Annotated in this window: 35 protein-coding genes, 1 pseudogene and 2 riboswitches (2 of these 38 running past the window's edge); of the genes and pseudogenes, 34 read left to right on the top strand and 2 right to left on the bottom strand. The window is 53.8% G+C overall.

Features of this window, described 5'->3' with window-relative positions:
• The 33 genes and pseudogenes from BLR08_RS18030 to BLR08_RS17865 form a co-directional block, all read left to right on the top strand.
• Positions 1-2,306 carry the end of an RHS repeat-associated core domain-containing protein gene (locus tag BLR08_RS18030; RefSeq protein WP_176835548.1) on the top strand. Its footprint begins 2,470 nt before the window's first position, so only the last 2,306 of its 4,776 coding nucleotides appear in the window; its start codon lies off the left edge, out of view; it ends in the stop codon at positions 2,304-2,306.
• A gap of 1 nt (position 2,307) precedes the next feature.
• The gene (locus BLR08_RS18025; protein WP_072335247.1) at positions 2,308-2,790 is read left to right on the top strand and encodes a hypothetical protein; all 483 of its coding nucleotides are present in this window, start codon (positions 2,308-2,310) and stop codon (positions 2,788-2,790) included.
• 1,283 nt (positions 2,791-4,073) lie between these two features.
• Positions 4,074-4,820: a rolling circle replication-associated protein gene (locus BLR08_RS18020; RefSeq protein ID WP_143014403.1), complete on the top strand. Its 747-nt coding sequence runs from the start codon at positions 4,074-4,076 to the stop codon at positions 4,818-4,820.
• 332 nt (positions 4,821-5,152) lie between these two features.
• Complete coding sequence (locus BLR08_RS18015) at positions 5,153-5,434, top strand: hypothetical protein (protein WP_072335250.1); 282 nt, start codon at positions 5,153-5,155, stop codon at positions 5,432-5,434.
• A 174-nt stretch (positions 5,435-5,608) separates the two neighbouring features.
• Positions 5,609-6,843 (top strand): annotated as a pseudogene (locus BLR08_RS18010) (IS110 family transposase).
• A 101-nt stretch (positions 6,844-6,944) separates the two neighbouring features.
• Positions 6,945-7,670, top strand: coding sequence for a hypothetical protein (locus BLR08_RS18005; RefSeq protein ID WP_072335253.1), 726 nt, complete (start codon positions 6,945-6,947; stop codon positions 7,668-7,670).
• Positions 7,671-7,689: 19 nt separating this feature from the next.
• Positions 7,690-8,421 (top strand): hypothetical protein, encoded by a 732-nt coding sequence (locus BLR08_RS18000; RefSeq protein ID WP_072335256.1) that lies wholly within the window; start codon positions 7,690-7,692, stop codon positions 8,419-8,421.
• 211 nt (positions 8,422-8,632) lie between these two features.
• On the top strand, positions 8,633-9,343 hold the full coding sequence (locus BLR08_RS17995) for a helix-turn-helix domain-containing protein (protein ID WP_072335259.1): 711 nt from the start codon (positions 8,633-8,635) through the stop codon (positions 9,341-9,343).
• A 666-nt stretch (positions 9,344-10,009) separates the two neighbouring features.
• Positions 10,010-10,222, top strand: coding sequence for a hypothetical protein (locus tag BLR08_RS31440; RefSeq protein ID WP_218131583.1), 213 nt, complete (start codon positions 10,010-10,012; stop codon positions 10,220-10,222).
• 280 nt (positions 10,223-10,502) lie between these two features.
• Positions 10,503-11,129 (top strand): hypothetical protein, encoded by a 627-nt coding sequence (locus BLR08_RS30735; protein WP_143014400.1) that lies wholly within the window; start codon positions 10,503-10,505, stop codon positions 11,127-11,129.
• Positions 11,130-12,203: 1,074 nt separating this feature from the next.
• On the top strand, positions 12,204-12,893 hold the full coding sequence (locus BLR08_RS17985; protein ID WP_072335261.1) for an N-acetylmannosamine-6-phosphate 2-epimerase: 690 nt from the start codon (positions 12,204-12,206) through the stop codon (positions 12,891-12,893).
• A 9-nt stretch (positions 12,894-12,902) separates the two neighbouring features.
• A complete protein-coding gene (locus BLR08_RS17980) occupies positions 12,903-13,781 on the top strand; it encodes an ROK family protein (RefSeq protein ID WP_072335264.1) in 879 nt (292 codons plus the stop codon).
• 27 nt (positions 13,782-13,808) lie between these two features.
• Positions 13,809-14,663, top strand: coding sequence for a MurR/RpiR family transcriptional regulator (locus tag BLR08_RS17975; RefSeq protein WP_072335267.1), 855 nt, complete (start codon positions 13,809-13,811; stop codon positions 14,661-14,663).
• Between the two features lie 213 nt (positions 14,664-14,876).
• A complete protein-coding gene (locus tag BLR08_RS17970) occupies positions 14,877-15,677 on the top strand; it encodes a DUF3891 family protein (RefSeq protein ID WP_072335270.1) in 801 nt (266 codons plus the stop codon).
• A 520-nt stretch (positions 15,678-16,197) separates the two neighbouring features.
• Positions 16,198-17,406, top strand: coding sequence for an MFS transporter (locus tag BLR08_RS17965; protein WP_072335273.1), 1,209 nt, complete (start codon positions 16,198-16,200; stop codon positions 17,404-17,406).
• 83 nt (positions 17,407-17,489) lie between these two features.
• Entirely contained in the window at positions 17,490-17,849 is a 360-nt protein-coding gene (locus BLR08_RS17960; protein WP_072335276.1) for a GIY-YIG nuclease family protein, read from the top strand.
• A gap of 177 nt (positions 17,850-18,026) precedes the next feature.
• Complete coding sequence (locus BLR08_RS17955; RefSeq protein WP_072335279.1) at positions 18,027-18,506, top strand: DUF6530 family protein; 480 nt, start codon at positions 18,027-18,029, stop codon at positions 18,504-18,506.
• A gap of 657 nt (positions 18,507-19,163) precedes the next feature.
• A complete protein-coding gene (locus tag BLR08_RS17945; RefSeq protein ID WP_083537426.1) occupies positions 19,164-20,744 on the top strand; it encodes a copper amine oxidase N-terminal domain-containing protein in 1,581 nt (526 codons plus the stop codon).
• Positions 20,745-20,815: 71 nt separating this feature from the next.
• On the top strand, positions 20,816-23,059 hold the full coding sequence (locus tag BLR08_RS17940) for a helix-turn-helix domain-containing protein (RefSeq protein ID WP_072335287.1): 2,244 nt from the start codon (positions 20,816-20,818) through the stop codon (positions 23,057-23,059).
• Positions 23,060-23,372: 313 nt separating this feature from the next.
• Positions 23,373-24,335 carry an ABC transporter permease gene (locus BLR08_RS17935; protein ID WP_072335290.1) on the top strand — a complete coding sequence of 321 codons (963 nt, stop codon included), beginning with the start codon at positions 23,373-23,375 and terminating at the stop codon, positions 24,333-24,335.
• 15 nt (positions 24,336-24,350) lie between these two features.
• Entirely contained in the window at positions 24,351-25,226 is an 876-nt protein-coding gene (locus BLR08_RS17930; RefSeq protein WP_072335295.1) for a carbohydrate ABC transporter permease, read from the top strand.
• A gap of 79 nt (positions 25,227-25,305) precedes the next feature.
• Entirely contained in the window at positions 25,306-26,946 is a 1,641-nt protein-coding gene (locus tag BLR08_RS17925; protein WP_072335298.1) for an extracellular solute-binding protein, read from the top strand.
• A 30-nt stretch (positions 26,947-26,976) separates the two neighbouring features.
• Positions 26,977-32,256, top strand: a complete 5,280-nt coding sequence (locus BLR08_RS17920; RefSeq protein ID WP_072335302.1) for a glycosyl hydrolase family 28-related protein — start codon at positions 26,977-26,979, stop codon at positions 32,254-32,256.
• An 89-nt stretch (positions 32,257-32,345) separates the two neighbouring features.
• Positions 32,346-33,905: an S-layer homology domain-containing protein gene (locus BLR08_RS17915; protein WP_072335304.1), complete on the top strand. Its 1,560-nt coding sequence runs from the start codon at positions 32,346-32,348 to the stop codon at positions 33,903-33,905.
• Between the two features lie 26 nt (positions 33,906-33,931).
• Complete coding sequence (locus BLR08_RS17910; RefSeq protein ID WP_072335307.1) at positions 33,932-36,175, top strand: heparinase II/III family protein; 2,244 nt, start codon at positions 33,932-33,934, stop codon at positions 36,173-36,175.
• A gap of 15 nt (positions 36,176-36,190) precedes the next feature.
• The gene (locus tag BLR08_RS17905; RefSeq protein WP_072335309.1) at positions 36,191-39,325 is read left to right on the top strand and encodes an alpha-mannosidase; all 3,135 of its coding nucleotides are present in this window, start codon (positions 36,191-36,193) and stop codon (positions 39,323-39,325) included.
• A 33-nt stretch (positions 39,326-39,358) separates the two neighbouring features.
• Positions 39,359-42,244 (top strand): FAD-dependent oxidoreductase, encoded by a 2,886-nt coding sequence (locus BLR08_RS17900; protein ID WP_072335312.1) that lies wholly within the window; start codon positions 39,359-39,361, stop codon positions 42,242-42,244.
• A 353-nt stretch (positions 42,245-42,597) separates the two neighbouring features.
• Complete coding sequence (locus BLR08_RS17895) at positions 42,598-43,299, top strand: hypothetical protein (protein ID WP_072335315.1); 702 nt, start codon at positions 42,598-42,600, stop codon at positions 43,297-43,299.
• Between the two features lie 126 nt (positions 43,300-43,425).
• The gene (locus BLR08_RS17890) at positions 43,426-43,794 is read left to right on the top strand and encodes a hypothetical protein (protein ID WP_371117452.1); all 369 of its coding nucleotides are present in this window, start codon (positions 43,426-43,428) and stop codon (positions 43,792-43,794) included.
• A gap of 394 nt (positions 43,795-44,188) precedes the next feature.
• Positions 44,189-50,059 (top strand): SdrD B-like domain-containing protein, encoded by a 5,871-nt coding sequence (locus BLR08_RS32020; protein ID WP_072335318.1) that lies wholly within the window; start codon positions 44,189-44,191, stop codon positions 50,057-50,059.
• A 71-nt stretch (positions 50,060-50,130) separates the two neighbouring features.
• The gene (locus tag BLR08_RS17880) at positions 50,131-50,814 is read left to right on the top strand and encodes a class D sortase (protein ID WP_072335321.1); all 684 of its coding nucleotides are present in this window, start codon (positions 50,131-50,133) and stop codon (positions 50,812-50,814) included.
• A gap of 87 nt (positions 50,815-50,901) precedes the next feature.
• Positions 50,902-50,988: riboswitch (cyclic di-GMP riboswitch) on the top strand.
• Positions 50,989-51,023: 35 nt separating this feature from the next.
• A riboswitch (cyclic di-GMP riboswitch) is annotated at positions 51,024-51,111 on the top strand.
• Positions 51,112-51,124: 13 nt separating this feature from the next.
• Entirely contained in the window at positions 51,125-51,922 is a 798-nt protein-coding gene (locus tag BLR08_RS17875; protein ID WP_083537428.1) for a transglutaminase-like domain-containing protein, read from the top strand.
• 438 nt (positions 51,923-52,360) lie between these two features.
• Entirely contained in the window at positions 52,361-52,831 is a 471-nt protein-coding gene (locus BLR08_RS17865) for an MEKHLA domain-containing protein (RefSeq protein WP_083537429.1), read from the top strand.
• Between the two features lie 160 nt (positions 52,832-52,991).
• On the opposite strand, the gene BLR08_RS17860 is transcribed toward BLR08_RS17865, so the two are convergent.
• The gene (locus tag BLR08_RS17860; protein ID WP_072335327.1) at positions 52,992-53,879 is read right to left on the bottom strand and encodes a M15 family metallopeptidase; all 888 of its coding nucleotides are present in this window, start codon (positions 53,877-53,879) and stop codon (positions 52,992-52,994) included.
• Between the two features lie 247 nt (positions 53,880-54,126).
• Positions 54,127-54,861 carry an oxygen-insensitive NADPH nitroreductase gene (nfsA, locus tag BLR08_RS17855; RefSeq protein ID WP_072335330.1) on the bottom strand — a complete coding sequence of 245 codons (735 nt, stop codon included), beginning with the start codon at positions 54,859-54,861 and terminating at the stop codon, positions 54,127-54,129.
• Between the two features lie 224 nt (positions 54,862-55,085).
• On the opposite strand from nfsA, the gene BLR08_RS17850 reads away from it, so the two are divergent.
• A protein-coding gene (locus BLR08_RS17850; RefSeq protein WP_090586311.1) for an S-layer homology domain-containing protein crosses the window boundary here: on the top strand, positions 55,086-57,671 show its 5' portion. The gene runs 5,565 nt beyond the window's last position; the window shows 2,586 of its 8,151 coding nt (coding positions 1-2,586); its start codon is at positions 55,086-55,088; its stop codon lies off the right edge, out of view.

Below are 57,671 nucleotides of genomic sequence, written 5' to 3'. Positions count from 1 at the left end.
GCGGAGCGAGCGCGACCACTCAATATGATGATATCCATCGGACGGTTACAGAAACAGATCCGGAAGGATACTCGTCCAAACAATGGTTAGATCTGATGGGCAGAGTAACTAAGAAGGAGTCCTATTCCAAAACGGGCGCGCTCACCAGTTCAAGTCAAATGAGCTACACGCTCGCCGGACAGGTTAAAGTAGTGGACGAGGGTATAGCTACAGAGGCAAGCGGAATCACACAGACGCAATACGAGTACGATGCGATGGGGCGAGTGAAATCAGTCCTTAATGGCATGCAGGAAAAAACTTCGTATACGTATAGTTTAGCCGGTCAATTAACGAAAGTTCACTATCCAGACGGTAACGAGTTGACCAAGCATTATGATGAAATGGGAAGATTGATTCGCCGGGTTGATCCCGCGGGACAAGCGGAACGCTATTATTATGATCACAACAGCAATATGACGAAAAAGATCGATCGCAATGGTTATGAAACGACTTATGTGTATGATAACCGTAATTTTCTGGATAAGATGACCACCACAGACGAAGTCATTCAGTTTACCCAGGATACGGCTGGAAGACGGCTAACGATGCAAGATGGTACAGGAACCACTTCCTATTCCTATGAATCCGGAAGCGGCTGGCTGACGGAAGTCAAGTACCCGGACCAAAAACGCACCACCTATACGTATGATGCTCAAGGCAACCGGACCCAAATGACAGATCCTTTTGACCAAGTCACCGAATATAGGTATGATGCGAGAAACCGCTTGGAGCATGTGGGCTCCAATCCGGCCCAGTGGGATGCTACCTATACGTACAAGACGAACAATCAGCCTGACTCCATTCAACTGCTTCCGGGACTGACTAGCACATGGGGCTACGAGACGCTAAAAAGTACCTTAACTCATGTACAGCCGGGCCAAGGCACGCTGCGGACCTATCAGTATACGTATAATTTGAAAGGCGATCAGACTGTCCGAGTGGAGAACGGGCAATCGCACAGCTTTGGGTATGACAAATTAAGCCGCATCCAAACATCCAGCGAGTATCAAGAAAATTACACATATGATAACCGCGGCAACCGTCAAACGCTGCAAAGTGTGAAGCCGTTGATGTTAAGCGATCAAAGCTACACCTATGATAAGAAAAATCGGTTGATCGCGGCAAGCGGTCATTCAGGGAGTACTGTATCGTACAAATACAATGGAGACGGATTGCTGACGGAGCGAACAGAGAATGGAAGCACAACGCGTTACTATTATGATGGATCAAATATCATCGCAGAAGGCCAGGTAAGCGGAGGCGTTGTGACACGCAAAGCCAGCTATATTCGCGGCAACCAGCTGGTGGCCCGAGTAGACGCAGCGGGGACAAAAATGTACTACATGCACAATGGCCATGGCGATGTGGTAGGACTGGTGAACGCAGCCGGCCAGGTGGTAAACAGCTACACGTATGATATATGGGGGAATCCTGTGACTACGCAGGAAACGGTAGCGCAGCCGTTCCGGTATAGCGGGGAGTTTTGGGATAGCAGCACGGGATTGCAGTATTTGAGGGCCAGATGGTATGATCCGAGTGTAGGACGGTTTATTAATGAGGATACGTATGAAGGGGATATAAGCAATCCGCTGAGTTTGAATTTGTATACGTATGTAAGTAATAATCCGTTGAGGTATACTGACCCGACTGGTCATGAAGCCTTTGACTATAATCAGGCGACGTATCTTGCTAATACGGCGGCGACAGGTTCTGGCAATTATCAATGGGCACTTGGCTATATATTGAAGAACACCTTATTGGATGATAATCAAGCTAGATATTTGCTAAATACCGCAATGAGTAGTGATGATGCTGGTACATCTGCATGGGCCAAAGCACAGTTAAAGAATAACTCACATGCTGATTGGATTTTGTCTTTAAATCGCTCAATACAAAAAAATATGGAAAATGCTTCTGAAGAAGTTCAATTTATGAGCGAAATGGGACCGGTATTGGGGGGGATGGGTTACTTTGGTGCTAATGGCACTCAAGTTACCAGTAAAACACTGTGGAAAGATAAGGGTACTAAGGCACGAATTGATGTAGAAAACCCAAATCCAGGTCAACGACCAGGGCAGATTCATTACCAGGATGAAAACAATACTAAATATTTATTTAGCCCTGAGAAGGGTAAGTTTGTTGATTCAAGTGGAAATATTGCACCTAGGGGTATTAATGATATGCTCAAGAATACTGATTTTGTAAAGAAATTAAATGTTGGATTAGAAAAATATCTAGGAGAGAGTCCATATACCCCAAAGAAATGAGGTGAATACCATCGTACGTACAAACAAGAAAATGAAGGAATATCTTGAATATTTAAATTCTAGTGATCGTAAACGTATAAATTTCACGGATGAATTATCATCCTTAGAGTTTATGGAATGGGATGGATGTATTTTAGTAAAACAAAACACCAGTAGTATATTGCCGGAGAAATTTATTCCTAACCAATTTTTCCAAGATAGAACGGGGTTTGAGGCTAGTTATAATCATATACATTTGAACGATTATTATGAAGAAATAGCTGAGAATAATCCAATAGAATTATTACAAATTGCGATTATGACTCTAGGGCAATGGGAAAAGTATTTTAAGGGTAATTTTCCGCACAAAAAATTTTCTACGATAATTTCATTCGATGGAGAGGATTGTATTATTCGATTTATCACAGAAAGGTTGTATGAACCTAGTTGGATTTCGGATAACATTGATAGCTATAATGAAGCACTATTGATTTCGACAATCTAGGTCCGATGTCCCGCAATGCGACTAACCTCGTATTGTGGTTCTTTTTTATCCGCCGCGGTACACCAGATAGCGAAAATAGCTAAATAACGTTTGCGTGGCGGCGAACAGCGCTTCACTTACTCTCTCTGAATTTAATAATACATAGCCAGTTCTCTCGGCGGACGGGGGGCTGTCACCCCGCTTCCCTAGGGCTGTTATACGATTTCACATGTAGCCAAAATTGTAGCGTGATGGATATGCTGATGATCCCTGAAAACCTACCTTCCCGTATCTGCGATCTGGCGACGAATGGGCGTAAAACGCCCGGAGATCGCCGTAGGTTGACGCTGCTGTACTGTCGTGAGTTGGAATGTTCCGAAGATAGAAATGGGAATTTGCCCGATTTCTATCGCCTGTAACCACGTGCCTCACCCGTATTCGACAAGCGATAAGGACGGAATGACCTGGCCGAAAAATAATTGTTAGAAATTTTCGATCAATTCGGCCTGATTGATAACCTACTGGTATAGAATGGTATAAATTCTGCGAAAAAACGAATAAATATACGGGTAATTTCCTATATTTAGAAAAAACTTATGGAGAGCTTGACATGTGCTCCTATGTGGGAAATGCAGTGTTCTTATGGGAACGTTCCGTCCTCCGCAGATTTCGGATGCCTGTCCAAAGTGGACGAATAAAACGAATAAAAGTGGCCGCTATATTAGAAATAAAGAGGAATCATCAAATGAATAACATGTTCTAACTTGAAGACCGAAGGGAAGAAAGGGACGGAGCGAAGCGGAGTCTTCCGAGCGAAGCGAGGAGGTCACAGGCAGGGAACGAGCAGCCTGAATATCCGTGGGCACCCCATGCCCATAGAAGCCTGCGCTGTTTTCTGACTATGGAGATCCAAGGGATGGATGTGCTCTGCTCCTCGCTAACGCTCGGAGTGACTCGCTTCGCTCGTCCTTTAATTCTTTCTATACGAGGTATCTGGGAATAATCGATTTGCTCTGATCTTCTGCTGTTCTCTGGATGGTAATATCCTTACACGCCCCCGCAGGCGACGAAATGGACGTAGAACGTCCCGTAGTCGCTGACGGGGTATTTTTGCATATTCGGGAAGGCCCCTCATTATTCGCCCGTTACGCCTTGTTTAAACGGGCTGTAACCATATTCCTTCCCTGCCCTCTTACAGGAGATTCCGAGCGCAGTGAGGAGATTATTTCCCCTGCTGCTATTTTTCATGTGAATCACATGGAGTACAGATGAATCCCCCGGGTTTATTTACGGAAACAACCCCAATGGGGCGCTATGAAACCGAGGAGGGCTGGGCGATGGGCTATAACTGCCAGATGACGAAGATTGGAGATTGCCCGCGAGTGAAAGTTTACGGAAAGGAGATGCCTGAAGAAAGCGACCGTAAATCGAAAAACCAACGTTACGCGGAGATAGAAGCGATTCACGCTGATCAATCTCTGACGGATATAGAGAAACGGGTCTATTCAGCGATTTTAGAACCGCTGGATAAGGAGGAGTGCGCGCGAAATCGCCCTGATCGAACGCCGAAGCCTGGGAGACTAAGGTTAGCGGAGCGGGAACGATTCAGCCACCTGATGGACCGGAACTTTAGCCTGGGCCATAAGTTCATTACCTTGACCTACGAGAAGCCGGACGTGACGTTAGACGAAGTGGCGAAGGACTATGAGAACTGGGTAAAGCGGATGCGTGAGCGATACGGCGATTTTAAGTATTTCGCGGTTCGTTCCTTTCAGCAGCGCGGTGCGCTCCACTTCCACCTGCTGACCGACCTGTCCACGATACACAGAGCGGAGCTGGCGGATGGAGCGTTTCGGGACATCTGGGGGCTGGGGAGCGTCGAATTGAAGCGTATCTACAGCCTGCCGATGGCGGAGCGCCGGAACAAGCTGAAGCTCGACTTGATTAAGAACCTGCGGGATTTTAAAGCGGATGAGCATTCGTATGGAAAGCGCCTGTTTTCTCCAGAGCAAGAACCTAATTGTCCCAAGGACGGTAAAAGGCGACTTTGACGAGATGATGGCGAAGTTGAGGGAGAGCGGATATGTGCCGAAGCTAGTGGAATCCCGCCAATTCTCTGTGGAGTACATAAACTATATCTCAACTCGAAACGTACCACCTGACGAAGTAAAGCTCACCTTTATAACGTTACCGCAGTAAAGCCCATAAGGCCCTTGTCCCAACTGTGGGCGGGCTGGATAAAGGTTGTGGTACTTTAATTTTGAAATGAAATAAGGCTTGAACTCCCTATGCTCGCGTTATATGATTGCCGCTAGAAACATTTACCAGAATCTAGTAATTCTTTATACGACGCTAATGAACGTGGTCATTGGGGGAGTGACTAATGAACGTGGAAGAACTTCGTAACGAGTACGAATTGTTGATTGAGAAAGAAGACCGACTCCTTCGGCAAATCCAGACGGGGGAAACCTGTCTCTTTGCGCTATTGGAGACGATGTACCGGAAAGAGCGCGAGATGGATCAGGAAACGGCGAAGGAACTCATCCAAAGGATATATAGCTATACCGATGAACACCGAAGCGAACTTTGGCAAGTGCGGATGGAAAAAAACGATACTTGCGATACAGCTGAAACCAGAGAGCCGATAAGGCGATGGGGAACGTAAGATTTTGCTAACGTGTCTTTGCGGCTCGTCCGCTCGAACTGAGGATGCAAACTTACGCTTCCGCCTATCGTAGTAACGGCTCCGATGGAATGGTTACTTATAGGCCGATGGTGAATTCCTGCGTTGCGAGTAAACCGACCTATACGTAACGATTCGAAAGAAGGAGTGGATAACATGTTGAAGCCTGACCGTACGATCTATGTAGGCGTAGACCTGCACAAGCAGCACCATACTGCCGTCATGATCGATTGCTGGAACAAGAAGCTGGGCGAAATCCGGTTCGACAATAAGCCGTCCGCCTTTCCTATGCTGTTGAAAGAAGTGAAGAAACACACGAAGAAAGGTATATCCGCCGTATACGGCTTGGAAGACATGGGGGGATTCGGCAGATCGCTGGCTGTCTATTTAACGGAAAGCGGCTGTTCGGTAAAGGAAGTGAACGCGAAGCTGGCGAATAACCGCCGCAAGAGCCACGTCACGGTGCAGAAATCCGATAGCTGGGATGCGGAATGCGTGGCAAAGGTGCTGCGGGATGAACTAGCGAATCTGCCTGACGCGAAGCCGATTGACCTGTACTGGGCGATTAGCCAGCTCGTCACCCAGCGAAAATGGCAGGCCAAGAGCTTGTCGGGTATGGTGAAGCGGCTGCATCAGCAACTCGGCTACCACTACCCCAGCTACAAGAAGTTCTTTTCCGAAATCGACGGGAAAACGGCGCTTGTCTTCTGGCATAAGTATCCTTCGCCCGTCCACCTGGATGGTGTGACGTTGGATGAGCTGGCGAAGTTCCTGCGGAAGCTGAGCAACTATGCCCTCTCGACGAAGAAAGCGGAGCAGATGCTCACGCTGATTGCGGAGGACGGCGAAACGACACGGGATTTTCAGGAGAAGCGCGATTTTATCGTGAAAGGGCTCGTGCGCAATATTCGCTTCTATGGGCGTGAACTGAGCCGTATTGAGCAGGAAATCGCGAGTCTCATGAAACAGCATGGGTTCCAGTTGGAGACGATGACGGGAATCGACCTTGTAACGGCTGCGGAACTGGTGGCGGAGATTGGAGATATTCACCGCTTCGCTACGCCGGATAAGCTGGCGAGATTCGCGGGCGTAGCGCCGATAGCTGTGGGGTCCGGGAACAAGCACCGTCATTACAAGAGCAAGCAGGGCAATCGGGAGCTGCACGATATTCTGAAAGCTCTCGCTATCCGGCAAATCGCGGTAACGAGAACGAAGAAGGAGCCGCGTAATCCGTACTTCTATGCGTACTACGAGGGAAGGATGGCGGAGGGGAAGACGAAGCAGCAAGCCATCGTCTGTATATGCGGAAGCTGGTGAATGTCGTCCATTACCTGATGCGAACGAAGGCGGCGTATGTGATACCGACAGTGCCGGAGGAAGACGCTGGGTGATATAATGGAAATAAGTTCTAGGGGTGGACTGTCGCCCCGCTTCCTACGGATAATAAGGCTTTATTAACAAGGATACGTATGAAGGGGATATTACGAATCCGTTGACGTTGAATCTGTATACGTATGTGCATAATAATCCATTAATTCATACTGATCCTACCGGACACGTGTTAGCAGGAACGTATGTTGGAGCAAATATTGAAAATGCTAGAAATTACGGACAAGGGTCGGAGTTATACTGGCAAGTAAGGTCTAACTTAGGTACACAAGCCAAGAGCTTTATACCTGGCGCTCAAGACAATGATAACAATGATTTCAAGTTTTGGTTTGGCGTAGCTACAATGACCAGTGCATACCCCGAGTTAAATAATGAAAAAGATGCAAGTTGGGCTAGAGACTTACTTGTTTCATTGTTTGATGCCCAGTATGATGCGGAACAGGGATTCTATGATGGAATGTTTAATTTTGTTACGGGTGGTTTAGTAGGATCAATTAAAGTAAGTGGCACAAAATCTGTCAACGGTAATAGTACGGTCAGCACAAAACCACAGCACGGATATGAGATCTTCGTAAAAGATGGAGGAGATGTTGTTAAAAATGGAATTAGTGGACGTCCATTAAATAAAAATGGCACATCCCCAAGGGCAAACCAACAAGTTAATGCTTGGAATAAGGCAGCTGGCTATGATAAATACGATGCAAGAATTATAGGACAGTTTCCAGATAGATATGAAGCTCTAAATTGGGAAACAAACTACGCTCAAAGACTATGGGAGAATGGAAATTCAATGAGTATGCATTCACATCCAAGACCTTGGGAGCAATAAAAATTTACGGAGGTTGTCTATGATTTTGAAGGAGTTTGAATTAAACTTGCCATACGCTTCAGATAAAGAGAAGGTCATCGAGATGATAAAGGCAAACGGGATGACTCTCTTAGGAAAAAATAAAGATGAATCTATTGAATGGAAGTGGATTAGGCGTGAATTCGCGCTCCAAACAAGGTGCGTAACAGCAATGTTCGAGAGATTGTTCAATAAATATAAAATTGCAGGGGGAAGAAAAATTCTTATCGAATGCGTAGATGTTATTAGGAATGATAATATCATCAATTACTCAGGGGTATATGTGGTTCAGTTAAAGTTTAATTTTTTAAACTTTATTTTACTTTCAGATTATGAGAAGAAAGTTAATTCGTTTCAAATTCTCAAGGAAGGGGTAGAAAAAGTAGCAACTTACAAAGGTTGGGATAGTGCCCCTTTTAGTTCAGTATTCAATGAGATGACTGAAAACAATTATTTAAATGAATGGACGTGGAGTAAGCCTGTTAAAAGTCCGAACAAAGAATCTGTAGCCCAAGTTATATGTCATCATGAAGTAAACAAAATGAATATTTTCATGGAAGTGATGGGTAGCAAGGGGCAGAGTTTAGGGAGAAGTTTATTATTAACAGACCAGCCCCATGAATTTGCTTACGCAAAGCATCTTGGAAAGGTTACTTGGGAAGATAATGAAATTGTCTCTTTGATTAATAAGCAGGAAGATGAAAAATGGTCATTAAATATTAGGAAATTGTAAAGTTAAATACAGTATTACTTGATGCCACAATGCGACTAACCTTCGCGTTGTGGTTCTTTTTTTCTTCGTGCCAAGAGATAAAAATGGCATTGTATGCGCGGCGGCGAAATTTAAAATAAAGTTTCAACAAGTATTGACTAATCGAGTAGCCATTTGATATATTGATTGCACAAGTAAGGCTAATTGATTAGTCGATAAGGGGGTGACTGATATGATAGGACTTCAATATATTGTAAAGGTATACAACGGTACGTACAAAAAACTCGCTGAAAAATTGGGCATTGCTCCACCGACCATCATGGCATGGCTAAGTAAGAAGAGACCGATTCCAAAAACTAAGCTTGAAGCACTATCTTCATTATTTAAAATCGAAGAAGAATTTTTTACAAAGGAACTGAATGAAGTTGAAAAAATTCAAATTCAATTGGAATATTTGAGGAGACTATCTAATCAAGATTCATATGAAATGCCAGATTTCTTTACGGACAATGATGGTGCTCGACAAGAATACTTGCGTTGGGTTGATCCCTACGAAGACGAACGAAGGATGCTTGAGCATGAGCTACGAATTGAAACAGTCATTCTTAACCTGCGTTCTACATTGTATACAGAGCTTTACGAGCGCAATGATTATAGTGGAACACACCGAATACTGGAGACAGTGGAACGATTGTCGGAGCTATTTCATGAGACGATGCCGAGCGATTTAGAGGAAGCGGAGCAAGCGAAATGGACCGTACAACGAGAAAAACGAATGTCCGCGTTGCAATGGTTGGTTTATTATCTGGTCGTGCCACAGCTTGAATTCGGTCAATTTCAGAGGGGGCATGCTGCTATTGACGATGATATTTACGATTTGATTGCGAAACATGATTTGTTTAGACGGCCGAGAACTCAAAAAGAACTGAAAGAGGATGACTAAACTATGAGGAGTGCATATCATGTTTGTATAACATGCCGAATTTTACCCAACATTTTGGTATATGCAGCATCCTACTACGATTAGAAGGAGAAAAAGCCTATTGTTTGATACGATTAAAATGAAAGTTTCCCCTGTCGAAGGTTTCGATGGATGGCAAAGGCCGGGCAGCACGACTTTTGTTTTAAACTCTGCGGTATATCGGTTCCGTTTTTCCATGGTTTCATTATAACTTATTTTTTTCCCTCCCGTGTCTCAGACTATGGGAGCATTATATTGGGGTCAAGGTGGGAATCCGAATCCAGCAGAAATATAGCGAGTATACGAAGTTGTCCTAAAAGAAATTAAAAAAGCCATGCGCGGGTAGCATGGCTTCTTATTTTCTATGTTTCAGTATGGCACTGATAACATTTCTGGCCATTTCAATCGTTTGCGGGTCATGATGTTCGGTAAGCAAGGCGACAATCTCTTGGATGAGTTGCTTGTCGGCTGGAAACTCGTCATAATTGTCAGAGTTCTTTTCAGCCCGTTCTCGATATCAGTGCAGAGATTTTCCATACAAACCTTTGCTTTGGCACAGAAGGTCATTCGGGTGAGGAAGCGCCCGACCAAAGAGGGCGAGCATCAAATTTTCGCGGTTTGCTGAAATGTTCGACCTGGGGCCAAGGCTTGTCCTTCGCTCGCGGAGGCAGCAGCAAAACCAGCGGCGGTAAAGGCGGTCGCGGTAGCTTCGCCTGCGATCAGGCGCGGACGCGCGGCAAAGCGTATTGCAGCTTCCATTACATCAGCTATGTGGACATCTACGAGATTATATTGGCCGATGTCCGGCGACATGCGCAGACGGCCAAGGAGAAGGAAAGCGCCTTTAGTCGTTACCGGTAATTACCCAGTTTTACCAACTACGATTTCAGATGGGGACTAGTAAACCAAAATATACTTATACAATTATCGAAGCTTTTAATCAAACTGGTGTTTTAAAAGCATTTGTTGATATTACTACTACTGGGCATGTAACTGTAATGGCTGCTAATCCAGTACATCATGTAGCCTGGATTGCTTCAAGACCTGATGCAGAAACTAATCCTTACTATAATTAACAACATTATTAAGGCCAATATCAATACAAAGGACCATAATAAGATTGATGAAGGGAAACCAAGAAATGAGTGAGTACCTGTTTTTTGTAAAAATGACTGAAGAAAACAACACTTGTGTACATTCGAAATTATATGTACATTTTAGGGAAGATGGAAAAGTCTTTTTATCTTTAACTTCTGATACAGCTAATGTAGAGGTTGTAGGTCGTAATTACGTAGATGCTTTAATTTCATTGCTCAATAATTTAAAAGAAGGCTCAATCATAATATTTAATCATACAGTTACAGCTTCTACAGGAGATTCCTTGGAGTTTATTGAAATTACTGAAACAGTTAATCTATCATACCTCCCTTCGATCGATGATAAGATGATTCATTTCGAGTTGAATTGTACTATTAACAACCAGTTTTTTTCTGCGAGCGCTCCAGAGGATTTTTCCATTGCATTGCAAAAGCTAAAAAACAAAACGAATCTGGAGTTTCAGATATGTGCCTTCTGTAATAATAGTGATTTTCAATCTACGGGTGGAGAAGACTTACGTTTTGGTTGGTCTTGTCTGAGAAATCTTCATCAAAGAGAACTTAGTTTACCTTGGTATGAGAGAGTACATGAATTTGAAAAATCTACTCCCAATCTCAGTGCAATACATTGGTGTCCTAGCTTTAAGGAAAGTGACAAAGAATTTATATAAAAACTATTCTCTAACCACAATGCGACTAACCCCCGCGTTGTGGTTCTTTTTTGCCCGCCGCGATACACCAGATAGCGAAAATAGCGGAATAACGTTTGCGCGGCGGGGAACAGCGCTTCACTAACTCTTCCTGAATTTAATAATACATAGCCAGTTCTCTCGGCGGACGGGTGGCTATCATCCCGCTTCCCGTGGGCTGTTATACACTTTCACATGAAGCTAAAATTGTAGCGTGATGGATATGCCGATGATCCCTGAAAACCTACCTTCCCGTATCTGCGATCTGGCGACGAATGGGGGTATAAACCGCCCAGAAATCGCCGTAGGTGGAGGCTACTGTCCTGCCGTGAGCGTTCGACTGTTCTGAGGAGATCAATGGCAATTCCCCGGTTTCTATCGCCTGTAACCACGTGACTTACTCAGATTCGACAAAGCGATATAGCTGGATGAACAGGCTGAACGATACGGTCGAATGGCCGAGCTATGGATGGAGTTTATGGAAAAAGTGACCTGCATTCCTATGTGGGGAATACAGGGATTTTCCATGCGAGCGTGTGAGAATTGTTACGCTGTCAGGTGCTTTAACGTATAAAAGCCTCCAAGCGTCCATTATATTCTTTATCACATTAATGATTTAAATAAAAGGGGGTGCGATACTTAGAAGTGAAGCTCTCGTATTATGGTTCTTTTTATCCGCTGAGTCTAATTTCAAATGTTTCCAAGATATATTTATGCACAGTTACAGGTAACGATTTTATACCCTAATTGATGAAACGTACCTGACCAAAACAATAACAAACTCTTCAGATGACCACCACATCAGACACATATCTAAAGTACGCTATAGCCTAGACAACCAAGCTTAACCGTGAGGTCACAAAATACCTCCTTATTATAGCGGAAATTTTTTTTATATTTTTCAATAACGTGAAATTAATTTACAGTCTCAAAAAACTATGATATGTTGATCTTGCATACGATGCTTGGCTCTCACGAAAGATTTCAATGAGTTAGCCACGACCCAATACCTAAAATAACAAAAAAATAACTATAAAACTAACGGAGTGCACCCCAATGAAAACAAACAGCGAAGTACTCAAGCAAATCAGAAGAAAGCTAATCGTGTCTTGTCAGGCTTTGCCGGACGAGCCGCTGCATAGTCCATTTATTATGGGAAGAATGGCATACGCCGCATTCTTGGGCGGAGCTTCGGGGATTCGGGCTAACAGTGTGGCAGATATCCGGGAAATCAAACAAACAGTCGACCTGCCGATCATAGGCATTATTAAGGAAGTTTACGGGGATTGTCCGGTTTTTATTACACCTACGATGAAAGAAGTCGACGCTCTTTGCGAGGAAGGCGTAGACATCATTGCGATGGATGCGACGGACCGGGTCAGACCCGATGGTTCAACCATCACCGAGCTGTTCCCGCTTATCCGGGAGAAGTATAAGAACCAGCTGTTTATGGCGGATTGCTCCACGTTAGAGGACGCGGTCACGGCTGCTGCTCTGGGGTTCGATCTGATAGGAACTACGTTAAGCGGGTATACGCAGGCGACTCTAGGCAACACGCTGCCTGACTTTGAATTGGTAGAGAAGCTTGTCCATACGCTGAACGTTCCCATCATCGCAGAGGGCGGTATTTCCACGCCTGAAGAGTTGAAGAAGCTGCTGGATCTGGGCATTTATTCGGCTGTGGTGGGTTCGGCTATTACTCGACCGATGGATATAACCAAAAAATTCGCTCAGGTTATCGAATAAGCTATGAGGATGAACATTTTAGCGGCGGATATTGGCGGAACCAACACGAAGATGGGCATTTGCAATGAGCAGGGGCACATCGCTCAGTTCCGGGAATATGCAACTGAGGCGCAGCGGGGCGGCCCTCATCTGATGAAGAGATTGATGGAGCAGATCGAGTCTTATGAGGATTTCGATGCGATCGCGATCAGTACGGCCGGACAAGTGAATGCGGAAGAAGGCATAATTGCCTATGCTAACTCCAATATCCCTGACTATACCGGAATGAAAATAAAGGAAATGCTCGAAGCCCGGTTTCGGAAGCCCGTTAAAGTAGAAAATGATGTGAATGCGGCAGCGCTCGGTGAAGCCGTCTTCGGAGCGGCTGCTTCTTATCAGGATTTCCTTTGTCTGACGTTCGGTACGGGGATCGGAGGCGCTATTGTCATTAATCATCAGATTTACCGGGGTGCTAATGGGTCGGCGGCCGAGTTCGGTCATATGTTTACCCATTCGTTATCCGAAAGAGCCGGCGCAGCGGAAAAGCCTTATTTTGAAACGTTTGCTTCTACGACAGCCTTGGTGCGAATGGCTCAGCAAGCTGACCCGGAGATTGTGGACGGGAAAGTTTTTTTTGATAAAATAAGGCATGGAAACGACCAGCTCCATCACATTCTGCAAGCCTGGACAACGGAAGTGTCGGCAGGACTCGCATCTCTCATTCATATTTTCAATCCGCAGGCCGTGATTGTAGGAGGCGGCGTTATGGAGCGGGATGATCTGGTTGATTTGGTCGGAAGGCAAACCAAGGATTTGATTATGCCGAGCTTTGCCGGGGTGAAGATTCTTAAGGCAGCCCTGGGGAATAAAGCCGGTTTATTGGGCGCGGCATCTTTATTTTTACGCTGACTGTCCGGAGCTTATGGAGGTGAGAAGTTGCGTACCGTCAATATTTTTACAACGATTCATTCCAAGTACAACAATCTGACCCATACGGAGGCCAAAGTGGCCGACTATGTGCTGAATAACGCAAAAGATGTGGTATATATGTCGATTACCGATCTCGCGGACGCTTGCGGAGTAGGAGAATCCAGCATATTCAGATTTTGCAAATCGCTGAGCTACAAAGGGTACCAGGACCTCAAAATTGCACTGGCTCACAGCATTACGGTAGAAAATGAAATCCCGCAGCTGACCGATAAGATTCTGATGGATGATACGATGGATCAGGTGGCTTCGAAAGTGCTGGCGTCGAATATTAGCGCCTTGAACGAGACGTTTAACTTGGTCGATCACGACAAATTGAACCAGGCTGTCGATTATTTAATTAAAGCGGAGCGCATCATCTTCTTCGGGGCAGGTTCTTCCTTAATGACGGCTATGGAAGCCAAGATCAAGTTCATGCGGATTACGAACAAAACAGAATGCACGCTCGATTCTCACCTGCAAATGATGTCCGCGGCTTTGATGACGGATCGGGATGTAGCCGTTATTATTTCGTATTCGGGCTCGACCAAGGATACGATTGAATTGGCCAAAAAAGCGAAAGAATGCGGGGCCCCTGTCATTTCCATCACCCGGTTCGAAAAGTCTCCTCTCACTTCCTATTCGGATCTGACCCTGCTTTGCGGTGCGAATGAAGGACCTTTGCAGGGAGGCTCCTTATCGGCGAAAATTTCACAGCTGTACCTGCTGGATGTGCTTTATGTGGAATATTTTAAACGGACCTATGCGGAATCCACAAAAAATAAGGAGCTGACGGCGGCATCGGTTACGGTAAAGCTGCTCTAACGATCATGACTTTTCTCGGCGCACAAAAGTGCAAGCCCTGATCTCCCGCCCCGGAACTTGCTTTTTTCCAAACGCCCCGATTCCCTTTCGGGCTCCCAGTCCACCATCGCCTTGCTCCCAATTCCCCCTGCATTTATATACGATCGTATACTATTTTCTGACCGGCTGCGATGGTATCGTACAACTAACAGATGTGCAAAGGGGATCGCAGCCATGATCGTAGCGGAAAGAAGCGGGCGTTTCGTCTTGACGACGAATGACGATCACGCCCGAATGGCCGGGCAGCTCGCGGGAATGCTCAGTAAGGCCGTATTGCCGGAGAAACAGCGGCGGAAGGAATTCGTGTATGCCGTGGCCGAACACGACAGGTCCTGGATCGAACTCGATACGGCGCCGATCTGGAACGAAAGAGCCGAAAAGCCGTTTTCCATCACGGATTATCCGCTCGTCATCCGGCTGCCGCATTATTTGCGAGGCTTAGATGAAGTCGCGAAAATGAGTCCCTACGCCGGACTGCTGTGCAGCATGCACTATACCACGCTGCCGCCTGACGCTTTGAAAGGAGCGGCCGGAGGCGCGAATTCGCAACTGTTCTCGGTCATTAAAGCGGTGAAGCAGCGTGAAATGGAGACGATCGGCCAATTAAAGCTTCATGGCGATGAGGAAATGCGTTTGCTTGAGAAGCACTTCAAGCTGCTGCAGATGCTGGACCGCCTATCGCTGTGGTTGTGCACGCGCTGCTTCGGCGATGATCCGGCCGATGCCGCCGACCCGTACCGTCTGATGTTCGGAAGCGTCGAAGAGGGCTTCCGGCACGACGGGATCGAACTGCGCTGGTCGGCGCGGAAGGCTGTCCGGGTCAAGCCATTTCTCTGGAACGGTCCGGTCATGTTGACCTGGAAGCGTAAGGAAATCCCCGCCAGCTTGGCCAGAGAGATCGGTCTTACCCGAGCTTGGCAGGAGAGTCCTTTTCGGAGGACGAGAATTCAACTGCTGCCTGAAGAAGATGAATAGCCTGAGCTTCCTTGTACTATAACCTGATGCGCGACCACAATGCCGGTAATCCTTGCATTGTGGTTTTCTTTTTGAAGAGTAAAGAAAGTTTACCTTCACAAAAGCGATAAAGCGAGGTGGAGCTTTCTGCTCGCAAGAAAAGCTGCCGCTAAAGCACGCATGTATATTCCTCGAATAGGCTCCGATCAGGAGCTTTTCTTTTAACTAAAGTGACGCGTCACCCCAAATGCAATTCCCCGTTGCCATGACAAAACTTCCCGACGAGTAAGCCGCTCCCCTGGGCTGTAAAAATAACTGTAAAAATAACTTGACTAGCGACAAAATCCAAGCTATGATTCTAATCGTAAGTTTAGTAAATTAGTAATTTAGTAAATTAATAAATTATTGAAGAAGGTGGTTGAAATACTTGCTTCGCGCATGCACAAGCTTGTTACCTTGGAGCAATTTAATCAGGGAAGATTGCAGGTCGTTTGACCACAGGTACGGATGAAAAAGCTTAGGAAGATATGAGGTGTTAAACATGTTTGCCAATCGTTATGTTCGAACTATTATCTTTTCTCGGGTGCTGCTGCAATTGGGAATTTGGATTCGGAATTATGCCGTCCTTCTCTACGTCACCGATTTGACGAACAATAATCCGGTTTATGTTTCTCTGATTTCGGTGGCGGAGTTTGCTCCGATCTTTCTATTCGGTCTTATTGGCGGGACATTTGCCGACCGGTGGCGGCCGAAGCGCACGATGGTATGGAGCGATTTGCTATCCGGTTTGTCTGTGGGGGTTGTGCTGCTTGCCGTTATGCAGGGGGAATGGATTGCCCTTCTTATCGGAGCATTTGTATCGGCCAGCTTGTCTCAATTTTCTCAGCCTTCGGCAATGAAATTGTACAAGCGGCATGTACCCGCTGAACAACTGCAGAGTGTAATGGCTATGAGCCAAACCCTTGTCGCTGTGTTTATGGTTTTGGGGCCGGTCATCGGCACATTTATTTTCCTGCAGTTCGGCATTCAAGCCTCGTTGATCCTGACAGCCATTCTATTCCTGGGTTCATCGCTTATTTTAGCGTCGCTTCCCCGTGACATGGAAGAACCGAAGCTTGGGAAGGCCGACAGCTTTACCAAGGAGTTGATGGACGGCCTGCGCTATATCGGGTCTAATAAATCCTTGCGAACGCTTTGTTTGACTTTCTCGGCAGTCGGTTTGGCCTCAGGGCTGACTCAACCGCTTCAGATTTTCCTTGTCATCGAGAATTTGGGGCAAGACAAACAGTTTCTGCAATGGCCCGTAATGGCCAACGGAGCAGCGATGCTGGTAGGAGGAGCTGCCATAGTAACGGTAGCCAAAAAGGTGAAGCCGCAGCTCTTGCTCTTGGTAGGCTTGCTTGTCGCCGCCGTCTGTACAATGGGAATGGGCGCGTCCCACCAAATTTGGCTGACCATTATTTTGTTGGTGATCAGTGGCTTATTCTACCCTTGTATTCAAGGCGGTATTCAGACGCTTCTTATCCGCAATACGGAAGGAGCATTTATTGGCCGGGTATCTGGAACAATTACGCCCATTTTTATGGGGATGATGGTGGGCGGCATGTTTATATCCGGGTACCTCAAGGGGATATTTTCCTTGCTGGGCGTGTTTATAGTGAGTGGGGTCTTTATAATGATCGGTGCGCTGCTGCTGCTCCCTATCGTGATTGAGAAAAGAAAAAAAGCGGAAGCAGGTCCAGCGGCGTAAAAGCCAAGGAAGAGAAGTCAGAGCAAGCAAATAAAAGGGAAAAAAATATTTCATCATCCAGAGATGGGTAAGAGGTGAGAGACATGGAATTAAATAAGCGCAAGAAGCTGCTGGAAGAATACAAGCAAATCAAGACTTATATGGGTGTGGCCCAAATTCAAAATAAAGCCAATGGGAAAATCTACGTCGACAGCTATCCCAACTTGAAGAACAAATGGTTTACCTTGCAGATGCAACTGGATCAAGGAAGGTTCGCGAATGCCGAGCTGCAAAAGGATTGGAAAGAACTCGGAGCGGATGCGTTTGCCTATGAGGTCCTGGAGCAAAAGGAAGCCGATAAGGTCACGGATATGCGCTGGGAACAGAAACAAATGTTGAAGCGGTGGCTTCAGAAATTACAGCCCTATGGAGACCGAGGTTATCATAAGCTTCCCAAAGATTAAGCGAGCCTGCAGATAGTAGAAGGCTAGCGGCCCGTCAATGAATAAATTGGCGGGTTTTGCATTTTGTTAGCGGGAAAGAGTGGATCAAAACGGGTTTGACTAGCGGTAAAATTCAAGATAAGATGAAATCGTCGTTCAGTGAATTAGTAAATAGAGACACGGAATGAGGGAATGCATATGAAAATACCTACAACATTAAAACATAAACCTGTTGTTGTATCGGAAAATTATGAGAAGATTGATGGACGAATGGCCGGGAACACGGACGCGAAAGGCCTTTCCCTTGGATTGGCACAGTGGAATGATAGAGGAAAGGTGGATATTTCGGCCAAAGTTTGGAGATACACGGGTGAAAAATGGTCAAGACAATCGGAGGAGCTGCCTCTCCATCGGGTTCTTGACTTGTCCATTTTAATTTGTCGGTCTCTGGAGCATTTTCGCGAAGCTTACCGTTATGAGGATTTATATGACCCTCAGAAGCCCGTTATCGACCGGGTTGGCTTGCAAGGGGATGCCATGACGGTAGCCGTATGTACGGACAATGAGAGAATCAAGGAAGATATTAAGCTGTTCAACCAGGCGCTGAGCGACGATGATGAGATGATCGGCGAGCGTTTGCGCACGTTAGCCGCCATATTGAAGGATCTGGGGTATTAAGTGACGGCTGTTGAATGGAGCGGTCATGGGGTGAAAGTGGACAGGGAACAGATATTCCATGGGAGTAACGGTTCCATCCTGATTGGTTGAGTTTTATGATGAGGTTAGCCTGAAGCCGGTTAGCCTCTTTTTTTCGTTTGAACGTGAGAAGCATTTGGTTCGCCTCAAAGCGTGGGAGGATCAGCCGCTGCAGAGCAAGGAAGCCGACAAGTATATTGTGGAATTCTATTTAAAGGTGGAAAAAATGATTTGAACTATACCTTAGTATTTGGTGTTATCCTGGTTAACATTATGTTCATCTTTAACAATGTTGTGATGAATAAAGAAAAAGTTAAAGGTAGTATATACCTAGCTATCTGTTTAAATATACTCATTTTTTTATTTTCCATATATAAGCTAGGATTTATGATCCAGATGCTGCTTCAAACTGTGATCTTTATAAGCTTTTACATATTTCTTTTGTGTGCCGCTCCAAAGAAATGAGTATTTTCTCCCACATTGTAAATAGACCATTGATCCCAAAAATAAAGAAAAGTTTATTCTTCCTTGGCATCAGATACCTTCTATTTTCTGCTATAATTGTTAGAAGATACGCCTCACAGCTGTAGGAGATACTGAAAATTCACTGTACACCCATGTACGAAAGGACAAATCATCATGCTTAAAAAAGCCTCACTTGTTCTCCTAGCCTCACTTTTGCTTCCTTATGCGAATATTCCGACAGCCGGTGCGGAAACCCCTGTATCTAATGAAGTAGTGCTAACTTTAAACGATACAGCCGCCCTATCCAAGGGAACTCACGTCCAGTTATCGTCGGCGCCTTATTTACTGAACGACACGACGATGGTGCCTCTTCGCTTCGTCGGAGAAGCGCTGGGAGCGGACATTCAGTGGGATGCTGCTACCCGCTCGATCACTCTGACTTATGGAACGCAATCTCTCCAGCTTGCTGTTGATTCCAACGAGGCCACACAGGACGGGAAAGCGGTTCAGTTGGATCAGCCGGCCGTTATTGTGAATGAGTCCACGATGGTGCCACTTCGATTTATAGCGGAATATTTCAACTACACGGTTTCGTTCGATCCGGCTGACAAGACGATTACCTTGGTCTCCAGGCAAGCCCAGCCCGTTCAGACCGAGACGAAGACGGAGGAGGGCAAGCCGAAACGACTGGCCAAGATCACGGTCGACAATTTGACGATCGATCCGGAGTTCAATGCTCCCAGGCTATATCAGACCATCATCCCGAGCATAGCGGCTGACAAAAGCGGTCGTATCTATATGATTGAAAAGGACAACACCATAGGGTATGTGATTAAAGAGTACGATCCGGCGAAAGGCAACACGCTTCGTATCGTCTCTAAGATCGACGGCAGCTACAATTTTGAATACATAGATATCAGTGAGTATGACAGCATGTCCGATCCAACGCCTGTCCGAAAAGGAGCATTTTACTATATAAATTTATTTCCCTCGGAGCTTAAATACAGTTATGCTACGGATACCTTGTATATCATAGGAGGTAAGGCTGTGTACCAGCTGTTTCCTGAAGTTAAGATGGTAACTCACTGGTATACCTTTACTTATTCGGGAATCCCTTTCCGTGAACGAAGAACAATCGAAACCAAGTTTAACAATCCAGGCTTCTTTGACACAGCCGATGGAGAAACATTCTATTCCGGTACCCCGTTTAGCATCTACGCCACGCAGAAAGGCGGCGGAAGCCGCTATGTGGCCAACTCAAGCAAGAAGGACACTAGGCTCATCTCCACAGTAAAAGATGGGGTCATTTATGCGTATGATCAATTAACGGGAGAAATCTCCACAGTAACCGACCAGGGCTATACCACGGTTGCCCGGGCGCAGATCGACAATGTCGTCAATATGACATCAGCGAACGGAAGGTTTTACGTGATGGATGCCAACAAAATTTACCGGATCGATACAGACGGCCATGTCGAGACGCATGTAGCTTTCGACGAGCTGTATTATAACCGCGGCTTGTACAATCCGAAGACAGGCCGCTATGACCAGATCTTTTTCCAGTCGCAATACCGGGAACTTCGCGTAAATAAAGACGCGCCTGAGCAAGTGAACGAATTGCGTGAGAAAGCTCAAGTGGAGCCGGGGCCGGTGAAAATTCACAAGGACACGCTGCTCACCGTCGACGGCAAGGAAAACATCATCTTCTTCGATGAGCATAACCGGATGCTGCGCCGAATCCATATCTACGAATAGCAGGCTTTGCCGATTGCGGGAGCGATATAAACTGGGTATGATGGGGAGAGGACTTGAAGGAGTGGATTTCCTTGTCAACGAGCTGGTTCAACCGGTTGCTTATTTCCTACATCCCCATCTTTATATTCGTTCCCGCCATTCTGCTGGTCATCTTCATGCTCGGCTCCGCCGAGCTGTCCAAGAAGGAGACCGCGCGCGCGAACGAGGTCTTCTCCAGACAAGCGCTGCAATCGCTGGACTTCTCGCTTCGCGCGATCAATGAAATGATGAATCGGGAGATTATCTCGAATGAATTCGACCTTTTCCTCTCGGGAGGGGGCAACCCGTATATCTCCGCCAATGAAGTGACGCTTCGCTTAACTCAGCTCAAGCTCTCCAACCCCTTGATCGATTCGCTTTATCTATACCGGGCATCCGACGGTGTCGTCCTGAGTCATCAATCGATGCAGCCCCTGGAGCAGTTCTTCGATAAGACTTACATCGAGCAGGCGCTCAAGGAGCCGCTGCGTCCGGGCTGGTCCGACCCGCGGAAGCTTGACGGCGCGAGCGATAATTCGCGGACTGTCGTAACTCTGACGCGCAACATGCCACTGATCACAGGCGAGAAGGGCATCATGGTGGCGAATGTGTCCGTCCCTGCTTTACGGGATCTTTTGAAGACGATGATCGGAACCGAAATCAGCTTCATTCATCTGTATGACCGGTCGGGAGCGTTCTGGCTGGGGACGGAGGTCGGCGTGCAGGAAGCGCCGGGGGAGGTGAACACGAGTCAGGAACTGTCAAGCGTCGTATCCACATACACAGGCTGGGAGCTTCGCAGCGGTATGGTGGGAGGCAGCTTTCTTAACATTCTGGGGCAAACCTCTTATGTGTGGATCATACTCGTGATGGTGACCATCGCTTTGGGCCTGGCCTGGCTGATCTTTGTATCGCGTAAAAATTATAAGCCGGTGGCGAGCATCATGCAGCGGCTGAACGATTATTCGGTTCACGATGAGGGAACCCGGACGGAAAGTGTGCCGGCGAAGGACGAGTTCACGCTCATCGAATCCACCTTAAGCCAGATTATTCAGAAGTCGGATGAATACCGTAAGCTGAATAAAGAAGATATTGTGTTCAAGCGCAAGCATTTCTTCCACGAGCTGATCGAGGGAAGCCGCCGGATCGGGCAGGAGGAATGGGACCGCGAGCTTGTCCGCTTCGGCTTCGCGACCCGGCACCGGTATTTCATGATGGGACTTGTGGAGATCGATAAGCTGTCCGTTTTCAGCCAGTCGTACACGCATTCGAGCCAGGAGCTGCTGCGCTTCGCGTTAGGCAATGTCATGGAGGAGCTGGCTCAGAAGCGTTCGGTTGCCGTCTGGCAGGAGTGGGTGTCCAAGGGGCAGCTTGGCGTGCTGTTTCTGTTCGATCAGCCGCCGGAAGGAGATGCGGGAGAAACCCGGTTGATCGACATCGGCACGGATATGATTCAATGGGTGGCGGATAATCTGGATTTTACCGTGACCGTGGCTGTCGGCAGTGTCGCGCATTCGGTGGCGGAAATATGCCGCAGCTATGATGATGCGATGGAAGCGATCAAATACAAGTCCGTGCTGGGACGCGGCCGGGTCATCGCCCAAAGCGATCTGGCCGGTAAAGCCGAGGCGGAGCTGTATCAGGGGCTGCAGATCATCCGGGTGCTTTCCCAGGCCTACCGTCTGGGCGAGAAGGAATGGGAGGAGCTGCTCGGGGACTTGTTCGAGGAGCTGAGAACAGGACTGCTTTCCCGGGACGATCTGATTAACCTGATGAATTATTTAATCTATTACTTGTTCCGCGAGATGATGGAGCTGCCGTCGGAAGTTCAGGATCATTGGAAGCATGAGGTTGTGCCTGCCTTAAGCGAGCTGCTGGAGCGGTTCGATACCCTCGACGAGCTGTATGACGACGTCTACCGGCTGCTTGGAGACAACGCCGCGAAGCTGAAGCAGCTGCGCGAGAGCAAGAGCAATCACCAGATGATTCAGGAGGTCCGGAAGTTTATCGAGGAGCATTATGCGAATCCGAACATGTCGTTGTCTCTGCTCAGCGAACGCTTCGAGATGAGCACGAGTTATGTGAGCCGCTTGTTCAAGGACGAGTTCGGAGAAAACTTCGTGGATTACGTGGCGAAGGTTCGCATCGAGCATGCGAAGCGGCTGCTCAAGGAGACGAACGAATCCATCCATGAGATTGCCACTCTAGTCGGCTACACCAGCTACATGACCTTCAATCGCGCCTTCAAAAAAATAACGTCCGCCACGCCGGGAGAATACCGCAATCAAGCGACGTAGGCCGGCAGCAGACTCAGGGGCCCGGTCCGTTCTTATAAGAACGGGCTTTTTTGGGCTGTTTGCAAGGCAAAAGCGGGCATTTTAAAAAAACGAAAGGGACTCAAAAAATGTGAATAGGGCTGCCTGGGGCCTTCTCTCATGCTGATTCTGCCTGCTATTCAAATAATGTTACAGCGCTCAAATGATGAGAATTGCCGAAAGGCGGCCTCGTCGGCTACATTGGGGGAGCAGCAGGCAGGGCGAGAAGGGCGAAGAAGCCCTCCATAAGACCCCGCCTGGAAGACAGAGCTTATACAGAACTGGAGGTGTAAGAATGAACTCAACGGAACAATCCGGTGGAACCGCGGCAGCCGTACGCAAGGCGGGCACATCCGGATTTCGCGGCCGAAGATGGAACTTGAACAAGCCGCTGCTGATCATGTTCGCGCCGGGTCTTGCCTTTTTTATTCTGTTCAAATATATCCCGATGCTGGGATTTGTCATCGCGTTTAAGGACTATAATTTCGCTGACGGCATCATTGGAAGTCCCTGGGTCGGCCTTGAGAATTACAAATTTCTGTTCAATAACCCGCGAACGGTAGAAATTATTAGAAATACGTTTGTGCTGAGCGCGCTGAATGTATTTGTCGGATTCCCGTTTCCGATCCTGCTGGCTATTTTGCTCAATGAAGTGAGGAAGTCCTGGTTCAAACGCGGCGTACAGACGCTGTTGTACCTGCCCCATTTCTTCAACTGGGTTATTGTGGGCGGCTTGGCGGTGATGGTATTCGCGATTGAAACCGGTATTGTCAACCAAGTGATGAGCAAGCTGATCGGAGGAGAGCCGTACCCTTTCCTGTTCAAGGAGGGCTCCTGGATCGCGATATTCGTAGGCTCGAGTATCTGGAAGGGAGCGGGCTGGGGCGCGATCATTTACCTGGCGGCTTTGACAAGCATCGATCCGAGCCTGTATGAAGCGGCCAACATCGACGGTGCCAACAAGTGGCAGCAGATTCGCCATATTACACTGCCGGGCTTGCAGCCGACGATCGTGCTGATGTTTATCCTGAACATCGGCAATGTGATGGATGTCGGCTTCGATCAGGTGTACGTGCTGCAGAATGCCGTCGTCATCAATGTCGCGGAGACGATCAGCACCTGGAATTACAAGGTGGGCCTCGGCTCGGGACAGTTCAGCAACGCGACCGCTATGGGGTTGTTCGAATCGCTTATCGGCCTCATCCTGGTGCTGATTGTCAATCAAATTGCCCGTAAATTCGACCGCGGCTTATGGTAGGAGGTGATAGAACGGATGAAGGTTTCATTAGGGGAAAAAATATTTTACGGCGTCAACTATGTCGTCCTTTCGCTGGCCGCGCTGACCTGCATACTGCCGCTCTTCCACATTGTGTCGCTGTCCCTCAGCAGCAGCGAAGCGATTACGCTCGGTCAAGTGGGCTTGTGGCCGATTGAGTTCTCGCTGGAGGCTTACAGCAAACTGATCAGCGGCACCGACGTGCTGGGCGCGTTTAAGAACAGTGTGGTCATTACGGTAGTGGGAACGGTTTTGAATATGCTGTTTACGATTCTTACCGCCTATCCGCTTTCACGAAGCTACTTTTACGGCCGGCGTTTTTTCACACTGGCGATCGTGTTCACGATGCTGTTTACAGCGGGTCTTATCCCGAACTATTTGCTGATCAAACAGCTCGGCTTGCTGAACTCTTACTTCTCGCTGTGGCTGCCTGCTTTGATCAGCGCCTACAATCTGCTTATTCTGCGGACGTTTTTCGAGAACGTTCCGGCCGAGATTGAGGAAGCGGCCCGGATGGACGGCTGCGGGGAGTGGCGCATCATTTTTCAAATCGTCATGCCGTTGTCTCTGCCAGTCATTGCGACCGTCTCGCTTTTCTACGGCGTGAACCATTGGAATGCGTTCTTCAATGTCCTGATCTATATCAATGACCCGGCGAAGGCGAATTTATCCGTCCTCGTGCAAAATATGATCCGCAGTCAATCGCTGATGGCCGAGATGGCTATGCTTGACCCGGACGCGTTCCGCAGTCTCACGCCGGAGTCGATCAAGTCGGCAGGCATTATCGTGATGGTGCTGCCGATGCTTATCGTCTATCCGTTCCTCCAGAAGTATTTCGTGAAGGGGGTGCTGATCGGCTCGGTGAAGGGATAGCTTGAGCGGCTGAGGCCCGCAAGTGTAAGCTAAGGGCAAGAGGAAGTACACGGCAAGTCTATACGATGGAGGGGATCGAATGTCAATCCGAACTTATAACAAAAAAAGCATCGTCATCTCGCTGACAGCTGCGCTGTCCCTGGCGGCTGTGGCGGCAGGCTGCTCCACGGGAGCTAAAGACCCGGGCAAAACCGGCGACAGCAAGGAACCGGCTCCTTCGAACCAAAGAGGCAGTATTACGGTATCGATCTATGATCGCGGGCAAATTCCGAAGGAAGAGGGCACCTACGCCGAAAACCGCTGGACGAAGTGGGTCAACGAGAACGGTCCGGTGAACGTCAAGTACGTGCCGGTTCCCCGCAACGAGTCCCAGCAGAAGTTCAGCATGATGTTTGCCGCCGGCGAAGCGCCGGACCTGATCCAGGAGTTTGACAACGCATTCGTCAACACCTTGTGGGGGCAAAAGCAGCTGCTGCCGCTCAACGATCTGATCGACAAGCACAGCACGGAGTACAAGGCGCTGCTGCAGAAATTCCCGCAAATCTCGAAGCTGGCCACCAAGCCCGACGGGAAAATGTATGAATTCAGCCGGATTACGAAGCCCGAGGTGCTGGCGACGATGGTCATCCGCAAGGACTGGCTGGATAAGCTGAATTTGAAGGTGCCGGAAACGATGGAGGAGCTGTACAATGTCGCCGACGCCTTCGCCAACAAGGACCCGGACGGCAACGGCAAGAAGGATACGTTCGGCATCAATCTGAGCCAATCGTCCTCCTATTACGTGGACGCGATGTTCCAGAACGAGATGTTTATCATCGAGAACGGCGAGCTGATCCGCCAATTTGACCGAATCAAGCCTGCCTATGAGTTTAAGAAAAAGCTGTTCGAGAACGGCATCGTGGATAAGGATTTCCTGACGGACAAAAACGGGCAGAAGGCGGAGCAGGATTTCGCCAGCGGCCGATTGGGCATTTTCCTGGCCTATAACACTGTGGTAAGCAAAAACTTCGATACGCTCAAGAAAGCCAATCCGAATGCGGAAATTATCGCGATGCCGTTTCCGAAAAGCCAGTTCGGCCAGTTCGGCCCGGAGATCAATCCCGCCCTCCAGCTAACGGCATCCATTAACGCATCGGCCAAAGACCCGGTCGCCGTCATGAAATATGTGGATTTCATGGTTAAGCAATCGACCGTTGACGTATTTACGAACGGGATTGAGGGAGTGCATTACAAGAAGGACGGCAACGGCTGCGCCCAGCCGATCGATGCAGCCAAGAACAAAACCGAGCTCAGCTACGTAAACGATTACAAGCTGTTCATGCCTCTGTATCTGGTCAAGTCCTGCCTCGTCGGCGGAAGAAGCGAATATTCGACCAATCCGCTCGATCAGGAATGGATCAAAATCGCCAAGGAAATGGATAAAATCTATCTCGACCCTTCGCGCCCGCATCCCGGCTTCACCCATGCCAAATTCCGTCCGTCTCTGGATAAGGATCTGAACACGATCTTCAACGACGGCTGGAACAATATGAACGATATCATGGCCAAGACGATCGTCAGCGGAAGCTCCTATACGGTAGACCAGGGAGTCAAGGATGTGAAGGACGCCTGGGACAAGGCCGGCGGCAAGAAGCTGGAGGACTGGTACAAGAACTGGTACAAAGAGAACAAATCGAGCTGGCTGTTTATGGATGACGTATACAAGATGAAGATGGAGTAAGCATACAGCCTGGCTAGGAGTTGATAGAGCTTGACCAAAGGCCCGGAACGGCCGGCAGCAGCCGGAGCGTTCCGGGTCGTTATGGAAACGGTGAATGAAAGGGGAATTATTGTGAACAAAAGCAAACCAAAGGTTTCACTGCTCCTCATCATCAGCATGCTGCTCTCCTGCTTGATGCCTGCCGGACTGTCTTACGCAGATGAGACGCCTGCAAGCACAACGTATGCCGCTTCAGCCGGCTTCAGCGATACGCAGGGAGGTTCCGCCTGGAGCTACCAGCGCTTCGCGGATGGCGTCTATAGCGATCTTCCTTATTATGACACGGCAAATAAACGCTGGCAGCAGTCCGCCTCTTCCCCGATCTACCCGTGGGTGAAGAGCGGGGAGATGCATCCCGCGAGTAACGGAGACGCGGTGCGCAAGTGGACGTCGCCGGGCAAGGGGACGATCGCCATAACAGGCGGCGTTCGCAAGGGAGACAGCAACGGCGACGGTGTGAACGCTTCCATTAAGAAAAACGGGTCGGCGCTTTGGTCGGCGCTGATCTCATCGACAACCCAGGTGCAGCCGGTCGGCGTAGACGCAGTAGCTGTAGAGCCCGGCGATGGCATCACCTTCGAGGTGAACAAGATCGGTTCACTTAACAATGATCACACGTTCTGGAATCCGACGATTGTATTTACTCCAGCTCCTGCCGGGCCGTCTACCTACCGGATTACCGCTGCCGAATCGGTGAATACGCGCGGCGGGTCAAGCGGAGGAACGAACCACGCGGATACGAACCAGATGATGCGCGTGCCTGTTCCAAGTCCAGACCCGGCTTCAGGGACGGAGTTCTGGGTGAAGGCGCGGCTTGTGAACGGTTCTCCCGACTTGGTCAACACGCGGCAGGGCTACGTCAAAGTGGATCTGGGCCAGCAGTATCCTCATGATTCGGCAAGCCAGGTGACGCTTAGTGTGTATCATAACGTCTACTTGGCGAAGGTTGTTCCGGTTACGGTCAGAGGCATCGCGGACAACTCCTGGTCGGAGTCGTCGATCACTTGGAATAACGCTCCGCAGGAAGAAGGAATGCCGCTGGATACGAAGGCCGTCCGTGAAAGCGGCTGGTATTCCTTCGACGTGACGGACTTCGTGAACGCCCGGCTCGCGCTGGGCGAGACGACGGTCTCATTCCGGCTGACCGATGACGGGGCGCAGGATTTGAATGCGCAGTTCAGCTCCACGCGGGCTTCCGCAAACCGGCCGTATCTGGAGTTGACGCCGGGCGTCCCGCAGGCGGCGGCTGTTACCGCACAGCCGAAAGCCGGTAATATTGTGCCGGGAACCTTGATCACCCTAGCTACGGCAACCGCCGGCGCCGCCATTTACTACACGGTCGACGGCAGCGACCCTGCTGTGAACGGGATCGCCTATACCGCCCCCTTCCCGATGAATCAGGCGGGAGAGGTGAAGGCGATCGCCCGGAAGACCGGGTACCGGGACAGCGCAGCTGCGAGCTTCACGTATACGTTTGCCCAGTTTCCCGTAGGGACGATAGCGAACCTGCCGGACAGCTTCTATGAGCGTCCGGGGCTTGAGAACATGCCCCGGCTGGATTATGCGTCCATGCGCGTAGCGAATGTGAAGGATTTCGGCGCGATAGGGGACGGCGTCGCCGATGACAGGGCGGCCTTCGACCGCGCGGTGGACGCCCTCCAGGCTGCCGGAGGCGGGATCGTTTATATGCCGGCCGGCCGCTACTATTTTGCCGCGCCGACGCCGCCCGGCAGCACACCGGAGAGCCGGCGTTTCTGGGACCGGACAGGGGAGCGGGCGCTGAACAATATTCATTTCGTCGGGGACGGCGAGTCGACGGTCATCGAGTTCCGCAATCCGGGCATTCATGATCTTCAGGAGGGCCAGACCTACCATAATGCAAACGGGGCTTACGCCGGCGGACGTCCTTACGGGTGGAGGCTGAGCGGCACGAATTATTCTCTGCACGGCTTCAGCACGTCCTGGAACACGCGGATGGATATGCGCTCGATCAACGGCCCTTACAATCTGGGGCTGTCAGGCGAGGACATCCAGGTAACCTCGCTGAACATCGACCAGGGGGGCATCGGCGTCGTGTTCTGGCAAGGGTCCAAGCGGATCTGGGCGGTAGACAATATCGTGCGCAATACCGGCGCGGACGCGATCCATTTCGCCAATACGGTCGATGTCGTGGCCGCCTACAATCTGGTGGAGAACAGCAATGACGATGCGATCGGCTTCGTCTCCGACGCGCCCGGAGCGAACAATTGGCCGATCTCGGCCAATAACTATGCGCTGAACAATACGATCATCAAGACAGCCTGGGGCCGGGGCATCAGCGCGGGCGGCATCGGGCACCGGCTCGAGAACAACTGGATCGAGAGCTCGCTGCTCTCCGGCATCTTCACGAACTCGCTCGGCCAGGGCGGCGTGTCCGGAGTGCCGGTGCAGGATGTAGCGATCCGAAGCAACACGATCATCCGCTCGGATCAGAATAACCGGCAGGATAACAATCATTACCCGAGCTCGGTCTACCGGGGCTCTATCGCTTTGAACAACAACGCCACGAATGTGGCGATCGAGCATAACCGCATCTTCGGCAATCCCGGCAACGGCATTCTGTTCAGCGCCTGGAGCTCGGCCCTGCAGGGCAGCCAGCTGGCCGTCCGCGGCAACGAGATCGCCGGCTCCCGAGAGAGCGCGATCAAGATCAACAGCAACGCGGTTATCGACGGACTGGAGATGACCGGCAACAAGCTGCTGGGCAATGCCAACAGCGCGCTGCTGGGCGGCACGCTGACCGGCAGCCAGACGTACAGCGGCAACCTGGTCACCCAGCCGACGATTCCGGCGAAGGAAGGGTTTACGGTCGTGACCGATGAGCCGTCGTTCCGGGATGCCTATGCCGATATCGCCTCGGAGGCTTCGGAATCGGGCTGGGCGGCAAAGCCTTCGGCGAATGTCCCTGCCTACACCGTCAATGTAAAGGACTACGGCGCCAAGGGCGACGGCAGCGGCAGCGATACCCGTGCCTTCTACGAGGCGTTGGACGCCATTCCGCAGTCGGGCGGCATTCTCTACGTACCGGCCGGCATTTACCGGCTTGCCCCGGAGGAGGGCAAGGAAACGTATCCGTTCACGGCGATCCGGCATCATCTGCTGCTCTCGGGCAAAAGCAACATTCACCTGAAAGGCGACGGAGCCGCAAGCGTGCTGCGCTTTACCTCCAAGGATCATCAGGGGCTGCGTCTGGTTGACATGAACGATGCGGTGGTGAGCGGTCTGCAGCTGGAGCTGGAGCAGCAGCCTGCCCAGCGCTACAACCGGGCCCTGCTCGACCTATCGGGCAGCACGGGCATCCGGGTATCCGACGTGACGGTGCGGAACGCCGCCGGCCCCGGCATTCTGGTGGATTCCTCTACCGGGGTCGCGCTGGAGAACAACCGGATTGTTCATGCGGGAACCGCAGGGATAGAGCTGCTGGCGAGCCGCCAGGTATTCGTCGAGGGGAACCGGATTGAAGCTTCCCGGGACAGCGGCATCCACTTGAATAAGCTGGGCACCATCGGGCGGGAGCCGCAATATATCTCGATTAAACAAAATCGCATCGAAGGCTCGCGAGACTACACGGGCATCGGCATCGCGAGCGGAACGCAGATCGAGGTCGCAGACAATACGATTCAGGACACGCACTTGTCCGGCATTCATCTGTATTACTCCAGCGAAGCCTACTTTGCCGATAAGGTTAAAATCACCGGCAATACGCTGCTTCGCACGAACACAGGCCGGCATACGTACCACTACGGAGCTATTACGGTGCTGCGGAGCATGAAGGGAGACCTCGAGATATCCGGCAACACGATCAACACGACGCCGCTGGCGGGTATCGCGATCGATCAAAGCACCTTGACGAAGCTGCAGCTCGGACAAAATACGTTCACGGCGGTGGGCGGGCCCCATGTGCGCCAGGAAAGCACGACGGTCGCTACCTTTATCGATCTCGACCGGCTCGTGAACATCGTCTCCATGCAGCCGAGTCTGCTGGAGCCGGGCAACTGGAGCCGGTGGGGAATCGATATCGAGCTGGAGAACAGCAGCAATGCTCCGGTGGGCGGCAGCGTACGGCTCGTTGCGCCCGCAGCCTGGGCGGACACGGCTCAGCCCGTCGCTTTCCCGGAGCTTCCGGCAGGGGCTAAGCATACGGTCACAATTCCGGTGCCTCAGCCTCCGAGCACCGAGTCCGTTCCGGTCGAGGTACGGGTCGAGCTGCCCGGCGGGGTCGCCGTTCCGCTGGCCGCCTCCGTCAACTTTATGGCGGCCGCCAAAGCGTCGGCTCCGCCGGTCATCGACGGGGAGCTTGGCGAGGAGTGGTCCGATGCGATGCCGTTCGTGCTGAATCAGGAGCGGCAGTACAAGCGCGTCAATGCGGGCACCGTCCCTTGGGGCGGCACGGATGATCTCAGCGCGGTCGGGTACACGAAGTGGGATCAGACGCATCTGTATGTGGCTGCCGTCGTGAAGGACAATGTCCACAAGCAAGGAGCTGAGGATGGGGCGGCCTGGATGGGAGACAGCCTGCAGTTCATGGTTGACCCGGGCCGTCTGAACGGTCCCGGCAGCAGCGGCTACAGCGAGCTGCTCTTCGCGCTCAGCGATACGGGGCAGCTCGTCAGATGGAGATGGGCTGCGGTGTCAGGCAAGCCGATCGGCGAGCTGACGAACAGCCAGGCCGGAATTGTACGCGATGAGACGACGGGATTGACGACCTACGAGCTCGCCATTCCCTGGACGGAGCTTCTGCCCGGAACGGGGCAATCCCCGCCGCCTCTGATCGGCTTCTCCTTCCTCGTCAATGATGACGACGGGCCGGGGCGGCACGGCTGGCTGGAATATATGAGCGGCATCGGCACCGGCAAAAATCCGTCCTTGTTCGGCGAGCTGCTTCTGTCGGAAGCTCCGCAGTCCCCCGCGCCGCATCCCTTCAAGCTGGAGCAGCTTGGGAATCTGGAGCGAACCTCCGGTATTTCCGCATCGGCGATCGTGAAGCCGGCGGAGAATGCCGGCCACGCCGGAAAAGAAACCGTCGTGTTCCAGCTGATGAAGGGGAGCGTGCCGGTCAGCCATGTAGCGGTCGCCAAGGATTTCATGGAGCAGGAGGAGGTCACCGGACAGTTCGATGTCGCAGACCCTCAGACGGCGGCCTATGAAGTCCATGTATTCGTGCTGGATCGCCTGAACGCAGGCGGAACGGAGATGCCTGTACCGCTGTCCGAAAAGCTGACGATTCGCTAAGACCGACCGTCTAACCGAAAGTGAGGGAACGAGCTTTGAGAACCTGGCTAGCGAGTTGTGTGATTGCAGCATCATTGATCCTGGGGAGCATGCCCGCGCATGCTTCCCAGGGCAGCGTCAGGCTGGACCCGGTCGCCCCTGCGGCGCCCGGTCAACCGCTGACGATCAAGGGCGATACGACGCTGGAAAGAATCGTCCTGCAAATACAGAGGCCGAACCGGACGATTCTATGGACGGATGTGGTCTCAGGGGAACGCTTCCGGTCGGGGGTGTCCATCACGCTGCCGGCGGCGCTGGCGGCGGGAGAATACGAGCTGCTGGCCGGAGCAGGCGCCGATCGGACGTCGATCGGCTTTCAGGTCGCTGCGGCTTCGGGAGGGGAAGGAGGCGGACCGACGCACGGCGACGATGATGACGGCGAGTCGGCGTCAGGAAGCGCGCAGCCGTCCCCGGCAGGTCAGGCAGACGATACGGACATTCGTATCGGACAGGATGGCATCCTGGTGGCGGTGGGCAAAACCGACGCTTCCGGAGTCGTGCGGGTCGTCCTCTCCCGCGAAATGCTCGAGGCAGCCAAGCTGGCAGGCGGCTCCTCCAAGGTACGCATCGAGCTTGGCGAGACGCCGGGAGCCGGCACCTACCGGACGACGTTCCCCGCCGAAGCTTTCACTGCGGCAGCTTCGGGCGGAAGCTACGAGCTGAAGACGCCGCTCGGCCTTGTTCATATTCCGGCGAACGCCTTCGGAAGACAGGAGCTGGCGGCTGCCGGGCAGGTGTCTGTCGTCGTGGGACGCCGGGACGCAAGTTCACTCCCGGGCGAGCTTCAGGAGTCGCTGCGGGGCAAGCCGGTTATCGCGCTTCACTTCGAGCTTGACGGGCGGCCGCTTCCGTGGCGCAACGACCGGGCTCCGATCACGGTGGAGCTTGATTACAAGCCGGCGCCGGCTGAGCGGATGAACCATGAGCTGCTCGCCGTATGGCATATCGACGAGGCGCAGCGGGTGATCCCGGTGCCGAACGGCCGGTTCGAGCCGTCGGCCGGCAAGGTCATCTTCCGCACGACGCATTTCAGTACTTTCGCTGTGGCTTATAAGGTCCCGGATTTCCGCGATCTGAACGGTTATGAATGGGCCAGAAAACCGGTTGAGGTGCTGGCAGCCAAAGGCATCGTGCAGGGCGCCGCACCGGAGCTCTTCCGGCCGGAACGCTCTATTACGCGTGCGGAGTTCGTCACGCTGCTCGTCCGTACTCTGGAGCTGGCCGCTTCGCCGGAGGAATCATCCTTCGAGGACGTCCTGCCATCCGACTATTACTATGAGCCGGTAGAAGCGGCCAAGCGGCTGGGCATCGCGCAAGGAACGGCAGCCGGCCGGTTCGAGCCGGACCGGCCTGTGACCAGGCAAGAGATGATGACCCTCGCGGCCCGGGCCTTGGCAGCCGCAGGCAAGCTGACGTTGTCCGCGGACACATCCGGACTGGCACGCTTTTTGGACGGCCAGGAAGCGGCCCCTTATGCCAGAGAGAGCATCGCCGCATTAGTGAGGCAAGGGCTGATCGAAGGAGCGGACGGGCGGCTGCAGCTGCAGCAGAGCTCGACGAGGGCGGAAACGGCCGTATTGATGTACCGCCTCTATAATGAGGACAAATGAACGAAAAGAGATAGGAGAAGCAGCCGATGAGCTTTTACGATTCAGCATCGCGAGACAAGTTGGGCAGACTGATCCGATCACAGCCGGAGGTAGAGCAGGGCTGGAGACGTCTGGCGGATGCCATGAGCGCCATCGATTCCGCGTACCTGACCGATGTAAGCGGGCAGCTGCAGCATATGAGAGACCGGGTCGCCCAGTATGGCGGCAACAAGAAGTTTACGCTGGGCAATTATGTCCGTGAAAAAGCCAGAGAAGCCCATGCGCTCGCATTCTACTATCATCAGCAGCAGGAGCCGGAGGCGGCACGGCACGCCCTTGAGCTTATTCTGCTGCTGTGCGAGGAGGAGCAGTGGCTGTATCAAGGCGGCCGCCGGAACTCGGACCTTTGGACGGCAGACATCGGGGTCCATCTGGCTATGGCCTATGATACCGTACGGGGGACTCTCGATGCCGGGACGAGAAGCAGGATCGAAAACGAGCTGCTGCGCAAAGCTTTTCTTCCGCTGTATGAAGACTGGCTTGATCCGGTGAAGAAGCTTCATGCGCTCGACACCATGGGCCATAACTGGTGGAGCGTCTGCGTGGCCGGCGCGGGGATCGTCATGCTTGTGCTTGGTCCGGAACAAAACGGGTATGCGCACTATCTGCACGCCGTGGTCGAAGGGCTGAAGGAATGGTTCGCTTACCCCGGCAATGTGCTGCAGAACAAGAAAGCGAACTTCGGTCCTGACGGCGATTATATCGAAACGATGAGCTATCTGGATTATGCGCTGGCCAGCTTCGTCCCGTTCGAGGAGTATTACCGGAGACGGACCGGCAGCCGGGAGCTGCTGGAGCTTCCGGTGCTGGGGCGCATCCCCGACGCGTATCTGAGCACCGTCTACCGGATGGACGGGCAGATTTATTCCTTCGGCTTCGGGGATGTCGGTGACCGGTACGGTCACTCGCATGTCTGGCTGATGCTGGCGGACCATTTCCGCAGGAAGGATATGCTCTCGTTTTTCCATGCGTGGAAGGAAGCGCCGGCTTCGCCGTTCGAGCTCTACTTCTACCCGGAAGGCTTGCCGAGAGAGCCCTATGAAGAGAAGCGGGAGCTGGCCGTACTGGCCCATAGCGGATATGCGGTCATGAGAAACGATCCGGATTCGGAGGACGGCACCGTCTTCGCGATCAAAACCGGGGAGAGCTGGAACCACAATCATCTTGACGTCGGCTCCTTTCTGCTTTTCAGCGGGGGCTGCGAGTTTATCGTCGATTCCGGCTACTGCGTATATTCCAAGCCGCTCTATAACTCTTATTACCGTCAGTCCCGGGCTCACAATGTGGTCCTGCTGGACGGAGAAGGCCAGCCGCCGGAGATGATTGAATTCGGGACGAAGTTTGAAGGCAGCATCCCGGTGCGGCTGGATACGCCGGATTACCGGTATTTGCTGGCCGATTGCACGGGGCCGTATATGCATTTGTATCATCGTTTCTACCGGCATATCCTGATGCTGGACGGGTTTCTTATTATGACTGACGATTTGTTTGCGAGCCGGGACGGAGCCTTCGAATGGCTGCTGCATTACGATGGAGAAGCCTCTGCTGCGAGGGAGACGATCACGATTCGCCAGAAAGCGAAGGAGCTTCGGGTTCACCATGTATACCCGGAAGCCAAGACATACAGCACGGAGAAGGGGTACAAAAGCTCCTTCCACCGCAGCACGGGCCGTGAGGATGATTTTCCCGAAGCCGCCTACTTCAAGATCCGCGCGGAGTCCAAGGACCGGCGCATCAAATATATGACGGTGTTCGAGCTGCCGGGGGAGAAGCGACGCCTGCGGGAAATCCGGAAGCTGACGAACGAGCAATTTCAAGGGCTGAGATTAATCGAAGTAACGGGCGCTTATACGGACATTCTGTGCAATCTCCACGCTGACGGGCGCGTCATGCACGATAATGCCCACGGGAGCTTTGCCGGCGTGGAGACGGACGCGTTCCTGTGCAGTGTCCGCTATGATTCGTCGGGCCGTCTCGAGCGAGCAAGTGTTCACAACGGCAGCTATCTGAAGGTGGACGGCAGCTGCTTGTTCAGCACGCTGCTTAAGGCCGATGTGCTGCTCGATTACCGCAGCGGCTTGGATTGCTGGACTTCGCTGACGGCCGATGCCTGGTGCTCATTTGCTTATAACGGCGGCGCAGCGGAAGACTTGCTTCATGATCCGGTTTCGCAGCTGTGGAGGAAGAAGCTCTTGAAGGGAAGCGGTCATTTCCATCTTAATTCATGCTAACGGAGGGAAGGCATCATGTTTTTTACCGAGGAGAAGCTTAAAGCGCGTATTGAAGAAATCGGAAGCCTGCGGTATCGGATCGTCCGCCGTTTCGAAACGCTCGCCTGCCGGCGGGATGACGGAGAAGTCGGGGCGCGGCCTCCGTCGGAGGGTCCGTGGGAGGAAATCAAGCTGGGTGACCACTGGAAGGGGAGAGATCTGTATCTGTGGCTGCAGCTTTCCGCTGATTTGCCCGAAGCGGCAAAGGGTCACCGGCTGCTCGGACGCTTCGATTTCGGGCGCACTCACCACGGCAGCAATCAAGGCTTCGAATCGCTGCTCTTCATCGACGGAGAGCCTTATCAGGGAGTGGATACGAACCATCAGGAGGTATTTCTGGATCAGCTGGCCGGGCGGCCGGCAACCTTGACGTTCCGTTTATGGTCGGGCCTGGAAGGCGGCGGGGAGCCCCAGCCGCAGGAGCATCAGATCAAGCGCGCCGAGATTTGCCTGCTTCATACGGCGGCCGACGATCTGTATTATACCGGACGCGCCGTCCTGGACACGATCCGGATTCTGCCGGATACGGCGCCGGAGCGGCGTCAGCTGCTCACCGCTTTGGACCGGGCCTTCCGGAGGCTGGACTGGGCCGGGGCGGGAGAGGAAGCCTTCTACGCTTCGGCGGAAGAGGCGCTGCAGGCCTTGAAGGCGGAGCTGGAAGACATCCCGGTTGTGCATCCGGTGAAGGTTCGCTGCATCGGACACACGCATATTGACGTTGCCTGGCTCTGGCGGCTGAAGCATACCCGGGAGAAAGCCGCACGGTCCTTCTCCACGGTGCTTCGTCTGATGGAGCAGTATCCGGATTATGTATTTCTGCAAACCCAGCCGCAGCTCTACGAGTACATCAAGCAGGATTATCCGGAGATCTACGCCCGGATCAAGGAGAAGGTTCGGGCGGGGGTCTGGGAGGCCGGAGGGGCGATGTGGCTGGAGTCCGACTGCAACCTCACCTCGGGCGAGTCGCTGGTTCGCCAGCTGCTGTTCGGCACGCGGTTTTTCCGGGAGGAATTCGGCGTGGAATGCCGGTATTTATGGCTTCCGGACGTATTCGGCTACAGCTGGGCGCTGCCCCAGATTTTGAGCAAGTCGGGCATCACCTCCTTTATGACGACCAAAATCAGCTGGAGCCAGTATAACCGGATGCCCCATGATACGTTTCGCTGGCGGGGCATCGACGGGTCGGAGGTGCTCACTCATTTCATCACCACGCCGGAGATCGAGTTCCCGCATGAAACTTATTACACCTACAACGGGTACGTCGTTCCCGAAACGGTCGAAGGCATCTGGCGGACGTACCGCGACAAGCCGGTCAATCAGGAGCTGCTGCTTTGTTACGGCTACGGCGACGGCGGAGGTGGCGTGAACCGGGATATGCTGGAGATGCGCCGTCGCCTGGAACGTATGCCCGGACTGCCGCAGGCGGTCACCGGACGCGCCGATGAGTTTTTTGCGGACCTGGAAACGAAGGTCGCCGAGACGGATCAGTATGTGCATGTCTGGGACGGCGAGCTGTATATGGAAAATCACAGAGGAACCTATACGAGCCAGGCGTTCATCAAAAAAGCAAATCGCCGCCTGGAGCTTGCGCTAAGGGAGACCGAGCTGCTGGCTGTGCTCGCGAGCCGGCTCGGAGACTATGACCTGGCTGAAGGCCAGGCCGCGCTGAACACCGCCTGGAAAATTGTGCTGCGCAATCAGTTTCACGATATTATCCCCGGCTCCTCTATCGCCGAGGTATACGAGGACGCCCGGCTCGAATATGCGGAAGCGGAACGATTGATCGATGAGACACACGCCGCTGCCCGGGGCATCATCGCTTCGGAAAGCGAGCCGGCTGCGACAGTTCCTTATACGGTTTTCAACAGCGCGTCATGGCCGCAAGGCGGAATTGTCGCATGCGCAGCCGATGAGTCCGTGACCGCGGGAGTATGGCGCCAGCCGGAAGGCGAAGAGCTGCGGGCTCAGCGGACCTCCGGCGGCTGGCTTGTCGAGCTTCCCGAAGCGCCGCCGCTCGGCTTCACTACGCTGACCTTTGAGCCTGGAGCGGCCGCAGTTGGCGTAGAGGACTCCTTCGCGTGGAAGGAGAGCGGGATTACGACCCCCTATTACGAGCTCGAATGGAATGAAAGCGGGCAGCTGACCCGCCTCTACGACAAGCAGCATGACCGGGAGGTGCTCGCGCCGGGCGGACTCGGAAACGTGCTGCAGGTGTTCGAGGATAAGCCGATGCAGTTTGACGCCTGGAATATTGATCTGTTTTACCAGGAAAGCATGCAGCCGGTGACGGCGCTGCAGCAGGTCACGCTGAAGGAGCAGGGCCCGCTGCGCGCGGTTGTTGAGATGAGGTGGACTTACCGGAATTCGGTCATCGTTCAGGAGCTGATAGTGTATGCCGCAAGCCGGAGAATTGATTTCCGGACCTTCGTGGACTGGCATGAACGGCATCAGCTGATGAAGGCTGCCTTCACGGTGGATGTCCGTTCCACGGAAGCGACCTACGATATTCAATTCGGAAACGTCAAGCGGCCTACCCACTGGAATACGTCTTGGGACTATGCCCGCTTCGAAACCGTGGGACATCAATGGGCGGACTTGTCCGACCGGGGCTACGGGGTCAGCCTGCTGAACGACTGCAAATACGGCTACGATATCAAGGACAATGTCATGAGGCTCAGCTTGATCAAGTCCGCGACATATCCCGATCCTCAGGCCGACCAAGGCGAGCACCGGTTTACGTATTCTCTGCTGCCGCATCACGGGGACTGGGCGGCCGGCGGAACGGTGCAGGAGGCCTGGAGTCTGAACAACCCGATGCAAGCGGTCCGGGGGAATGCAGTAAGGAAGCCATGCTCGCTGTTCCGGTTATCCGCAGACCATGTTACCGTAGATGCCGTCAAAAAGGCCGAGGATTCGAACGCCTGCATCATACGGTTCCATGAGCATGAAGGCCGCGTCGGGAAGCTTCGCATCACCTCCGATCTGGGCATCCGGTCCTGGCAGGAAACCGATCTCATGGAAAGACCTTCGGGCGATGTCAGATATGGAGATATCGCCTGCGTGATGAAGCCTTACGAGCTGAAGACGATACGGGTTCATTTCGCAGATTGAGTATACGGAGGGCAAGCTAAGGAGGACCGCTTCATGAATCAGAAGATCCGGATAGAAACCGATGTGCTCGTTGTCGGAGGAGGTACGGCGGGCTGCGTAGCCGCGCTTTCGGCGGCGAGAGAGAACGTAAGGGTAGTCATCGTAGAGAGCGAATCGGCCTTGGGCGGCGTAGCGACCCGCGCGGGCATTCACCGGTATTATTACGGTTCCCCGGGCGGCTTGCAGGAGGAGATCGACCGGGAAACGGCCGAGATGGCCCGGCTGCTCGGAGGAAGGACCATGGGCTTTCATCCGGAGGCCAAAAAGATTGTCCTGGCCCGGCTGTGCCGGGAGGCGGGCATTCAGGCGCTGCTGGACTGCACGGTGCATCGGGTGCTGCTGGAAGGGGATGAGGTGGCAGGCGTAGAGGCGTGGGGCGAGGGAGGGGGCGTGACGATTCGCGCTGCTGTAACGATCGACGCTACGGCGAACGGCAATGTCGTTCACATGGCCGGGGGGAAGATGCGGTACGGCCGCGAGCAGGACGGCGCTTACCACAACTACTCCCTCGTGCCCCGCAGGCTGCGCGACGGCCTGATCGGTTACGATAATCTGGATGCGGGCTGGGTGGATCCCTACGATCCGAAGGATGTAACCCGGGCTTTTCTGAAGGGCAGGGAATGGATCTGGCAGGCTTACGAGGAAGGGCTGCACTATTACGCGATCTCCTCTTCGCTGGGATATCGGGAGGGAGCCTTGATCGACGGGGAAAAGCTGCTGACCATCCAGGACTATGTCGAAGACACGGCTATGCCGGACGTTATCGCGCGAAGCTATTCCCATTTGGATAATCACGGCTTCGATACCGGCAATGAAAGTGAATTCAGCCAGCTTTGGATCTCGATACTGGGCTTGTTCGTCAAGGGTCTGTGGTGCGATATTCCTTATGGCAGCTTGCTGCCGAAGAAGCTCAAGCGCGTCCTTGTCGCGTGCCGGGCGCTGTCCGTGGACCGCGACGTATCGATGGGCGTCAGGATGCAGAAGGATATGCATAAGGTCGGCGAGGCCGCTGGGCTGGCTGCTGCCCTGAGCGTGCAAAGCCGAATGCTGCCCGCCGAGCTGCCCGTTCATGAGCTGCAGCAGCGGCTGGTGGAGCGGGGAGTGCTGGAGGCCGGCGATCTCGGCCGAACCGGCTCGCGCAACCTGGCCTTCCGGCATGGCGCGCTGGCAGGCGTGCATATGCCTCCTCAACAAGCCGGGGCCTATGTGAAGGAGCTGATCGCCTACTTCGGAAGCGACGAACAGTGGAAGGCCGTCTGGCTGCTGGCCAAGCGGGCGGAGCCGGAGCTGTCCATCGGGCAGCTGAAGCTTGTCCTGGAGGAATCCTCGACTGCCCGCAAGCTATGTGCGGCGCTGGTTCTTACGCTGCTGGGCCGGCGGGAGCAGGAGACGTTTCTGCTGGAGCTGCTGCAGAAGCGGGATCAGACCCGGTGGAACGATCATCCCAAGTGTCTGCCCTTCTGGGTGGCCGCCCTTATTCTGCTGCGCATGATGAAAAGTCCCGCCGCCGTACAGGAGGCGCTGAAGCTGCTGGACGAAGGCTCTTCGGCGGTGGAATCGGTGTTCGTGCTGACCTATTTAAAGGAGTCGGCGGATCAGCTGACTGAAGCCGATCGACGAACGATCGCTCAAGCTGTAACCCGCTGGGCAAGCAGGCCCGAGCTGGGAGACGATTACCGGATGCACGGAGGGCGAAGCGAGTCGCTGCGCTGGAGTCTGGAGCTTCATGCGGCGGAGGTGCTGGCCCGATGCGGCGAAGCAGACCGCGAGGCGTGCGAGGCGTGGCTCAGCCGGTATGAAGGGGATGCGCGAGGTTATGCGCATCAGGCAGCCGCTGCGTTGAGGCGGCGTTTGCAGGAAGGGGAAGCGAAGCTGCCGCATCGCGCGGATGTGCAGCTGGGAGATTTCGATGCGGCGGTCATCGGGGGAGGCATCGCCGGGGTCGTTTGCGCCGCCGCTTTGAGCCGCCGAGGCTGCCGTGTTCTGCTGGCGGAGGACAGTGCCGGTCTGCTCACGGAGGTGACGCGCTGCAGGATGACCCGCTGGCCGGCCGGCATGGAGTCTGGAGCAGGCGAAGTGGGAGCTGAGGCCGAGTTACTGATAGCTTGCTTGAGCAGGCTGGGGGCGCTTCGCAACGGTGAAGTGGAGCCGGTGTTGGCTCAGCTTGCTGTCGACCGTTTCCTGCAGGAGGCTGGAGTGACGTTGCTGCTCGAAGCCCGGTGCCTAGGCTTTGGACGGAGGTTGCCGGACGGCCGACAAATCGTAACGTTCGCTATGAGAAACTGCCAAGCGAAGGCGAGTGTCCAGACGCTCGTCGACTGCACGCCGGAGGCGGTGCTTTTCCGTCAAGAGACGGAGAGCGGGATCAGGCCTGCCGACGCCGGGCAAGGAACGTCCGTTTCGGTCATGACGGCTACACTGGTGAACTGGAAGGCGGCGCCTGAGCAGAGGCAGCAGCTGCAACTGGATAGCGGCGGCGGCCCTGTATCGGTCCGTATCCGGCCCAGCCTTTATGAGGGGGAGGTTTATCTCGATGTGTCGGCCGGCATCGGCGGGGAAGAAGACCCCGGCCTTCTAGCTGCAGTGCTGACCCGGCTTAGACAGGAAGGTGTAATGCCCGAAGAGGCGGCTCTTGCTTATATCGCCGACCGCCCCTGGTGTTTGCCAGCGTTCGCAGTGGAGGCGACTACGCGGGGAGCTGCGACGATCAGCTTCGGTGACGGTACGATGGTCGGCGCGGGCTTATGGACTTCTGCCGTGTACGACCGGCTGCAGCGCGCAGAGATGTGGGAGCGTGACGTCCTAGCCGCTAGGCAGCAGCTGGAGGCAGGCGAAGAGGCGGCAAGAGTTGTACTGTCCGCCGCACAGGGAAATGCGTAAGGGCTCCGCCCTGCGCGCAGAAAGAGGTTGCCGCCATTCTGCGGCAGCCTTTTTTAGCATGATTTGAAGTCGCGGTAACGATCGATCATGCAAGACGGGTATTCGGCGCGACTGGAGCTCGATCCGCTGGTCGGGGAGTTATCGAATGCCGCTTCGCTGCCGTCTGGCGGAGACCGACGGCAGTTCCACGACGTTGACTTTGTACTCTCGCTCCTGGCATAACTGCTGGCTTAAAGTGGTTAGGATGGAATGCGGATGTAAAAAAAATCCAATATTACAAATATCGGACTAATTTCATTTGCCTATAGGCTTACATATATTGGGCTTAGCTGACGGAAAAGGAGTGCAGTGAAATGGATTATACGTATGCTGCATGCTTCACAGGAACCATTAAAGAAATGTCATACGACCCTAAAAAAATGCCTCATGTTACATTTTGCCCCGTCCATGGAACTATGATTGCTGCGCCGGAAATAATTTACAAGGTTGCCGATGAAAAATGTCATGTTACAGAAAGTGTAAGGAGGGTGTTCACCTCGATCGAACCGACTGGCATGGAAGAGCTGAGCAGGCCTGAGGGAACCTCGCTATGGTCGGGCGTACCCGAGCTTACCGAATGGCGCAAGCAGCTTTGGGGGATTGATGTACCCGAGGTAAAGTGCGGGAACGATTGCTGGTATGAGAAGAAAACCCCATTTGGCACGGTCAAAACGAAATACCCGTGCTGTCACCGGAGAACGACTACACATAGAGCGTACATGGTTGTTAAGTATCCCAAAAATGTGGAAAGCGCCGTTAAAGCTGAAATTAACCGATGCGGGGCAGCTGCTGCCATCGAAGCCGAAGAAATTATTCGCAACGCCGCTTTAGCCGCGCTTCCTAATATTCCGGCTTCTCTTGCTGCTGGCTTAGCTGCTATCCCGCTGGCTTTGGAGCGGGGAATAGCCTCTTTTACAACGTGTATGAAAAATATTACGGTGAGTGATTTCATAAAAAGAAACATTAAGATTGATATTGAAAAGACCAAAGATACCGGCTCTTGGAAGCAGGTTTGAAAGCAACCCCGGCAAATTTTCGCAGCGATCCTGCATAAACCCAAACCCTGTCTCGCTAGTCCTAGTCTTTCATCCAAGCATTTTTCTTCTAGTTTCATATATTGAAGCTGGAAGGAGGTGAGATCCATGATGAAAGCAACGATCTCGCAAGTATATCCCAGACTCTACCTCTATCGCGACGAAAACTATACGGGCCGGCGTTTCGTGCTGCGGGGCAACCTGGGCGTGCGGAACCTGGAGCGCCGTTACGACGATGTCGAAAGCCTGCGCTTTTATTCGCCGAGTGCCAACGCTACGCTGGTGCTATTCACGCGGACGAACTTCCGGGGCAGCTTCCGGGTGTTCCGGGGCTCGGTCAATTTGAGAGATTTGGATGATATTATCGGCGACAACGATGCAGAATCGCTGATCATGTCGAATTCCCGGCTGACGCTGGAGCAGATTCGCACCATCCGCCGCACAGGCAATCTGCCGAGCGGTTACCGTTACCTGTAAGCACGGACGACCGACAAGGCCCGACACCGAACAAGCCCTCGGCGCGCTATAAGCGCCGGAGCTTTTCTTAAGAGTCAAGAAAGTTTACCTTCACAAAAGCGATATAGAGTGGTGGAACTTTCCGCTCGCAAGAAAAGCTACCGCTAAAACACGCATGTATCTTCCTCGAATGGGCTCCGATCAGGAGCTTTTTTTATGTTTACGCATGCGAAAAAACGCCTGGCTTCTATCTCGCGTCCCGGACCCGGAAAGCCCTCTTTCTCAGACCGCGAACGAGAACTTCTTTCCGTTCAGATATTGTTCAGGACCCCGGGTTATGCTGGGGAGCGTATGTCCTGAACCTATAGAGAGGAGAGAGAATCCGGCAATGAGACTTCGCAGAAAGTCTAAACCCATGAACAGAATGTCGTTTCTGCTCATGTGGACCCTATTGCTGCAAATGATTTTGCAGCCCTTTGCGCTGTCCGGCTATGCGGCGGCCCCAACTTTTACTTTCACCAAGAGCGCCAGCAAAGCAACGGTGTCCATCGGCGACACGTTTACCTACAATCTGAAATTTGCGGTGGCCAGTGCGACGGCCGTCGGGGTGGAAAGCATCAAAATTACCGATGTGGTTCCTCCGCAATTCGCGATTATGGAGAACGAGGATAGCGACTGGGATTCGATTCAAGGCCAGACGCTGATCCGGGAGGTGACAAATCCGAACCTGCTGAAGGCGGGGAGCTCGTTGTCCTTTTCCATCAGCGTGAAAGCGGACCATACGTGGGTGAACCAGCCGGTCGCGACGACAAATACCGCCAAGGTGGAGGTAACGGATGAGGACGGCAACACGACGATTGCCCAAGCTACGGCCGATGTCGTGATTCAAGCCGATCCGGATGCCCCTCCGTCAAACCCGGGCGGGGGCGGCGATGGCGGCACGGTTATTGAGGCGACCTATGACAAATGGGAAGCTTACAAGACGCAGTCGCTCGGCGACGGCTCGGTTCCGATTACCGGCGGACTTGTCACCTACAAGGTCGGCATCAAGCGCGTATTGGCCGGGAATACGGCCAACGGCACGCTGAATGTCCCTTTTTTCTATGACAATCTTCCGGCTCAAGTGCCTCAAGCATGGGTAACCTGGACGCAAGGCTCCGCACAAAATGCCTACTATGATCCGGGCCAACATCGGATCGTATGGGAGGATATCTCGCTTAGCCCAGGTCAGAAATTTGAGGCCGATGTCAAAATCGTATACCCGGACGACTACGGTTACGCTTATCCGACCGCGTCCCCGCTTACCTTGACCAACACGGTAACGATGGATACCTATTCGGTAGACGGCGGTCAGGGCAGCGTGCCCAAGACTACGGATTCGGTGGATACGCTGCTAGGGCAGCCGGTATCCGGCGATCCGGGATTGAACAAGGATAAGAAGTTTGCTTATCGATCTCCCGGGCAGAAGCAGCAATTCACGATTGGCGGAGTGGCTAACAAACGGACTTCGGCGAATCCGAAGGTGAACAGCCCGCTGTACGATGTGGTGATCACAGACCCGCTTCCTCCCCAGATGAATTACGAATCGGTCCAGATGCCATCGCTTGCCTGGAGCAAGTTTTTGTACGAGACGAATAACAGCGGATCGTGGATCGAGTACACGGGAAATGCGACAGCAGGAAGCACCGTCAAGATCGGTCAGTCCGGCAGCGGCATGAGCCCGGCCAAGGATATTATTTTGTCTGCCGGCGAGTATGTAACGAAGCTGCAGTGGAAGTATGACACGCTTGCGGTGGGCAAAAGCATCGACGGCATCGTCGTAGCCGGCACCGTGCTGGCTGCGCCTCATGGAGGCGGAGCGGCGCTGCAGCATGGAGATACGGTCACGAACAACGTCTACCTGGATTACCAGGCGCTGACCGAAGCGTCAGCCGGTGTCTGGAGCAAGACGGCTCAGGCTCGGAAAACCGAGTCCGCCAGCTTCCGCATCAATGACGAGAAGCCTTGGCTGATCGCGGAGAAATCCGTCTCGGGCAGCTACAGGCCGCTGGATATTGTGCCGTTCGTTTTAACGGTCAAAAATGATATCAAGGCGACAGGCCCGTATGTAAATCCGGTTCTGTACGATTTGCTGCCGGAACGGTTCAATTATTATGTGTCCGCGAACCAGACGTTGGACCAGTCGTTCGAGCTGGTGAACGCGCCGACAGGCACGAGCCGCCCGAAGGCGGAGATCGTAACGAAAAACTTCAACGGCACGGGCCGAACGCTGGTCAAATGGTCGTGGGATGCAGGCAACCCGGCAAGCTTCGCGCCGGATACGAGCTTCCAGCTGAAATATAAGGGTGAGGTGCAGGCGGGAACGCCCAAAAGCTCGGATGGCCCTGTGTACCGCAATGATCTTTATATAAGCACGGCCGATCCGTCCGCTCAGTTTTGGCATGGCGGCGACAAGGTCCATCATGACCCGAACACATTTGCGGAATGGATGAATCACAATACGCCGATTAAGGATACGACGCTGCAATTTGACCCGACGCCCGGAGTAGATGAATTTTTCGTCCATGCTTCGGCTGTCGTTCCGGTGAAGAAAGCGACGGTTGTCCAATCGACCAAGTGGAACAGAGGCGACCTCGCACCGATCAAGCTGAACGAGCAGGACGGCACATTTGTAGGGGCGCCGGCCTTGTCCGATCAGCCGTTCGATACGAGCGATCAGCCGCAATACACGGAATTCCCTTACTACAGCGTCACCTTTGAGGGAGGCACGGCCGATTACAAGCTGGTCATCCGCAACAGCGGCAATACCAAACTCGGGAAGATCAGCGTGCTTGACATTCTCCCGCATATCGGGGACCGGGCCGTGAGAACGGATTGGGGAACCGGCACCGCTTATGAGAGCAGGGGCTCGCAGTGGAGACCTAACCTGTCCCAGGTGTTGTCCTCCGGTCCGCAAAGCTACAGCTACACGACGACGGAGACGGGATCCAAGACGGTTACCTTCAACCTGGAGACGTATTACAGCAAGTCGATCGATCAGGAGCAGGTTGTCCGCTTCGATGTCGTTGACAACGGCAGCGCTGCGAAGCCGGGCTGGGTGTCCCAACGACAGTACAACAGCGATGACTTGAGCGACATCCGCTCGTTATATTTCGAGATCACGAATATTAATGGCGGAGCAGGACTGGCTGCTGGAGAATACATCGTGCTGGATTGGAAAATGGACGCTCCCGTGGGCGCTCCGACCGATGCCATCGCCTGGAACTCCTTCGCGATTCAAGCGACGGAGGCTGGCGCTAACGGCAGCGAGGAGGGCAGCAAAATGCTGCCGACCGCTCCGAATAAAGTCGGCTTCATCATCGACCCGGCGGACGTCAACGCGCCGCTCGGAGAGATTGGCGACTTTGTCTGGTTTGACAGCGACCGGGACGGCACGCAGAACGAAAGCTATCCGGGTGACAGCAGCCAGAAGGCCGGCATCAACGGCATTACGGTGAATCTGTATCGCGCCGGCGACATCGTTCCTTATCGCTCCAGCAAAACCGGCTATGATATGCAGGGCAATCCCGGCTATTATTTGTTCCAGGGGCTTGCTGCCGGAGAGTATGAAGTAGAGTTTATGCTGCCGGCTCATTATACGCCTACGGTTGCGAACGCGTTGGGCGATGATCCAGACCATACGCAGAACCTGGATTCGAATAAAGTAGCGAAAGGCAGCACGGCAGGCGGCTACACGCCTTACCGGACCGATACGATCAAGCTGCCGGCAGCCGGCAAGAACCGCACCATCGACCTGGGACTGATCGAAGCCTCAGAATCTGCAGGCCATCCCGGGGCGGCTCTGGTGAAGAAGATCGAAAGCGTGGAGCAGGGAACGGCTGCAGCCGCCCCGTCACAGGAGTATGTGCTGGCAGGCAACAAGGTGCGCTACAGCATCAGCTTCACGAATACATCGTCCGTCGTGTTGCACAATATCCGGCTGACCGATGAACTGGACCGTCAGCAGGCGGGACTGGCGTTCCATAACCTCGTCTACGACGGGCAACCTATACCGCTGAACGGAAATTCGCATAACCGTCCGGATGTGATCACGGACATAAACAATGCAGGCACAGCCCCTTCGCTGTCGGTCAAAAGCCTGGACCCTGGCAAAACGCTGAAGCTTGAAGGGGAATATACGGTAACTGCCTCGGATATCGATCGCACCGATCTTGTAAACCAAGCGATCGTCTATTATAACGAGTCGCCTGTGCCGCTGAAGGATGAGGCGAGTATTCCGACAGCCGCCTTGGATGTCAAGAAAAAGAGCAGCGCCTTGTCCGTCTCCCAAGCGGGAGCTTGGATCGACTATGTCGTCACGATCGCCAATACGGGAAGCCGGGACCTGCACAATCTGGTCATTACGGATTCCAAGGTGACGGGGCTTGCGCCGATCGCTTTGCTGAAGTCCGGCGAGACGCGGGAGCTTACCTATACGTATCAAGTTTCGGCCGCCGATCTGAATGGCGCCAAGCTGATCAATACGGTCGTAGTGAAGCCGGATGAGACGCCTACGGGTACGGCCACTCATGAAGTGCCGGTCATTACATCGCCCCGCGGTTCCATCGGCGACTATGTATGGCTGGACCGCGATGAGGACGGCGTACAGGATGCAGGCGAGCCGGGCATCAACGGCTTGACGGTGAAGCTGTTTACGTCGCCGGAAGGTTCACCGCTGGCACAGACCGTTACGCGCGACAAAGACGGCAAGCCTGGTTATTACTTGTTCCAGGGATTGCCGGCCGGTGATTATTATGTTCAGTTCGTCATACCAGCCGATTATGGCGTTACGCTGGCGAATGCTTCCGGCGAAGCGACCGACTCCAACAAGACGGATGCGTCGGGCTTCACGGAGAAAATTACGATTGGGACGGGCAGCTGGCATGATCTGACGATCGACCTGGGGCTCGTGCCTCGGGGCGAGATCGGCAACTATGTATGGCTGGATCTGAATAGGGACGGCCTGCAGAACGAAGAAGCATCGCTCGGAATCAACGGCGTTGAGGTCAGACTATACAGCCCTGACCGCTCGGGAGCTCCGATCGCCGTCACGACGACCTCGAATGACGCGCAGGGGCGTCCCGGCTACTATCTCTTCGATGACCTGATCGCAGGCGACTACTACGTGCAGTTCGTCCCTCCGGCGGATTATGCGAAGACGCTGGAAGCTCAGGGCTCGCAGAGGGGACTGGATTCGAACGCAACGGATGATGAAGGCTTCACCGCTATGATCACAATCGGCGAGACGGCCGGCTGGATCGATCATACGATCGATCTGGGCTTGATTGCGAAGGGTGCGATCGGCAACTATGTATGGTACGATGCGAACGGCAACGGAGCGCAGGATGAGGCACAGACGCTGGGACGCAACGGCGTTACCGTCAAGCTGTACAACGGAGCCAAGCAGCTGCTGGGGCAAACGGTAACGGCCGACGACAGCAGCGGCCGTCCGGGCTACTATTTATTCGATCAGCTGCTGGGCGGGGAATATTATGTCGAGTTTATGCTCCCGTCCGGTTACGTCGCTACCCGGGAAGCGGCGGATGGCGTTTCTCCGGAGCTCGATTCAAACAAACGGACCGGCGGCTTTACCGACCTGATTGTTATCGGCGGGGCTAACGCATGGGAAGATTTGTCGATCGACCTCGGCCTGGTATCGGAGCCGGATGAGGGCGGTCCTTCCGGACCGGTTAACCCCGGCAATCCCGGACCTCCGGTAACGCCTGTCAATCCGGTCGAACCGGGTACGCCCGAACCTCCGGTGAATCCGGGACCAACGCCCGTCACTCCAGTGATGCCTCAGCCTGAGCAGCCGGTTAAGCCGGGGCCGGGAGTAACGGAGGAGATCGTCACGAACGAAGATACGCCGGCGGGCGGCGCTGTCCAGGTGCCTCCAGGCAGCAAGCCGTCTATCGGCAAGCAGCCTGAGCATGGCCAGGTAGAGCTGGAGGATGACGGCAAGTGGGTCTATACACCGGAGCCGGGTTATACCGGCAAGGACGGATTCACCATTATCGTAACCGATCCGAATGGCAATGAAGAAGAAATACTCATTGACATTGATGTCGAAAAAATACCTTTGGATCGCGCTGAAGGCGAAGGAGCGCAGCAGCCTCAGGCGGTATTGCCGAATGTAACGGTTTTGCCCAAAACCGGTGAAGGCAGCCACCTGCTTCTGCAGCTTACAGGCCTAGGTTTGTTTATGCTGGGAGCGGTATTAAGAAAGCGGCGCGTCAAGCGCACATGAGGAGGGAGGCTGCCGGGTGAACCGGCGGCCTCTGCCTGTCGCGGACGTCACACAAGCAGGAGGGGCGGGACATGAGAAGATGCTGGAGCTATCTATTGATGGCGGCGGGAGTAGGCCTGGTACTGCTGCCGAAGGCGATGGAATGGCAGGCGGACTATAAAGAAAGCCGACTGCTTGCGTCAACCGAACGAAGCTTCGCCGCTGCCGAAGCGGCAGCCGAGAGGCGGGTGGAGGCGGAATATGAGCGCTTGTCCGAGCTGCTCAGCACCGGGGCGGAAGCGGATGAAGCGGAGCCTGCGGGGAGCCCAGAGCAGCGGAGTGAGGCAGGGGAAGCCGCTCAGCCGGTTAAGCCTATTTCTGCCGAATCGGCCATCGCCGTGCTGTCGATCGAGAAGCTCGCCCTCAAGCTACCGGTTCTAGAAGGAGCGACTCAAGAGAATATGAGATTTGCTGCCGCTCATATGATAGAAACCTCTCCGCTTGGCGAGCCGGGCAATGCCGCTATCGCAGCCCATCGGGTCAAAACAAAGGGGCGGCTGTTCAACCGTTTGAACGAGCTGGAGGGAGGCGATAAGATCGTGGTGGAGCTGCCGGACCGGAAGGTAACCTACACTGTTTTTCGCACATTGCGGGTGGAGCCCTCCGACATATCCGTTTTGAAGCGCAGCGAGGAAGACCGTATTCTTACCTTAATCACCTGCGATCCGATCGTGAATCCTACTCATCGGCTTATCGTCCAAGCCAGTCAGGACTAATTGCCCATTTTAAAATAAATGGGTATAATCTACTAAAAATTAGGCTTGTATTTTCCCGAAAATATGATATTCTCAAAGAAAGCAATACACGATAAACGGCAAACCTGTCGAAAGATGGGGACGCAAAGCTAAAGGGCCTACCCTCCATCGGGAGCACGGCAGCCAGTTACCGAACGGATTGTTTTTTTTATTTTTCTTACAAAACTTATCACCGATAATGGCAAACCTGCCCGAAAGGCAGGGACGCAAAGCTAAAGGGCCTAAGCTTCGTTAGAAGTATGGCAGCCAGCTACCGAAGGGAGTTTTTTTTATGCGTCAATGGATGCGTGCAGGCTTGGCCGTATGTTTGATGACGGCGTATTTACCGGCTGCCGCCTGGGCGGCCAAGGCGGACTCCGCCTCTTGGCTGGATGCGGGAAAGCTGGAGCAAGGGGCATTCGGCATCGTCTACGAGAGCGCCGCAGCAGCGAAAACAAAGCTGATGGTCAGCAAGGACGGCGTCAACTATACGTATGATCTGGCCGGCGACGGCGAAGAGGAATATTTTCCGCTGCAGCTCGATAATGGCACTTATAAAATCTCGATCCTTCAGCAAGTGACGGGAAATAAATATAAACCGGTTCATAGCGATATGCTTGAGCTGGACATGCAGGATAAGTCCGATGTTTACCTGCATTCGATCCAGAATGTGAATTGGCACGAAGCGCAGACGGTGACGGATAAAGCGCTGGAGCTGACGAAGGATCTGAAGACGGAACGCGAGAAGGCCGAAGCGATCTACTCGTATATCGCCAGCAACCTCGTCTACGACTACGAGCTGGCTGCCAGCGTGCAGACAGGCTATATCCCGGATCTCGATCAAGTGCTCGCCGTACAAAAGGGCATCTGCTACGATTATGCCTCCTTGTTCGCAGCTATGAACAGAAGCTTGGGCATTCCGACCAAGCTGCTCATGGGAGAATCGAAGAATGTCAAGGAATATCACGCATGGAATGAGATTTTGATAGATGGTGAATGGTTGACCGTCGACACGACTGTCGATGCAGGCACGGGCAGCCGGACATTTGCGAAAAACGCCGGCGACTATAAAGCCTCCAAGGTTTATTAACAGCTCTTGCTGTTCGTTATAACGAATACCGTACGGAGAAACGGCAGGAAGCGAGCTGCTCGCCGCCATGATCCGGGACCGCAAGGGAGCGAACAATACGAGTCTCTGTATCGGAAGCCGCAAGTAAGCGAATAGTATGAGTCTCCGCATGGGAGGCCGCAAGTGCAGCAGGAGAGTCCTTCTTCGGAAAGGGCCTCCTGCTTTTCTATGAAATCGAGTCCGGTTATGCGGGGCGGCAATGGATGTCCGCTTGTGCGCTCAGGGAACGAAGAAATGGCGCTTGAGGCGGTACAGCATTTTGATGGGATAGGCGGTCTGCGGCTTATAGGGCGGGGCGGCTGGCCATGCAACCGGGGCTTACGCTTCGTTCGGGAGGAGTTTTCCGGTGCCGGGGCGAAATCATAGTCTTTATGCGGTAACAGGAAGGAGGTGGGTAGAGTGGCGAGCAGCGTTCGGAGAGGGATTGGTTCCACCGATGAGCATGCGCTTCGGGTCATCCGCAGCTACCGCCATTGGACCGGCCGCTCCTTGATCGGAGAGGTGGAGCCGCGGAGAGCGGCCGAGAGCTTATATCTGGCTCCGCTTTATATCCTGTCTCATGGCATGGAAGCGGACCCGGTCTTGAACTTCGGCAGCAAGCAAGCTCTGGACCTGTGGGAGATGGACTGGGAGACGTTCACCAGGACGCCTTCCCGGTTGACAGCGGAGAAGGTGGAGCGCGATACCCGGGAGGCATTCATGCGGGCTGTGCGGGAGCAGGGTTTTGTCAGCGATTACAGCGGTGTGCGCATTTCCGCAAGCGGCCGCCGATTCGTCATCGAGCAGGCCACAGTATGGAATGTTCTCGATGAGACGGGCGTTCGCTGCGGTCAGGCAGCGGCATTTGAGCGTTACCGGCGTCTGGATTAGAAAAAGAGCTCTAGGCAACCAAGCCGCTTGGTTGCTTAGAGCTCTTTTTTGTGCCTTTGAGCTAAGGGCTCGGAGGGCCGGCAAGCCGCGATACACAGATACACGGTCGCACAAATGAACGTTATACAGATGTTCAGAGCGGAGCGGCCCCGCCTTGCCTTTAGCTGCTCGGCTTGTTAACTGGAACGCCCTTGCTGTAATACTCCTCCAGCGTCAGGCCCTGCTTTGTCAGCTCCTTGGCAAGCTGGACGCCGACATAGCGCAGATGCCAAGGCTCGTATTGGTAGCCGGTGATGGCTTCCTTGCCCTTCGGATACCGGATAATAAACCCGTATTCGGAGGCGTGCTCGGCCAGCCACTTCGCTTCTTTGGTGGCTCCGAAGCAATCCTGGGCCGGACATTTGCCATTGGCACCCGCCACGTCGATCGCCAGCCCGGTTTCATGCTCGCTTTGGCCCGGCTTGGCGCTGAACGTATTGGCTTCTTGTTCGCCATGCTGCTTTACATAGTTATTGTAGAGGGAGGTTTGCGTCTGGTGAGAGCGGTAAGCCGATACGCCGGCCAACGGGTAGCCCGCTTCCTTGGCGGCCTGGAACAGCTTCTCCAGCGACGCTGCGGCTTCCTTGCGCATTTTGCGCTTCTCCAGCTTCTCCTTGAAAATAAAGGCCACGTCCGGATCGACGAGGTCCTGCGGCTTGTAGTTGTCCGGCAGCTTGTTCAGCTTGTTGACCAGGACGGCGATCTCGGCAGGCTTCGCGATAACCTGAACAGCGCCTTCTTTGCCCCCTGCGGGCGGCTTGGCCGTCGCGTCTCCTCCGGCAGGCGGCTGATCCTTGGCCGTAGAGCCGGGCAGCGCACCCGGTGCATCCGGTGCGGCAGACTTGCCGGGCTGCTCGGCGCCCCCGTTTCCGGGCGTTTGGGCAGGCGGCGCCGCAGGCTGCTGCCGGGAATCCGGCTGCGGAAGCGACAGGCCGGTACAGCCGGAGAGCAGCAGGACGCAGGCGGCTAACGCGCTTGCGATCAGGCGGGCTTGACGTGAATTCCACATAGATGTATTTCCTTTCTGTCTGGGACATAACGGTTCGGTTGGTCCGGCTAAGAGGGATATTTATAGAGTAGAGAAAGTTTGCTTCGCGAATTTTCTGCTCGCCAGAAAAGCTGCCGCTAAAACACGCATGTATCTTCCTCGAATAGCTCCGGTCAGGAGCTTTTCTTTATAGACGGCGTTCGGCTCCCGGAAGTTTCAGTCGAGGCCGGGAAGGATGAATGCCGCACGAGGCCGCTGCTGCGCCAGCTTAGTTCAGCTTGAACCCGCGGGCTTCCAGGAAAGCTTTCATATGGGCCCGGACAGGCTTCTTGTACTTGTCCGCAATGCCCCGCGACCAGGTGGTGAGCGTTTTCCCCTGTGTTCTTTCCTTATAGTAATTATGCATGATGCGATCATACTCGTCGAGTCCGGACTTCATAGCCTCTTCGTCATAAGCATCCCAATGCAGCACACCGGCTTGTGGAAGCCGCGGGCGATGAGACGGCTCTTGGTCCGGCGTGCCGATGCACAGGCCGAACACCGGATAGACGAGCTGAGGAAGCTTCAGCAGACGGCTGACTTCTTCAGCTGAATTGCGTATGCCCCCGATGTAGCAAATGCCAAGTCCGAGCGATTCGGCGGCCACAGCGGCATTTTGCGCGGCGAGCGCGGCGTCGACGGTGGCGACGAGGAAGCTTTCTGTATTCGTGTGAAAGGGCTCACGATGCCTCAAGGTCGCTTCCTGCAACCGCTGCAGATCCGCGCAGAAGACGATGAACAGCCCGCAGTCCGCCACGTAGCTCTGGTTCCCCGCCAGCTCGGCCAGCTTGCTTCGGATGCCGGCGTCGCGGATGGCGATCAGACTGTAAGCTTGTACATTGCTGGAGCTGGACGCCATCTGAGCGGAACTCACAATCGCATCGATCTGCTCGGAAGTGAGCGGCACAGGCTTGAACTTGCGGATGGAGCGATGGCGCTGGAGCAATTCGATCACAGTATTCATACAGCGTTATAACCCCCAATTGTCAGTTGTACCCATTTTACCGAGCAGCTTTTGCCGAGTCAAACGGGGCGGGGCCGAATGGGGGCGGCAGAGGGAAAATGTCACCAAAATGACAGCAAAAAATGACAAATCTTGTGACATGCTTAGTCGGGTAGGCGCTTACGCCTCTTCTATGACTGCGGCTATACTATGTCGGAGCAATCAGGATGAGGAGGTAGGCATGGATGGTCAGTACATGGTTAAAGCGGAAGATGCCGCTGCTGCTGGCGGCAGCTCTGGCGGCGCAGCCTGCTGGTTCGGTCGGAGCGGCGGATGCGCCGGCTGCGACGGTCAGGAGCGAAGGGAGAGAGGCAGACAGCAGCATAGAAAGCTGGAAGGATCCGCTGCCCTCGTGGGCTTCTCTCGAGATAGCGGAGCTGGCGGGGGAAGGCATCGTAGGCGGCTATGAAGACGGAACTTTCCAGCCGGAGAGAAGCGTAACCCGAGCGGAATTTACGGCGATGATGAATCGTCTGGCCGCCAAGCTGCCTCAGGCAGGGAGGGGAGACGGGAAAGAGCCGTCCTTTACGGATATCGGGGAGGAGTGGTATGCAAGCGAAGTCAAACAAGCGGCCCGTCTGGGGCTGGTAGAGGGAGACGAAGCAGGGGCGTTCCGGCCGCAGGCGGCGTTGAACCGGCAGGAAACGGCCGTGATGCTGGCGCGGCTGACCGGCCGAAAGGCGGACCAAGAGGCAGGCTTCACCGACAGCGGCCGGATTCCGGCATGGGCGGCCCCCTCTATAGCGGCTCTCCATGAAGCGGGTATCCTCCAAGGCTACGAAGACGGAGCATTCCGCGGCGAGAAAAATTTGACCCGCGCGGAGGCGGCCGTCACGCTGCATCGCGTCTGGAAGCTGCTTAAAGAGCCGCAGACGGCCAAGCCGCTTGCAGTCGCCGTAACGTCAGCGGACGGGAAGCCGCTTGCGGATGCAGCCGTCCGGGTGCATGCCCGAGGGAAGCGCGCTCCGCTCGCGGGAGGGAAGACGGATCGCGGAGGAGGTTATACGCTTTCCGGGCTCGGGCTGGCCGGGGGCGAATATGATATTTATGCCGTCAGCGACGGCATTGCCGGCTATCGGGGCGTTCGTTGGACGCCAGGCGCGGATTCGTACTCTATCGTCGCGGACAAAGCGGCCGTGTTGCAAGGCAAGCTGACGGGGGCCGACGGCAAGGCGGCCGACGGGGTGGTGCTGGCATTTACGACGAATCCGACCTACTACGCGATAACGGAAAATGATGGCTCCTTCACGGCGTATGTCGCCCCGGAGAGCGTCTACCGGCTGTCGTTTATCTCGGATGCGGGTATTCGGGCGGCAGCAGCGAAGGCCGGGCGCGCGGACTTGACCCTGCTGCATACGCAGCAGGCGATACAAGCGCTGTCGCTGCTGGACGGAGAAGCGAAGACAACGGACGCCTGTGAGTGCTTACGCACGGATGCGGCCGACACTTACAGGTCGCCCAAGGCGGGAGAGAAGCTGGACCTGGGGCATATACGGTTGGATGGCAGGACAGCAGGGACAGGCGGCGGCGGAGGCTCGGGCGGTTCGGATGGCGGAACGGGGACGGAAACCCCGGATCGAACGCCTCCCGCAGCTCCGGCCGACTTGAACGCACGGCGAGGAGACGGCATGATCGCGCTGAGCTGGAGGGCAGGCGGCGAAACCGATTTGGCCGGTTACAGGCTCTATCAGCGGGAAGCGGGCGCAGATTTCTGGGGCGCCGGTACCGATGTGTTGCTGGCGACGACCTATTCTGTGACGGGTCTGACTAATGGCAAGACCTACGAGTTCGCAGTGACGGCTTATGACAAAAGCGGCAATGAATCTGTGAAATCGGAGATTGTCCGGGCCATGCCGGAGGCGGGCAATCCGCCGCCGGATATAACGCCCCCGGCGGTTCCAAGCGGGCTGAGGACGGAACCCGGGGACGGGCGGATGACGCTGGAATGGACGGCGAACACCGAGGACGACCTGGCCGGCTACCGGGTTTACTGGCGGGCGCCGGGAGGACCGGCATGGAGCGAAGCCGATAAGCACGGGCGCGAGAGCGGATATACGGTAGCGGGCCTGACGAACGGCGCATTGTATGAATTCACCATCGCGGCGTATGACACAAGCGGCAACCTTTCCGCGAAGTCGGCGATCGTCAGCGCGACGCCGCTCAGCGGGGAACAGCCGGATACGACGCCGCCTGCCGTGCCTGCAGGACTGGCAGCCGCCGCTCAAGACGGCCGGGTGGCGCTGAGCTGGACGGCGAACGCCGAACCCGATCTGGCCGGCTATCGCGTGTATGTGCGCGAAGCGGCGGCAGGCTCATGGGGGCCGGCCCAAGAGGCGGGCAAGACCGCCTTTTATACGGCGGCCGGACTGACAAACGGCACGGCCTATGAGCTGGCCGTGACCGCCTATGACGAGAGCGGCAACGAGTCGGCGAAGTCCGAGGCGGTACAGGCGACGCCGACCGGCGGCGGAGGCAACCTGCCGCCCGATCCGGGCAGCGTAGCGACGGAGGTGCCGGCGTCGGGCCAAGCGAGCTTCCAGGAACTGACGGACTTCCTGTACACGGGGCCGAACCCGATTCAGACGGGCGTACAGCCGGGCGCGATCGAAGCGGAACGCGCAGGCGTGCTGAGAGGGCGCGTGCTGGACACGGCCCAGGCGCCGGTAGGCGGCGTGCGCATCACGGTGCTGGATCATCCGGAGTGGGGCCAGACGCTGAGCCGGGCGGACGGGATGTTCGACCTGGCGGTCAACGGAGACGGGATCTGGACG

It is taken from the genome of Paenibacillus sp. cl123 (genome assembly GCF_900101595.1).
Lineage (GTDB): Bacteria > Bacillota > Bacilli > Paenibacillales > NBRC-103111 > Paenibacillus_G.
This window is presented reverse-complemented; position numbering and strand designations above follow the sequence as displayed.

Coding starts and splice junctions, on each gene's coding strand:
- BLR08_RS17995 (WP_072335259.1), top strand. CDS start 8,633: ATGATAGGACTTCAATATATTGTAAAGGTATACAACGGTACGTACAAA.
- BLR08_RS17970 (WP_072335270.1), top strand. CDS start 14,877: ATGATCGTAGCGGAAAGAAGCGGGCGTTTCGTCTTGACGACGAATGAC.
- BLR08_RS17925 (WP_072335298.1), top strand. CDS start 25,306: ATGTCAATCCGAACTTATAACAAAAAAAGCATCGTCATCTCGCTGACA.
- BLR08_RS17895 (WP_072335315.1), top strand. CDS start 42,598: ATGGATTATACGTATGCTGCATGCTTCACAGGAACCATTAAAGAAATG.
- BLR08_RS17965 (WP_072335273.1), top strand. CDS start 16,198: ATGTTTGCCAATCGTTATGTTCGAACTATTATCTTTTCTCGGGTGCTG.
- BLR08_RS17875 (WP_083537428.1), top strand. CDS start 51,125: ATGCGTCAATGGATGCGTGCAGGCTTGGCCGTATGTTTGATGACGGCG.
- BLR08_RS17945 (WP_083537426.1), top strand. CDS start 19,164: ATGCTTAAAAAAGCCTCACTTGTTCTCCTAGCCTCACTTTTGCTTCCT.
- BLR08_RS17955 (WP_072335279.1), top strand. CDS start 18,027: ATGAAAATACCTACAACATTAAAACATAAACCTGTTGTTGTATCGGAA.
- BLR08_RS17960 (WP_072335276.1), top strand. CDS start 17,490: ATGGAATTAAATAAGCGCAAGAAGCTGCTGGAAGAATACAAGCAAATC.
- BLR08_RS17900 (WP_072335312.1), top strand. CDS start 39,359: ATGAATCAGAAGATCCGGATAGAAACCGATGTGCTCGTTGTCGGAGGA.
- BLR08_RS32020 (WP_072335318.1), top strand. CDS start 44,189: ATGAACAGAATGTCGTTTCTGCTCATGTGGACCCTATTGCTGCAAATG.
- BLR08_RS17935 (WP_072335290.1), top strand. CDS start 23,373: ATGAACTCAACGGAACAATCCGGTGGAACCGCGGCAGCCGTACGCAAG.
- BLR08_RS17980 (WP_072335264.1), top strand. CDS start 12,903: ATGAACATTTTAGCGGCGGATATTGGCGGAACCAACACGAAGATGGGC.
- BLR08_RS17985 (WP_072335261.1), top strand. CDS start 12,204: ATGAAAACAAACAGCGAAGTACTCAAGCAAATCAGAAGAAAGCTAATC.
- BLR08_RS17880 (WP_072335321.1), top strand. CDS start 50,131: ATGAGAAGATGCTGGAGCTATCTATTGATGGCGGCGGGAGTAGGCCTG.
- BLR08_RS18020 (WP_143014403.1), top strand. CDS start 4,074: ATGGGGCGCTATGAAACCGAGGAGGGCTGGGCGATGGGCTATAACTGC.
- BLR08_RS17915 (WP_072335304.1), top strand. CDS start 32,346: ATGCCCGCGCATGCTTCCCAGGGCAGCGTCAGGCTGGACCCGGTCGCC.
- nfsA (WP_072335330.1), bottom strand. CDS start 54,861: ATGAATACTGTGATCGAATTGCTCCAGCGCCATCGCTCCATCCGCAAG.
- BLR08_RS17910 (WP_072335307.1), top strand. CDS start 33,932: ATGAGCTTTTACGATTCAGCATCGCGAGACAAGTTGGGCAGACTGATC.
- BLR08_RS18000 (WP_072335256.1), top strand. CDS start 7,690: ATGATTTTGAAGGAGTTTGAATTAAACTTGCCATACGCTTCAGATAAA.
- BLR08_RS17930 (WP_072335295.1), top strand. CDS start 24,351: ATGAAGGTTTCATTAGGGGAAAAAATATTTTACGGCGTCAACTATGTC.
- BLR08_RS18015 (WP_072335250.1), top strand. CDS start 5,153: ATGAACGTGGAAGAACTTCGTAACGAGTACGAATTGTTGATTGAGAAA.
- BLR08_RS17860 (WP_072335327.1), bottom strand. CDS start 53,879: ATGTGGAATTCACGTCAAGCCCGCCTGATCGCAAGCGCGTTAGCCGCC.
- BLR08_RS30735 (WP_143014400.1), top strand. CDS start 10,503: ATGAGTGAGTACCTGTTTTTTGTAAAAATGACTGAAGAAAACAACACT.
- BLR08_RS17905 (WP_072335309.1), top strand. CDS start 36,191: ATGTTTTTTACCGAGGAGAAGCTTAAAGCGCGTATTGAAGAAATCGGA.
- BLR08_RS17890 (WP_371117452.1), top strand. CDS start 43,426: ATGATGAAAGCAACGATCTCGCAAGTATATCCCAGACTCTACCTCTAT.